The organism is Alistipes sp. i18-0019-D1 (assembly GCF_042852885.1).
Lineage (GTDB): Bacteria > Bacteroidota > Bacteroidia > Bacteroidales > Rikenellaceae > Alistipes.
Genome location: NZ_AP031424.1, coordinates 1,725,473 through 1,783,143 on the forward strand (window position 1 = coordinate 1,725,473; position 57,671 = coordinate 1,783,143).

Genomic DNA, 57,671 nt, shown 5'->3' on the forward strand with positions numbered 1-57,671 from the left:
CCCCATCCCGAGACGTTGAGGTAGACGTCGCCTTCGGCTGCGCAGTCGAAATGCCCGCGCCGGAAGCAGGGTTCGCCGCACGCGCCGAGCGGTTCGAACGCGAGGCCCTCGGGGTCGGCGTCGCGCACTTCGAGCGGCGTGATCTTCCAGCCCGAGATCTCCCCGCCGCCGAGGCGGGCGCTGCCGAACAGCCCCTTCGAATTGTCGAGGATCTCCGGACCGTAGGTGATGCGGCCGATGTTTTCCACGTAGAGGCACAGGGTCCGGAGACCCGGCTCCGCCGTCAGTTCCAGCGTCTTGCAGTTGTCTGTCACGGTTCCCTGGAACTTCCCGTCCACGTAGACCGCGGCGTAGTCGCGCACGTTTTCCAGTTCCAGCAGGGCCTCCCCTTCGGGAACGGTGACCGCAGCCTCGTAGAGGACGTATCCGAATTCCACTCCCACATCGTTCATCGGGAGCAGTTCGTCGGATTCGCTGATCTCGCCGTAAACCTGCGTCAGAGGGGCGGATTCGGTCATTTTCAGCTCTTGCGCCCCTCCCCGGAGCATGCCGAGGGAGAGGCCGCAGAGCAGAAGGACTGTCTTTTTCATGGTTTACGGATTAGCGCATGAAGGAGGCGATGAACGACTCGTCGAGCGTGACCTCGGGAGCGAACCGGTCGCTGCGGACGTAGTTGTCGATGCTTTCGAGCAGCTGCCGCGTCGCTGGGCGTTCGTCCATCTTCTTTTTCGTGTCGACCGCCAGAACGAGCAGTTTGCCGCCGCCCACCCGGGCCTCGAAGCCGATGCCGAGTTTTTCGTTGTTGTCGAAACTGTCGATGACCTGGATGAAGGGCCGCAGCTGGCGCGGGGCCGCCTGCATCTCGATCACCTTGGCGTTCTCCAGGATGTCCCACCACTGCCAGTCGGTGTGGAAGGAGGTCGGGAAGTCGGCGAACACCGGTTCGTCGGCATGAATCAGGCAGCCGATGGTCATGGGCGCCCAGGCGAACATGATCGGGTTCCAGAAATGGTTGTGGAAGGTCGATTTACGCCCCTTGACCTTGTTCGGCGCAGGGGTCAGGACGACCTTCTTACCCGCGGCGAGGTACTGTCTGGCCTGCTCGCCGAACTCCGTCGTGTAGAGCACCTCGGCGTCCGACTGCATCAGCGACGGGTTTCGCGGGTAGACCCAGATGTTCCAGCTGTTGCCGATCGTCTCGCCGACGTTCAGATGCACGGTGAGCTTCTGCGGACCCCGCACCTTGCCGAGCGGAGCGGAGAACTCCCCGACGGGGAAGACGCCGTCGATGCCTACGGTCTGCGATTTCAGACTGCCCTTGGCGATGGTTTTCCCGTTGCCGTCGGTGACCGACCAACGGATTTTCGCATTTTTGAGCGCCGCCGCGCCGAAGTTGTAGACTTCGGCCTTCGCCGTGAACGTCTCGTCGTCGAACCAGGCGCTTTTCGGGTAGCGGAGCAGCGCCACGGTAGGGGCGCAGAAGGCCCGCCACTCTTCGGGCGTCACCAGCCCCTTGGAGTCCCAGAAGGGATCGAGGATGCCCACCGGGGCGTAGCCCTGTCCCGGGAAGTCGTTGAGCGAAAGCAGCTGGAACCCGGCCGACTTGGACGAGCGGAGCAGCGCCTCGATCACGGCCTTGTACTCCACGACGGTCAGCGCGCCCGAAGCACGGAAGAAGTCGTGCGCCTGGTCGAGCATGCCGTTGGCGTCGAGCATCTCGCGCCAGAGTTCGAAATTCCGCGCCCGGACGGGTCCCGTGAACTTTTCGATCTCGCGGAAGTCGGGGTAGACGCACCGCTGTCCCGATTCGTGGGAGATGACCGGTACGTCGACGTCCGATTCGCTGCTGCGGTCCCAGTCCGTCGAGGGCCGTCCTTCGTAGACCTTCACGGGACCTTTGTTGGTCTGCTGCGAAACGTAGTACTGGTCGGAGGGAACCCGCGTACGGGCCGTCGAGCCGCTGTAAAGGTGACGGGTGTCGAGTTTGCGGCCGTCGGCGGTCAGCTCCTCGATGAAGTCGAAGTTGCCCGTGATTTCGTTGCCGTTGCAGTAGAGGACGAACGAGGGGTGGTTGCCGTACTCCTTGAGGATGGCCCGCATTTCGCGGCGGAAGAAGTCGTAGCGCGCTTCGTCCGGCTCGGCGTCCTTGCCCCACATGGGCATCTCGACTTCGAGGTAGACGCCGTGGCGGTCGGCCATGCGGAAGGCCGCCGCGGGAGGGCACCACGAGTGGAAACGGATGTGATTCAGCCCGTAGTCCTTGACGATGCGCATGATACGCTCCCATTCGGCGTCGCAGACCGGGGCGTGGCCCGTTTTGGGGAACACGGCGTTCTCGACGGTTCCGCGCAGGTGGACCGGGCGGCCGTTCAGCAGGATGTGGTTGCGGCCCTGCGCCACTTCGCGCATGCCGAACGTCGCCGACTTCTTATGTTCGAAGGTCTCTTTTCCGGTGCCGGTCAGCAGCGTGCACTCCACGGTGTAGAGGTTCGGGTTGAATTCGTCCCAGAGTTTGGCCTCCCGGCCCAGCGTGACGGTTTCGGCCAGGCCGACCTCCTCCGCGTCGCCGCTGACGGGGATCTCCTTGGTCACGTGCAGGCCGTTGCCCGAAACGGTGATCAGGGCCTTGCCTTCGAAGGGCTTTTTCGTGCGGTTGTCGATTTTCAGGCGCACCTCGACGCTCTTTTTCGCCACATCGGGGTAGAGCTGCATGTCGTCGACGTAGACCGGGTCTACGGCCACGAGTTTCATCTCGCCGAGGATGCCGTTCCAGTTGATCTGCGTGAACTCCGTGTGGGCGTGGTTCCATTTGTGGGTGTTGTACTGGAACCGGTTGTCGATGCAGACCGTGATGCGGTGCGTTTTGCCCGGGGTGACGAAATCCGTCAGGTCGTGGTTGTGCGGGACGCTGATGTAGTCCAGGCGGCTCACCTCCTTGGTGTCGACCCATACCGAACTGAGCCAGTGGGTGCGCTCGAAATAGAGGAAGATGCACTTGCCCTTCCACTCGGCCGGGAACTCGATGTCGCGCTGATACCACGCCGGACCCATGTATTCGTAAACGCGCGTCAGGCGGTCGACGTGGCGGTAGGGCGATTTGTAGCCGATCTGGTAGTCGTCGGTGATGCCCGGGAGGGTGATCGTCTCCTGGAGTTGGTGGTTGTAGCGCGGCGAAAGCGATCCCCTGCGGAAATCCATCACGTCCGTCTGGAACCTCCACTCTCCCGAGAGGTCCACTTCGCGGGTCTGGGCGGCCGCCGGGGAGAGAGAACCCAGGAACACGGCCGCGAGAAGCAGTTTTATAAACCGGTTTTTCATGTATGGTGTTGTTTTAGATTATCGTTTCAGGTGTTTGTCCGCGAATTTCACGAACTGCTGCCAGTCGTAGAACGTGATGTCGTGGCCGCCCGAACGGACGTGGTAGCCGATGTGTCCCGACAGCACGGGCGCGTCGGTTTCCGGCAGTTCCGTGCCGGAAAGCCCTTCCAGCCCGAACAGTTCGTAGACCGGCGTGGCGTGAACTGCTGCGAGGAACTCGCCTTTCGGGTCGGCCCAGCGGTCTTCGACGGCGCTGGCGATATACACCGGGCGCGGGGCCACGAGGGCGATCAGCTCGTGCTGGTCGACCGGCAGGGCCGCTTCGTCGCCCGAATAACGTTTGAAATTTTCGCAGAACCAGTGCGGAAAGAGGCTGTTGATCCGGGCCACGGTCTCGCCGTAACATCTCCGCGACAACGCCGCGCCGCCGCATCCCGAGTCGTTCGAAACTGCCAGGGCGAAGCGCGTGTCGGCCGCTGCCGCCCAAAGGGCCGTTTTGCCGTGACGCGAATGCCCGATGACCGCCACGCGGGAGGCGTCGACATCCTCGTCGGTTTCGAGGTAGTCCATCGCGCGGCTCAAGCCCCAGGCCCAGGCCGCGAGGGTTCCCCATTCGTCCGGGTCGGGGCGGGTCTGCCCTTGGCGGTAAAACAGCGGATGGACCCCGTTCCGGAAGCCGTCGTCGTAGTCGGGGTCGATGTCCCCGCGGTAAATCGTCGCGAGGCCGTAGCCGTTGGCGATCAGCATTTCGACCGGCCACCGCGACGCCGCAGCGGCGCGCGGGAACCCTTTTGCGCGGACCTCGCTCCCGCCCTCTTCCCGCGGCTTCATGCGCGAGACCGACTCCGTGACGAGCGGGTCGTCGCAGATCGTGTGGTTGCCCTTGAAGTTCAGCCCGAGGAACACCGGGACGGCATCCGTGCGCTTGTTGGGGATGTAGAGCAGGATGGTCATGAAATGCTCGTCGCTCTCCGTGAAATAGACGGCGATCTCCTTGCGCGTGGCCATGTTGCCCAGCGTGTAGCGGTCTTCGCTCAAGACCTGGAAATGCAGGCCTTCGGGGCGTCCGGGAGCTTTCCCGTAGACCTCGGTCTCGAACAGCGACAGCAACTCGGGGCGGCGTTCCGAGGTCCATGTCCCGGCGTCGGTCACCTTTTTGCCCGCGATGGTCGTCAGCGGGTCCGGGAGCACGTAGGCCGGGACCTGCGATTCGTCGTAGTTTATCGCAGGCTCCTGTGCCCGGGCGCAGAACAGGGCCAGGCCGCAGAGCGGCAGCATCGCGTATTTTTTCACGGCGGTCATGATTGCAGTTTGCGTTTGATGCGCGTGAGCGCCTCCAGGTAATAGTAATCGGCGTAGGTGAGCGGAACGTCCACCTCCGAGGAGAAAGGATAGGCTCCCGTGCTGTGCATGAGGATGAAATCCCCGTTTCCGCCCTCCGGGGCGGTGTATTCGGGCGACGCCAGCGTGCGGACCTGCTTTTCAGCGAAAGCCATATACTCCTCGCTTTCCCCTGCGGGAACGAAGCCGCTCAACTCGACCAGCGCCGAGGCCATGATCGCCGCGGCCGAGGCGTCGCGCGGCGTGGAGGCGAGGGCCGGCGCATCGAAATCCCAGTAGGGAATGCCGTCGGCGGGCATGTTCCTGTGGTTGATAAGGAATCCGGCGATGCTGCGGGCATGCTGCAGGTAGCGGGCGTCGCCCGTGAGGCGGTACATGCAGGTATAGCCGTAAAGTCCCCACGCCTGCCCGCGGCTCCACGCCGAATCGTCGGAGAGGCCTTGGTGGGTCTGTTTCAGGTGGGGCCGGCCCGAAATTGTGTCGTAGGAGACTACGTGCCACGAACTGAAGTCGGGACGGAAGTGGTGTTCCATCGTCTTGTCGGCGTGCGAGACGGCCATGTCGCGCAGCGAACGGTCGCCCGAACGTTCGGCGGCCCACATCAGCAGTTCGAGGTTCATCATGTTGTCGATGATGACCGGATACTGCCATTTGTCCCGGTTGTGGTCCCACGAGCGGATCAGCCCCACTTCGGGCTTGAAGCGCGTCGCCAGCGAGCGCGCCCCGGTGAGCAGCACCTCCTTGTAGGACTCGTCTCCCGTGAGGCGCAGCCCGTTGCCGAAACTGCAATAGAGCATGAACCCCACGTCGTGGTTGTCGGTGGTGTATTTCTCCCGCTCGACGCGCGCGGTGTACATCCGGGCGTATTCCAGCACCCGGGGGTTGCGGCCGTTCTCGTAGACGTACCACAGCACGCCCGGGAAAAAGCCGCTGCACCACCAGCGCGAATCCGACGAGACGTCCCCGCCGTTCTCCCACGTGCGCGGCAGGCGGCCTTCGCGCGCGCTGTATTTTTCGGCCATCAGCAGCGTCTGCCGCTCGGCGCCGGCCAGCGCCTCGTCCACGACGGTCGCCAGCGGTTTCTGCCCGCCGCCGGCGCAGCCTGCGAGCAGGAGGGCCAGGACCATGTATGTCGGTAGTTTCTTCATGTCGGTTTTAGTGTTTGTCGTAGTAGGCTTTCATCAGATACCACGCTTTCTTGCGGTATCCCTGGTCCGAAACCAGCCCCTTGCGGTTCCAGCCCTCCTGGTTGGTGGGGTGGAAGCGGAACGGCGAGCGGAAATCGAACAGAATCCACGGCGACACGCCCCGCAGGTTGGGGATGTTCTCGAACATGCGGAGGTTGTCCCGGTAGAGGGCCTCCTGGTACTCCTCGCTCCACGAACTGGCCACGTCGGCCGGGCCGTGCTGGCCGTAGAGCGCTTCGCCGCCGAATTCGGAGATGATCAGCGGCTTGCCGCGCGCCACGTCCCACACCGCCTTGTCGGGCGTGAGGGGCCACGGGTGATACCAGCCCATGTATTTGTTGACGGCCACGACGTCCAGCTCCTCGATGAACGGGTCGTTCATGACGAAGAGCTGCCGCTGGCGGTCGAAGCGCACCAGATCGAACGCCGCAACGATCAGGCGCGTGTCGTCGATCTCCCGGCAGCACCCGATCAGGTGGCGCAGGAAGGCGTTGCGCGCCTCGGAGGGCTGCGTCTCGTTGGCCACGCCCCAGAACGCCAGGGCGCAGCGGTTCTTGTCGCGCGTGACCATTTCGCGGATCATGCGCCCGGCCTTCTCCCGGGTTTGGCCGTTGGCGAAGTCGATGCCCTGCCAGATGGGAATCTCCTCCCAGAGCAGGAAGCCCATCTGCTCGGCCAGCCGCACGATGTATTCGTTCTGGGGGTAGTGGGCCAGGCGGATCATGTTGCAGCCGAGGGCACGGGCTTCCGAAAGCAGCATCACGGCGTCCGACTCGGAAAAGGCCCGGCCCATGCGCTGCGGGATCTCCTCGTGGAAACTGACGGACTTGAGGAACAGCGGCGTGCCGTTGAGGCAGATGTCCTCGCCCTCGACCCGGATGTTGCGGAAGCCGATCCGCTCCTCCACCCGGTCGCGGTCCGAGGAGACGATCACCCGGTAGCGTTTCGGATTTGCAGGGGACCAGCGTTCGAGTTTCTTCACCCGGAACGACACCGAGGCCGTGCCCTTGTCGTCCGTGACGGCGGTTTCGCGGACGTTCAGTTCCGGGATTTCGATCCCGACGGAAGTGCCCGCTGCCGCGCCGGACAGCTTCACGTCGGCCGTGATCCGGTCGGCGGAATCCTTGTCGAGACGGATGAAATAGTCCTCGATGAAGGTGTCCGGGACGCTGATCAGCATGACGTCGCGCGTGATGCCCCCGTAGTTCCACCAGTCGAAGGCCATCGCCGGAATGGCGTCGGGCGTGCGGGTGTTGTTGGCCTCCACGGCCAGGAAATTGCCCTCCGGTTTCAGTCGGCCGGTCACCTCGATCTGGAAGGGGGTGAAACCGCCTTCATGGGCGCCGATCTCCTCGCCGTTGAGGTACACCCGGCAGCGGTAGCTGACGGCCCCGAAATGGAGGAACTGCCGCTGTCCGGCCTGCTGCGGAGCGTCGAAACGCCGGGCATACCACACCGTGCCTTCGTAGTATTTCAGCTCGGGTGTCTGGCAGTTCCAGTCCGAGGGAACGTCGAGCCGCAGGCCGTTGTCGAACGAATATTCGTAGAAGTCGGTTTTCCCCTCCGGCTTGCGGTCGAGGTAGATTTTATTTTTGCGCCCCTGGTCGTAGAGGTCGACGATGGCGTCCCACTTTCCGTTGAGCGACTGTGTTTGGCGCCCGTAAACGTTGGCGATCAGCTCCTGCGCCCCGGCGTCGGCGGCCGCGAGGAGCGACAGCGCGAGCGGCATGATGAATTTTGTCAGCGTTTTCATTGTCATTGAGTTTCGTAGTTCGGTATTCCGTATGTGCATCGGGTCAGTTTCCCGGTTTGCGGATCAGTTCATAGCGGTACATCGCGAAGTCGTCGGGCGAGGGAAGTTCCACCTCCAGCGTCCCGCGGCGTCCGGTCGTCGTTACGGAGGCCTTCCCGCTGCCCAGCACCGGGGTCAGCCGCACTTTCGTGTTGTCGGGCAGCCACGTTTCGACCCGGGCCTTCCGGTCGGGGTTCTGCTCGCGGAAGAAGATCAGGTAGCCCTGCTCGCCGCCGACCGACTGGAAGCCTGTCCACGAACGGCCCGACGGCTCGTCGCCCACGGGGAGGATCACCCCGCGGTGGAAATCGTGCTGCACCTCTTTGTAGCGTTCGATCAGCGCGCCGATGCCCAGCGCCTCTTCGGGCAGTCCGCTCGCCTCCATCCACGCCAGCGGCTGTCCGGCCATGGTCGTCGCGAAGAGGTATTCGAAACTGTAATTGGCCGGGGCGAACGGGTCGCCGGCGTATTTTTCCGTGTTGCGCCACTTGTTGAGAAACTCGATCTGGAGTTTCTCCGCGGGGACGTATTTGGAGAGCATCCACAGGTTGCGCAGCGTCCAGTAGGGGTAGTAGTTCTGCCAGTCGGTGTAACGGTTTTCGAGGAAGATGTTGCCGTACTCGTTGAACATGTGGTAGCCCCCGCGGCGGCCGGCCGTGGCGTCGAGGTTGAAGACCACTCGACCGCCCGTCCGCTCCAGCACGCGGTCGAACAGTTTCCGCAGGTTGCTTTCGGAGCGTTTGTCGGGGATGGCCAGTCCGTCGATCTTGAACGTGCGGATGCCGTATTCGTCGTAGAGGTCGACGAGGGCCTGCGCATCCTTCTCCCAGTCGGCGTAGCCGTCCTGCACGCTCGGGTTGAACCAGAGGCAGATCTCCACGCCCAGTTCCCGGCCCAGTTCCACGACGGGGTGCAGCCCCCGGGGGTATTTTTCCGGATCGGGTTTCCAGTAGTCGGGGTTGTCCCAGATGTTTTTGAACGATCCCTTCGCCACGGCGGAGTTGGGGCTTTTGCCCACCTGCCAGCCGTCGTCGATCTGGAAATGCGTGATGCCCAGGTGCGCGGCCTTCCGGACTTCGGCCAGGCAGAACCGTTCGTTCACCTTCGTGTCCTGGCTGCGGTCGCCCCACGTGTTCATCATCACCATCTCGTCGCGTCCGGGAAGCAGTTTCCGGATGTTTTTCTGGTAGCTTCGCAGGGCCGTCAACTGTTCGAGTTCCCCGCCCGACCAGACTCCGAGGACGCAGCCGTAGGCCTTCACCCATTCCTCTTCGCGGAGGTCCTTCTCCGTCACGCCCAGGCCCGTCACCGTGAAATCGCCGAACTCCGCCGTGAAGTCCCCGCCGCCGTAGGCCGGCTGCACGCCCGAAGCGGGGGCCTCCTTCAGGAAGAAGAACCCGCGGTCGTTCTCGGCGTTGCGGGCGAAGAGCAGGTTGCCCCGGTAACTGTTTTTCCGGTAGGGAATGACGTCGGTTTCGAAGACCAGGTTGTTGTTCCAGTCCGTGACGTCCTGGAACTCCACGATCCGCGTGTGCCAGTGGAACCCGCCGGGGTTGAACCGGTCGAGGGTCGCGGCGACCGGCTGTGACTGCATGTCGGCGGTCGATTCGATGTTCTTCCGGTCGGCTGCGTTGACCGCCCGGCCGCCGGGAAGCTGTGCGACGCTGCCTTTGAGGTAGGTGTCGCAGGCGATCGCCGGGGTGTCGGCGCAGATGCGGTAGACCCGCCGCACGTCGAGCGTTCCCAGTGAAAATTCCACGGTGATTTCCAGCCGTGCCGGATGGATGTCGGTTTCGGCGATCCGCTTCGTCGAGCAGCGTCCGCCGGTGCTTCGGGCGTCGCCCGTGACCTTGAAGTCGGGCGCCAGGGAGCGGGAGGTCCACACCTTTCCCGACGAGAAGTCGGTCAGGCTGTGCGTCATCAGGTTACCGCCGTTCCAGACGAACCGGCGTTCGATCCGGGAGTTGCCGATCGTCAGGGTGTCGTTCTGCAAACGGCTGTAACAGCCCTCCTGCGGGAAGGCGGACGTGCCGCAGAGCAGCATCGTGAACAGTATCGGGAGTGTGTGTTTCATGGTCGGGATTCTATTTTGCCGGCAGGATTCTGCGCATCGTGTCGGTAAAGATCGCAGCCATCCGCTGCTGGATGTATTTGTCTTGGCCCCGCTGGGGATGCCACCCGTAGGCGACGCCTTCGATGGTTTGCGTGTCCTGGGCGTGGAGCAGGCTCTGCTGGGTCCCGGTGGCCGGGTTCGGAGTGTCTTTCGAGAAGCCGATGTTCCTGTCGAACTCCACGAGCGGCAGGCCCCACCGTGCGGCGAGGCGCCGTATGGCGGCGTTGTAGGTCGTCCGCGCGTCGTGCCAGTCGGTGCAGAGGACGATGACGGCGGGTTTACCCGATTTCGTGCCGTAGTACTTCGATTTCGGGTCGTCCTTCAGGGCGTAACACTCGCTTTGGTAGCGTTTGATGACGTAATCGAACGCCGCGGCGTAGTTGCTCCGGTCGAACGGCGTCGTGTAATCGGTGTACTTCTCTTTCAGGCCGCCCGTGGCCGAGACATCGCGGTTGTGGACCTGCATGATGACCAGCGCATCCATCTCGTCCAGCTCCCCGGCGTTCCAGAGCGTGCCCTCGGCCATCCGATTGGCCGTGTCGGCGATCGACTCGCCGCCGATGGCCCGGTTGATAGCCCGGGCGTCCAGCTGCCGGCAGCCGATTTCGAACCAGCCGTTCTGCGGCGAGGCGAAGGAGGCTCCGGTGAGGAGGATCGTATATTTCGCATTCTCCTGCGCCGCGGCATGCCCCCACAGCAGGGGCAGCGCAAGCAGCAGTGTCAGTAGTTTTTTCATATTCGCGGTTTCAGTCGTTGCGCAGTGCGCGCGGGGCTTTCAGCGAAGCCCCCTGGTTGAATTTCTGGTTGTCGGGAAGCCCCTCTTTTCTGCCGATGCCTTCGCGCATCAGCCCGCGGAGTTCGCCGAGGTGCTTCTGGTAGATCAGGCGGGGCGTAGCGTCGTATTTGCGGCACAGCGAGGCCGCCATGCCGACCACCTCGCCCATCATGCCGGTGGTCCGCATCACGCGCACCGTGCCCAGCGCCACGTGCGTCACGCTGATGTTCCGTCCGGCCATGAACAGGTTGTCCACGTTGCGGGAGTAGAGACACCGGTAAGGCACGGCATGGGGATAGATGTGGATGTGTTTGGTCGCAGCCTTGAACTCCCGGCCCGGGAAGCGCACGGAGTTGAGCGAATCGGGGAAATGCAGGTCGATGTCCCACGTCGCGGTGAACGAGGCGTCTTCGTGGAAGACGTTCTTGTCGATATCGTCCTGTTTGAGGACGTAGTCGCCCAGAAGCCGCCGCGATTCGCGTTTTCCCGCCACGTAGGCCACCCAGCCCAGCTCGCGGTTGCGGTACTTGGCATTGTCTTTCAGGCCGTTCTTGAGAAAGCTCCAGTTCGAATAGATCACCAGCAGGCCGTAGTCGCGGATGCGTTCGAAATCGCGGATCTGGTCGAGGTTCATGCCCGTCTCCCATTTCCATTCGCCCATCGTCACCCGCTCGCAGTTCGATTCGTCGAACTTCACGCCGTAGCTGAACGGCGGGAACGAGGTTTTACGGCCCGCGTCGACCGAGTACCATTGGACGGACGAACCCATCGTCATCCGGTCGGCGGTCTCGGGAGCCAGCGTTTCGCCGAATTCGTCGCGGCTCTCGCGGCCCATGCGGTAATCGGCCCCGGCGAGGAACCCGACGGTTCCGTCGCCCGTGCAGTCGGCGAAAAGCGGCGCTTCGAGCGTCGTCTCCTCCCCGGTTTCGATGTGGCGGACGATTACGGATTTGATCCGGCCGCCCTCCTTGTTTACGGCCACGGCGCGGCAGCTGGAGAACAGTTTCACGTTCTCCTCCCCGGCGATGAACGCGCTTTTCTTCGCGTCCTCGTAGTTTTCGGCCGGACGGGCGTTGCCTTCGCGCGAGTGGCCGAATTCGCGGATCATGCGGCCCAGTCCCTCATTGGGACCGAGTTCGATCACGCCGCCCAGGTGCACGCGGATTTCGGAGCTGTTGTTGCCGCCCAGCACCGGGCGGTCGTTGACCAGCGCCACGCTGCATCCCAGCCGCGCTGCCGCTGCCGCGGCGCACATGCCTGCGATACCGCCGCCCACGACGACGAAATCGAACGATTCGGCGGCCTGCGGCGTTGCGGGGATGCCGAGCATCTGTTTGCGGAACGCGGCGAGTTCCGCGGCCCCGGACGGGGGAACGTCGCCCTCTTCGGTGGTGAAGTAAATGGCGTCGCAGCGGCCGTCGAATCCGGAAAGGTCGGTCAGCGAAACGCTGACCGGGCCTTTCCGGACGGAGACCTTTCCGGCACACTGCCACATCCACTCGCTGCCCGTGCAGCCGAGCGTCGCGGGCAGCTTCCGGCCGCCGACCCGGAGGGTGAACTTTCCGGGACCTTCCCCGTCGTACCAGGGTGCGACCCAGTTGAACGTCCGGACGTAGACCCGGTAGGTTCCCGTTTCCGGGAATTCGACCGTCGTCACGGCATCCGCCACGGGTTTGCCCATGCCGTGCGCGATGAGATAGGGCGAACCCATCTGGTCCATGAACTGCTGGTCCACGGCCCACCCGCCCTTGTCGCCGAAGCTCTCGGCCTCGACCAGGACGCCGCTCCCGAAGGAGGCGGTGACGGAGAGCAGCAGCGCTGCGGAAAGTAATGCGACCCTCTTCATGACTTTTCAGATGTTAGTTGATCTGCACTTCGTGCAGTTTCACCCAGCCTTCGGCCGTCTTTTCGTTGTTCACGGCGAGCTGGATGGCCGGCCGGTTCTCCTTCGTGGTGTCGACGATGGCGATGCCCCACGTATATTTCCCTGCGGGAAGATCGACGGCCGGCGTTTCGAAGGTGTAGGAGAAGGGCTTGCTCTCGACCCAGGTCGAAGGCTCGCAATCCTTGTCGACGAAGACCTTCTGCGCCTTGCCCGAGGCGTCGAGCAAAGCAAAGGCCACCTTGTATTTGTAGTTCCATTGCGGCAGGTTGTTCGGGAAATAGCCCCAGCCCATGTTGCGCCAGCGCGAAGCGACCTTGACCCGGCTGCCGGCGTTCACCTGGTCGGGAACGATCACCTGGTCGGGATAGAGGCGGTAGCCGCCTTCGGAGACGAAGCGCTGCACGAGACTGAAGGCGTCGTTGAACCACGATTCGGTCTCCTGGCCGACTCGGAAGTCCATCATGTTGACGCGGGCTTCGGCCGAGGCGTCGAATTCGCCCTGACGGACGTCTTCGGGGTGTCCCTGGCGGTAGCCGGCCGGGTCGTTCCAGTAGCTGTGGCTGCTGACGATATATCCGCCTTCCATGATGATGGGGACCTTGTAGCGCCATTGTGCGGCGATCGCCTTCTCCCAGGTAGTGTAACCCCAGCTGGAGTTGTTCATGCCGAAGGCGTCGGAGCGGATGCAGTAGCCGTTGCTGATGGCCAGGGCCACGAGGCTCTCGCTGTTCGGGTTCGCCGTGCCCTGGCTCGTGGGATGGCCCAGTACGCGGTGGTAGTTGATCACCAGAGGAACCTTCGTGAAGTGCTTGGCGTAGAGTTTGGTGATCCAGTCGAGGACTTCGCGCTTCACCGTTTCCGTGTTCCCATCGACGGCCGATACGTCATTCTTGTTGTAAGCCACACTGTGGCCCTCGCCCCACTTGCCGAGGCCGTAGCCGTCGATGAACGAGGTGTATTCCGGATCGTTGAACTCCTCGGCGAGGGCTGCGACGAACTTCTCGTAGTAGCGCTGGAAGATCGGGTCCTGCGGCATCGGGGTCTTGCGGTCGGGGTATTTCGGCTCCGACATCGCGTATTCGGCTCCGGCGTCGTAGACGAACTGGGGCGTATTGGCGCCCTGGTCACGTCCGTCCACCACGACGCGGAAAGCGATGGGAAGTTTCAGCTCCCGGGCTTTCTGGACCAGTTTGTAGACCTTCGAATCGGGGTCTTTCCAGGCGTATTGTCCGTCGGCAGGGTTGAGCACCGACCACTTCGTACGGATGTAGCAGGCCGAGGCGTAGTCCGCCACCCTTACGTTCTTTCCGAGCAGGGGTACATAGATCTCCTTGTCGAAATAGGAGGGGTCGTAGTCCGCGCTGACGTACATCACCCAGCCGTTCAGGGGGTTGTGCAGCACCTGCGATTTGTTGTAGGCTGGCTTTACGGTGACGCCGCTGACCTTGCCGCCCTCGTCCCCTCCTCCTTCGTTGTCCTTCGAACAGCCGCAGGAACCGGCGCAAAGGAACGCTGCCAGAAGACAGCCGGTTATCAGATTTCTCATTTGTATCATGTTTTTACGATTGATGTTGCGAAATAGATGAAAAATATTGCCGTATCTTCCTGTCGGCCGGAATCCAGTCTTCATTCCGATACGGCAATATTTTCAGTGATGCGCTCCGGCGTTATTTGTTCCGGGCGAGGATCGTTCCGTGGCGCAGGTCGAAGATCAGCAGATCTGCGGCGGGAATCGTATAGTAGGAGTTGCGCGTCTCTCCGTCGGCGCCTCCGTGCAGTTCACCCTCTTTGCCGAGAGTCAGCGTGAGGTTCTGGCGTTTGCCGTCGGCCGTCAGCGGGTTGGTGAAGCAGTAGGCGTTGTTCTGGTTGTAATCTACGCCGCCGACCGAGAAATTCTGGGCTACGCAGAACTTCATGCCGCTGGAAAGTTTCGTACCGTTGTGTTCTTCGGCGTCATAGATCAGAACCTGCGGGTCGGCGGAACTCTGCTTCAGGTTGAGTTTGCGCACGCCCCAGCCCGTACCTGCTCCGTAGGCGTAGAGATCGAGTACTTCGATCGTCGTCTCGGGATTGGTATCCGCGCCGCTCGGATGGAATGTGACGGACAGCGGTTTCAGGTCGGTTGCTGAAGAGTAGATGCGGACCTGCTTGTTCTCCATGTCGATCAGCAGACGGTAGTTGCCCGCTGCCGGGATATTCCACGAAACGGGGGTCTCCGTCATCTTCACGTCGACCAGTTCGCCGTCCTTCAGCGTGCCGCTGCCGTCGCTCGGAACGATGTAGTAGGTCTGGCCCTCCAGCTCGACGGGAATCTGCAGCTCGCCGATGCTCAGCGCTCCGTACCAGGCATAGAGGTTCGCATTCTCGACCGTCTTTTCGATCTCGGTGACGCTGCTGATCGCCGTGCCGGAAAGCGATACCTTGTCGGCATCGAAAACGTCGACCTTGATCGGGGTTACGGTGACTTCCACGGTGCGCACCTCGGGCATTTCATAGGTGGAGCCGCCCGCGTACTCGGCGATGACGCGGAACGCCAGCGTGAAGGTCTTGTTTACGGGCACTTTCCAGCGCTCGTTCGCCCAGTTGTTGAGCTGCTCGGAGGTGTAGCTGCGGCTGAATATTCCGTCGTCCTCGCTCGTCTCGATGGCGGTGGAGGAGCCGAAGTTGTTGTTCAGCAGGTCGAGTTTGGTCGTATAGGATACCAGGTACTCGTCGGGCATGGGACGCGCAGGCGTCCAGTCGAAGGTCAGTACCGTAGCCGAAAGGTTGTTTTCGTCCAAAGCGATCTGGGTGGCGGAGGCGGTCAGCTCCAGAGTCTCCCGGACCGGGTCGCTGTCGTGTTCGTACGGGTCCCATGCACAAGCCCACTGGCCGAGTGCGAAAAGGGTCAGCAGCGACAGGTTGCATGCAAATTTTATCTTTTTCATAACTGTTTTTTTCGTGGTTGCTGATACGGTCCGGAATCTATCGGACCATTTTTGTCTGATCCGCCCCGAGGCGGAAACGAAGCTATTTAGCCTTCGTAGCCTTCATATCCGGGATTCTGCGGGAAATTGCCGACATTCGCGTCGCGGATAGCCTGCGGGATGGGCCACAGCACGTGGAAATCCTGGATGAGGTCGCGCGCTTCGGGGTTGTACTTCCTCACGCGCTCGAGCAGCTTGCCCGTGCGTACCAGGGTGAAGCGGCGGCTCTCTTCGCCGTAGAGTTCGCGGATGCGCTCGTCGAGCAGGAAATCCATCGTCATCTCCTCGTCGGAAACGTCGGACACTTTGGCGCGGCGGCGCACCTCGTTCACAGCATCGGCGGCCTTATCGGGCATGTCCTGACGCAGGTAGGCTTCGGCCAGCAGCAGGTAGGTCTCGGCCAGGCGGAACTTCATGCGGTCCTTGTATGCGCCGGTGAGCTGGAGGTTTTCCTCCTTACCGAAGAAGAACTTTTTCAGCGCCGGGAAGAGCTGGGCCTGCGACCACGATTTGTCGTCGATGGGGCATTTCTGTCCCAGTTTGTTGGGCGTCAGCGGATTGTTGTAGTACCAGTTGCGCTTGATGTTGTACTCCGAGTTGCGGATGTCGCCGTCTTCGAAGATGCCTTTTTCCTGGATCCCGGGGAAACCCTCCTTTTCTCCGGCCGTCGTGGCGTTGGTTCCCTTGACGCCGATCCACCACTTCAGCGGATAGATCTGCGCCAGGCCGCGGCCGCCGAGCGAGTCGGCCAGCGCGAAGCCGTCGATGGCGTGGTACTGGGGGTTCCAGGCGCGGCGGGTCCAGTCGTCGGAGTTCGTGCCGCCGCCGACCGTGTTGTACTGGAACTGCATGACCCAGATGCTCTCGGTGTTGCCGGCCGAACGGTTCTGGTTGTTTTCGACGAACATGTCGCTGAAATAGTCGCCGGGATCGTTCTTGGCGTTGCCGTAGCGGCTCTTCACCAGACTGTAATACGGGCAGTCGATCACGTCCTGGGCATTCTCTTCGGCCAGCTTGTAGTCGCCTTCGGCGCCGCGCAGCAGGTACATTTCGCTCAGCAGGTGGCGTGCGGCCCACGTCGTGAGCTTACCCTCCTTCACATTGTCGGGATTGTCGGGAAGGTATGTCTTTGCAAATTCCAGGTCTTTGATGATGTTTCCCAGCACTTCGATCTTGGGATCGCGTGAGAACGAGAGCAGGAAGGGCTTCTGGATGGTCTCGACCCAGGGCACGTCGCCGTAGAGGTAGACCAGCGTGCGGTAGGCGTAAGCCCGGAAGAAACGGGCTTCGGCCTGGTAAAGCTGTTTGTCGGTGGGATAGTCCCAGTTGTCGTTCTTTTCGGAATAGATCAGCAGTTCGTTGGCCGAGCCGATCAGGTTGAAGGCCCAGTTCCAGTACGAGCCGACGAAAAGCGTCGACGGGTTGAGCGTCATCTCGGCGAACGGAACCAGCGAACCGTCGCGGACGGTTCCCATGCGGCAGAGGTCGGTCGAAATCTGGAGCACTTCGTAGGCGCAGGCACCGTTGTGCATGAAAGCGCCGTTTTCACCCCAGGTGTTGTATTCCGAGCGGGCGATGGCGTAGAGTCCTGTGGAACCCACCTCGAAGCCCAGCGAACTGGTGTAAGTGTTGTCGGGAGCCAGCGAACTTTTCAGCTCCTCTTCCAGAAAGGAGGTACAGCCCGCAGCTATCGAGAGGATCGAACTTGCAATGCCGATCTTGATATAATTCATCGTTTTCATGGTCAGGTCTTGATTAGAAGGTTAAGGTTAATCCCAGCACGTAGGAACGGGCGGTCGGGAACGATGCGAACCAGGTGTTGTCGTAGTTCAGCATCTGACGCATGTTGGAGAAGGCGCAGACGTTGTTCACGCTGACATTCACGTCGATGGCGCTCAAACCGATCCGGCGGACGAATTTCTGGTTGACGCGGTAGCCCAGCGTGATGTTGCGCAGCTGCACGTAGTTGAGCTTCTTGTAGTAGCCGTGGCTGAAGGAAGCCTGGTAACCCGGCGAAACGACCTCTGCGTCGGGGGTCTCCGGCGTCCAGTATTTCACGCCGTGGATGTAGTTGCCCGAACCGAACGTATACGAGGAGATATTGGCCACGTTGTCCGTCATCCATTTGCCGAAGACGCCGTTGAACAGGAACGAGAAATAGAAGTCCTTATAGGAGAAACGGTTGCCCATCGACATCGTGAATCTCGGCTGTTTGCTGCCGATCACCTTGCGGTCTTGGGAATCGATGACGCCGTTGCCGTCGACATCCTCCAGCTTGGCGGCTCCGGGCGTGGCTCCGGTCTGGTGGGCCACCTCCTTGCCGTCCTTGTCGGTGAACGTGAACTCGTCGCCTTCCTGCCAGATACCGATCATGTTCCAGTCGTAGTAGACCGACAGCGGCTGGCCGATGAACCACTTGTTGTTGATGTCGTCGTTGCCGTCGCCGCGCAGTGCGACGATCTGGTCGCGGTTGAGCGAGAAGGTGAAGTCGGTTTCCCACCTGAAATCCTTCTTGCGGATGTTCTGCGAATGGAGCGTCAGTTCGATACCCTTGTTGCGGGTCTGGCCGACGTTGTAGAGAATCTTGCTGTAACCGTTCATGATGGGAACCGTACGCGACATCAGCAGATCGTGCGTGTTGGAGAGGTACATGTCGATCGTACCGCCCAGACGGCCGTTGAAGAACTGGAAGTCGATACCGACGTTGGCCGTATAGGTGGTCTCCCAACGCAGGTCGGGGTTACCGATACCGTCGCTCGGCAGGTAGGCCGAGTTGGCGGCGCTGCTGCCGTCGCCCCAGATATACTTCACGCCGTTGGTCGAGTAGAGACGGTCGAGCGATTGGTAACGCGAAATGGCGTTGTTTCCGTTGGCGCCGTACGAGAGACGGATCTTCAGCATGTCGATCCACGAGGCGTTGTCCTTGATGAAGCTCTCCTCGCCGAGGTGCCAGGCAAGGGCGGCCGAGGGGAAGAAGGCCCATTTGTGGTTTTCGGCGAATGCCGAGAACGAATCGGCACGTCCGGTGACCGTCAGGAGGTATTTGCTGTTGAAGCCGTAATTCACGCGGAACATGCCCGAAACGAAGTTCTCTTTCCAGAAAGACGAACTGATGGCGATCTTCTTCTCGGCTCCGTCCATCCGGTAGAAACTCGAATCGTCGTTCACGAAGCCTTCGCCGCTTTGCGAAGCGGCCGTGTACTGGGCCTCCTGCATGGAGAAGAGACCCGTGAAGTCGATGTGGTGCTTGCCGAAATCGCGGTCGAACTTCAGCACGTTCTCCCACGTCCAGTCCGTCGTGTGGTTGTTGGCCAGCTCGGCGCGGCCGTCGACCTTTTTACCTGTCACGGTGTTGCGGCCGTAGTAGGTTCCGTTCATCTGGCTGCGGTAGTTGTAGCCGAACTGCGACCGGAAAGAGAGACCTTTGACCGGAAGTTTGAGATCGAGGAAACCGTTGGCCATGAAGTTGCGGCCCGTGCGTTTCTGGTCGGCGTTGACATCCTTCATCGGGTTGGGCAGGTTCGAGTAGTCCATCGGCTCCTCGTAGTAGGCGCCGGTTTCATCCTTATAGATGCCGTAGGGGCTTTGCTTGATGGCATGTTCGAGGTTCGGCGTCGCACCGCCGCTCTCGCGGTTCACGAACTGCGTGGTGAGGCCTACGGACAGCCAGTCGTTCATTTTTTGGTTGATGCTGGCGTAGACGTTCGTACGCTGGTAATTCGAGTTGTAAACCACGCCGGGGTTGTCCAGGTAGGAAACCGAGGCCATATAGGTGGTCTTCTCGTTGCCGCCCTGGAAGCTCAGCTGGTGGTCCATCGTGAAGACCGTGCGGAAAACGTAGTCTTGCCAGTCGTTGGTGATGCCCTTGGCGTAGTTTACCTTTTCGCTGGCGCTGATGATCGAACCTACCAGCGGGTCGAGCTGCTCGCCGCTGTAATTGTTTTTGAGCCGGCCCATGTCCTGCTTGAGGCGGATGAATTCGTTGGGGCCCATGGTCTCGATGCGCTGCATCGGCTCGGCGATGGCGAGTTTCGTTTTGTAGGTGACATGGAATTCGCCCTGCGAACCCCGCTTGGTCTGGATCAGGATGACGCCGTTCGAGCCGCGCGAACCGTAGATGGCCACTGCCGAAGCGTCTTTCAGCACCGACATGTTCTCGATGATGTTCGGGTCGAGGTCGGCCAGTCCGCCGGAATAGGGGATGCCGTCCAGGATGATCAGCGGGTCGTTATTGGCCGTCAGCGAGTTCTGGCCGCGGATCAGCAGGGTCTGGTTGCTGCCCGGCGCTTCGTTGCCGGTGGTGATGTTCAGACCGGCGACCTGGCCGACCAGACGGTCCATCAGGTTGTTGGTCGAGACCATCTCCAGCGTCTGTTTGCTGACGACGGCGAGACCTCCCGTGAGGTCCTTCTTCTTCTGCGTACCGTAACCCACGACGACCACTTCGTCGAGGGACTGTGCGTCCTCGGTCATCGTCACGTTTACGACGTTCGATGCGCCGAGTTTCACTTCCTGGTCGGCATAGCCCAGACAGGTGAAAAGAAGCGTCGCGGATGCGGGAACTTTGATTTCATAGACGCCTTGCGTATTGGATACGGCTCCGTTGTTGCTTTTGCCGTCCTTTACCACGACAACGACTCCCGCCAGCGGGGCGCCGCTTCCGTCGGTAATTGTGCCGGTTACTTTGACGTCGTTCTGCTGGGCGAACGACGGTGTTGCAGACAGCAGGAATAAGAGGGAAATCGTCAGGCTGCCTATAAGCTTTTTGTACATGCTCATTATCATAAAAGGTTTCTTTTTGGTTAGTGCTTGTATCTCCGTTATAAAGGGATTGTCTGGACGGACGAGAGATACTTCGTCGCTTGATGTGGTTTTCCGGTCATCTTTTCATAGGTTTCAGGTTTTAATTTTTAAAATTTTTATGTATTTCAAAGGAAAAGCGGATGCCGGGGACTTTGAACCCCGTATCGCAAAGGTCAATAAAACAGGGCGACCGGATGGGCGTCGTTTATTCGGAAATGGTTCCATTTCGTACGGAGGGGTAAAAAAAAGGATCATATCCGGGCGCTGCGGGTGCTGCGCAAGCCTGCAAGGAGGCTCGTCCGGACAAAATGAAACCTCCCTGCCGGTCGCGCGGAGCGACGGCGGGAAGGTTCCTGCGGACAGATGCGGAAGCTGGTCCGGCGAATACGAAGGCACGATATATTCATGGTCGGTTCGGTCCGGCCGGTTCCGTTCGTGCGGTACGCGTCAGGATTTCTTCTTAAATTCGGATGGGGTCAGTTCGAAATGCCGTTTGAAACAGATGCTGAAATATTTGGGATTGGCGAATCCCGTCAGGACCGAGATCTCGGAGATGGTCAGGTCCGACTCCCGGAGCAGCTGGGCCGACCGTTTCAGCCGGACGTCCATGATGAACTCCTTGATCGACATGCCCGTGATGTCGTTGATCTTTTGGTAGAGGAGCGTGCGCCCGATCGACATGTCCGACACGAACGAATCCACGTTGTAGTCGCTGTTGTCCATGTTCCGTTCGATATAGTTCATCGCCTTTTTCAGCAGCTCCTCGTCCATCGACGAAATGGTGATCTTCGACGGTTCGGCGATGTATTTCTTGCTGTAACGCTCCTTGAGTTCCTGCTGGTTCCGGATGAGATTGGCAACCTGTTTGAGCAGGAAATCCATGTCGAAGGGCTTGTCGATGAACACGTTGGCACCGCATTCCAGCGCCTTGATCTTGTTTTCGGTGTTTTTGCCCAGGGCCGAAAGCATGATCACCGGGATATGGCTGGTCTTGATGTTCGAGCGCAGTGAGCGGCATACCTCGAAGCCGTCGGCCTCGGGCATCATCAGGTCGGTGATGACGATCTGGGGGCAGATTCTCTCTGCCTTGGCGATGCCTTCGCTGCCGTTTGCCGCGGTGTATACGTTGTAGTGCTTCGACAGCCGCTGTTCGAGGTAGCTCCGCAGGTTGGGGTCGTCCTCGATGACCACGATGTTGCACGCCTTGCGGTCGTGCCGGTCGTTGGGGGCCATGACGTCGGATTCGGTCAGCAGGTTGTCGATCTCGGAGACCGTGTATTCGTACGATTCGGCGGCGCTGTCGGTCTTTTCGGCATTGAGGGTGAAGGGCAGGACCACCGTGAACGCGACTTTCGAGTTGCCCGAACGGAGGGTGATGCTTCCGTTGAGGTTGCCGACCAGTTCCTTGACGATGGCCAGCCCCAGCCCGCTGCTGCTCTCGAATTGGGGACGGCGGTCGGAGAGGTGGTTGAACGATTCGAAGATGGCCTCCTTCTTGTCGTCGGGGATTTCCGCCCCGGTGTTGGTGACCGTGAAGGCAATGTATTCGGTGCCGGCGGCCGGCCGAGCGGACTCCGGGCGCTGGTCCTGCCGCGCCGGGTAGATTCTTACGCCGACGTAGCCGTTTTCCGAGGTGTACTTGATCGCGTTGGAGAAGAGGTTCGTGAAGATTTTTTCGATCACGTCGTGGTCGAACTTGGTGTAGAAGCTTTCATACTGGGAGTTGAAGCCGGTCTCGATCCCTTTCTTGTTGGCGTAGAACTCGAACAGCGAGAAGATGCTGTCGATGAAGCGGATCAGGTCGCCCGGCTGGCGGTTCAGGGTGATCTTCTGGCTCTCGATCTCGCGGAATTGCAGCAGCTGGCTGATCATGCGCTGGATGCGTCCCACGTTCTTCTCGATCAGGTGCACGTAGGCATTGCCCGGCGCATCGGCGGGCAGGTGTTCCTTGAGCTGTTTCAGCGGGTCGACGACCAGTGTGAGCGGCGTCTTGAGGTCGTGGGAGATATTCGTGAAGAAGTTGATCCGGGCCTGGGTCAGCTGCTTCATGTTTTGTTCCTTGATCCGCTCCAGTTCGAGCCGCTGTTCGAAAATCTTCTTGTTGGTGAAATACCGCCAGATGAAGTAGGCCACCGCCGAGAGCAGCGCCGCATAAACGAGGTAGGCCCAGCGGGAGAAAAAGGGCGAGGGATGCACCCTGAAGCCGAGCGCCGAAACCTCGTCGCCCCACAGGCCGTCGTTGTTGGCGGCCTTGACCTCGAAGACGTAGTTTCCGGCGGGCAGGTTGAAGAACTGCACCGCCTTCTGCCCCTGCGGCAGCAGGGACCATCTTTCGGAGTGCCCCAGCAGGCGGTAGGCATACTGGTTCTTCCCGGCGTTCAGGTAGCTGTTCGCCGAGAAGCGGATTTCGAAATTCGACTGCCGGTGCGACAGTTCGATCACGTCGCCCTCGCCCCCGCGGTAGGAGAGCGTGGAAATGGCTTTCTCCAGAGGCGAGTTTTTGGCGCCGGGCACGGCCGGCCGGCTGTTGATCAGCAGGTCCGTAAAATAGACTTTCGGCTTCTGGCCGTTGTATTTGATCTTTCCCGGGGCGAAGAAGATGAAGCCGTCCGTCCCTCCGAACAGCATTTCGCCTTTCGAGGTCTTGTAGCACGCCCGCACATAGTAGGCCCCGCAGCGGTTCGGGATGTCGATCTGCGATTTGCGGATCGTCCCGTCAGCGTGGTCGTAATAGTAAAGTCCGTCGTTGGTGCTGAACCAGACATCTTTCGAGGGGGTGTCTTCGAGGATGCCGAAGACCGTTTTGCCTGCCAGCCCTTCGCCGTTCCGGTCCCTGAAATTGACGTAGCTGCCGTTGCGGCGCAGCAGGTTGACCCCGCCGCCGCGGGTTCCGAACCAGATGTCGGAGTCGGAGGTGACGCAGTAGGAACAGAGGTTGTTGACCGAATAGGGGGCCTCCCCGATGTAATGGCGCTTCAGAATCCGCCGTGTGTCGGGATCGACGACGTATGCGCCGTCGTGCCCGACGAGCCACAGGTCGCCCCGCTCGTCGTGGAACAGCGTTTCGATATGGATGCGGACGGTATTTCCCTGTTCGTCTGTCAGCCGGACCGCCTCCACGCGCCCCGTCCTCGCGTCCTTGTACATCAGCTCGGCGTCCGGGTCGGTCAGCCAGACGCCCCGGTCGCCCTCCTTGGCGAAATCATAGACGCTCAATGGCTGTCCCGAGACGGGATGGTTCATGTGCAGGTCGGAAAAACGCCCCTGCCGCTCGTCGAAGACCCGCATTCCGCCGTTGAACGCCGAGACCAGCAGCCGGTTGTGCTCGTCGTGCCACAGCTTTTTGATCATGTTCGACGTCAGGCCGCAACGGCTCTCCTGCGTGTAATAGACGAACCGGCCGTTGCGGCGGTCCCAGCAGTTAATTCCCCCCCCCTCCGTTCCGATCCAGAGATTGCCCTCCGTGTCTTCTTCGAAGCAGCTGACTATCGGGTGGTTGAGACCTCCCGGAGTGGCTTTGAAATAGTCCACGCCGTTGTCCGCGAAGGTCATGTAGGCCAGTTTGCCGCCGTATGTGCCGACCCATACCCCGCCGTCGGGATCGGGGAAGATCGACCACACCGAATTGTTGGGCAGGGAGTAGGGATAGTGGAGGTCGAAACGCAGCAGCTGCGTACTGGCGGTGAGCGGATCCAGCAACAGCAGCCCCGATTGTGTCGCTACCCAGATGATGCCCTGCGAATCGAGGTAAAGTTCCTTGGCGCCGGCCGATTTCTCGTATTCGAGCGGCAGCCGGAAATATCGCCCGATCCGGCCGTTGCCGTCGCATTCGTAGAGTCCGTCCATGAGCGTGAGGACGTATACCGACCCGTTGTACTCCACCACGTCGCGGATCACGCAGTTGTCGCCGCCGACGGACGTGAAGGGAGCGTACTGTCCGGTCTCCCGGTTCAGGCGGTAGAGATCGCCGCCCGACGCGGCGTAAACGTACTCCTTCGTGCACACCAGCGTCAGCGTCCGTCCGGGTGCGGACATCTCCGGAGGCATCGGATAGCGGGTCACGGCCGGCAGCCGGCCGGGGCTGAACGATTCGATGCCGTTGTTGCGGATCAGCCATACCGTCCCGTCGTCGTTCGCCGTGACCGAGCCGATATTGCCCTCCAGGACGAATTCGAAATCCAACTTCCGGTAGTCGAAGCGCAGCAGTCCGTGGTTGGTTCCTACGTACAGGCCCTTCCGTTTGTCCGTGATCACTTGTCCGTAGGACCAGTAGGAACTCGGCGAGAGGCTCGTGACCAGGTCGGTCATCCGCACGAACGATGTGCCGTTGTACATGAACAGGGCGTCGTAGCCGCTGAACCACATACGTCCGACGCTGTCCTTGGCGATGCTGTGGATGCCTCCGTAATAAGAGGTCTCGGGCATGGCGTGGAAGCGGTAGTCCGGGATGTTCAGGGCATGGAGCGCCGGGGAAATCAGCATCGCGGTGAAAAACAGCGCCGCAAACGGAAATTTCGTATGTGTCTTATGTCGGGTCATCGTTCCTTCTTTAGCACAAAGATAGCAGAAAATGCGAAAATAGATGCATCGGCGGGCGGTTTTTCGGCTCTCCTCCACCGGGCCGCGCTGAAAGGCGGTCTGTGCCGTAAGGGAATGAAAAAGACGGCCGGGAAAACTCCCAGCCGTCTTTTTTAATGAATGGAGCGCGCCGAACCGGAGCGTAATTCCGGGGGCCGTTTACCGTCCCTAACCCCGGTTGTTTAAGCCGGCGGGCGCAAAGTTGAGTCGGAATTCCGATGACCCGGCATCGCCCACAGAACCCACCTTTTAGGTGGGCGGGCGCAGAGTTGAGTCGGAATTCCGATGACCCGGCATCGCTACCCTAAAGCCGGCGTCTTACGCCGGTTACCAGATGATTACGCGATCCTGTTCGGGCAGGAACATCGGCCCGTCGGTGATCGAGAAGGCGTCGTAGAAATCCTGCAGGTTGCGCAGCGTGGCGTTCACGCGCCATTTGCCCAGCGAGTGCACGTCGAGTTTGGTGAGACGGGCGATCTCCTCGTCGCGGATGTTCTGCGCCCACAGCGTGGCATAACCCAGGTAGAAACGCTGTTCGGGGGTGAATCCGTCGATCGGGGCCGGGGTCTCCTTGCCTGCGAGCGAATTGCGATAGGCCGTGTGCGACACGCGCAGGCCGCCCTGATCGGCGATGTTCTCGCCCAGGCAGAGCGCGCCGTTGGCGAAGATCGCCGGCTGGCCCTCCTTGGCAGGCAGAACCTCGATGGCGTCGAACTGTTTCACCAGCACGTCCGTCTTCGCCTTGAAGGCGGCGGCGTCCTCGTCGGTCCACCAGTTGTTCATGTTGCCGTCCTTGTCGAAATTGCGGCCCTGGTCGTCGAACCCGTGGGTCATCTCGTGGCCGATCACCACGCCGATCGCGCCGTAGTTCACCGCGTCGTCGGCGTCGGGGTTGTAGAACGGCGGCTGGAGAATGGCAGCCGGGAAGCAGATTTCGTTGGTCGTGGGGTTGTAGTAGGCGTTCACCGTCTGGGGCGACATGTGCCACTCGTCCTTGTCCACGGGCTTGCCCAGTTTCGAAATGTTGTCGGACGTATACCAGGCGTTGGCCTCGACGATATTGTCCCAGTAACTCTTCGCCGGGTCGATTTCGAGCGTCGTGTAGTCCTTCCACTTGTCGGGGTAGCCGATCTTCACGGTGAAGGCCGCGAGTTTCTCCTGCGCCTTGGCCTTCGTGGCGTCGGACATCCACTCGAGGGCGGCGATGTGCTGACCGAGGGCCGTCTGGAGGTTCTTCACCATGTCGAGCATCCGGGCCTTGTCCTTCTCGGGGAAGTACCTGGCCACGTACATCTCGCCGACGGCTTCCGAAAGGGTTCCGTTGGGAACCGACATGGCGCGCTTCCAGCGGGGTTTCTGCTCCTGCTTGCCCGACATCACGCGGCCGAAGAAGTCGAACGACGCGTTGATGAAGTCGTCGCTCAGGTAGCTGGCGGCAGCGCCGATGTACTGTGCGGCGAGGTAGTAGCGAATGTCTTCCAGCGGGGCGTTTTTCATCAGGTCGTTGGCGTTGGCCAGGGCCGAGGGGGTCGTCACGATGATCTGCTCGAAATCACCGATGCCCATTACCTTATAGTATTCGGCCCAGTCGATGGCGTCGTAAGTCTTCTCGAAATCGGCCTTCTTCGTGGGGTTGTACATGGCGGGGATGTTGCGCAGTTCGACGCTCGACCAGTTTTTCTCGGCCAGCTTCGTTTCGATCGACAGCACGCCCGCAACGGCTTTGTCGATGTCGGCCTCGGGAACGCCCGACAACCGGAAGATTTTGCCCAGATACTCCTTATAGGCGGTGCGGATCGACTCGTTCTCGGGATCGAGGTAATAGTCGCGGTCGCCCATGATCAGGTCGGGCTGCGAGGCGTAGAGCGCGTTGATGTCGCTGTTCATCAGGTCGGACTGCACGCCCACGCCGAAGAACGGATTGGCGATCGAGGTGTGGAGCCTGGCCACCATGGCGGTCAGCTGCGAGCGGTCGCCGATGGCGAGAATTTCGTCGACGGCGCCCTTGATCGGAGCGGCGCCCTCGGCGTTCAGGCGCACCGAGTCGAGCCCCATCTTGTAGAGGTCCGAAATCTTCTGCTCGACGCTTCCCGGCTCGGCTTTCTGCTGCGTCATGCCGGAGAACAGCTCGTTGATGCGCTTCTCGTTGTTGTCGCGCAGGATGTCGAACGAGCCGTAGCGCGCATATTCGGGCTTCAGGGGGTTGTTCTTCTGCCAGCCGCCCGTGGCGTACTCGTAGAAATCGGCGTTGGGGGCTACCGACAGATCGAAGTTCGCCATGTCGAGGGCCGGGGTCTTGGGGGTATTCTGACAGGCTGTCATGCAAGCCATTGTTGTTGCGAAAAGAATGATTTTTTTCATGTCGTTCGGGGTTTGATAAAACGGGGACTTCCGTGAAAACCGGAAATCCCCGCCGTTGTAATTGTTACGGTATGCCCGGTTAGTCGCGGATGGCCGCAACGCCCGGCAGGTCGCCGAATTCGATGTATTCGAGCAGCGCGCCGCCGCCCGTCGAGATGTACGACACCTGGTCGGCCAGGCCGAACTTGTTGATGCAGGCTACCGAGTCGCCGCCGCCGATGAGCGAGTAGGCGCCGTTCTTCGTAGCCTCGGCGATGGCCTGGGCCACCTCCTTGGAGCCGGTTGCGAACTTGTCGATCTCGAACACGCCCACGGGGCCGTTCCAGAGAATGGTCTTGCAGCCCAGGATGTGCTCGCGGAAGACCTTTTTGCCCTCCGAGCCGATGTCCAGACCCTCCCATCCGTCGGGAATGTCGTTGGCCGGCGCCTCCTTGGTGTTGGCGTCTGCCGAGAATGCGTCGGCGATCAGCGCGTCGGGCGACATGACCAGCTGCACGCCCTTCTTCTTGGCCAGCTCGAGGATCTCGAGCGCTACGGGGAACATGTCGGGTTCGCAGATCGAGCCGCCGACCTTACCGCCCTGCGCAGCCGCGAAGGTGTAGGTCATGCCGCCGCCGATGATGATCGAATCGACCTTCTCGATCAGCGCCTTGATCACGCCGATCTTCGACGAAACCTTCGATCCGCCCACGATGGCGCAGAACGGATGGGCCGGGGCCTCCATCAGCGAGGAGATGGCCTTCACCTCTTTCTCCATCAGGTAGCCGAACATCTTGTCGTTGGGGAACTGTTTGGCGATCAGGTAGGTCGAAGCGTGCTTGCGGTGGGCCGTGCCGAACGCGTCGTTGATATAGCAGTCGGCCAGCGAAGCGAGTTTCTTGACGAACTCCTTCTGCGGACCCTCTTTCAGGGCCTTCTTGGCGGCGTCCTTCTCCTCCTTCGAGGCGTCTTCGGCCAGGCCGCGGGGCTTGCCCTCCTCCTCGGCGTAGAAACGCAGGTTTTCCAGCAGCATAACCTGTCCGGGCTTGAGGTTTTTGGCCATTTCGGCGGCCTTCTCACCGATGCAGTCGCCGGCGAACTCGACCTTCGTGCCGAGGTTTTTCTCGACGGCGGGAACGATCTGCTCGAGCGAGTATTTGGGATCGGGATTCTTCTTGGGACGTCCCATGTGCGACATCAGGATCACCGAGCCGCCCTCGGCGAGCACCTTCTTGATGGTGGGGATGGCGGCGCGGATGCGCGTGTCGTCCGTCACTTCGCCCTTCTCGTTGAGGGGCACGTTGAAATCCACGCGGATGATCGCGCGCTTGCCTTTGAAATCGTAGTTGTCGATCGAGATCATAGCTCTTTGATTTTTAAGTATTTTGTTGAAATGATTTTCGGTAAGTCCTAATTCGGGACAAATTTATGAAAATATTTTAAGAATCTGTTATTTTGATAACAGAAAAACAGGTGCCAATTTTTAATTCTTAATTTTTCATTTTTAATTGACGCCCGGCGTCAGTACTTGTACCGTATCCACTTGAACAGCTCCTTGAGCGACGGTTTCTTGCCGTACATGAAGATGCCCACGCGGTAGATCTTCGCCGCGAACCACACCATGCCCACGAACGAGGCGTAGAGCACCACGAGCGAGAGAGCGACCTCCCACAGCGGAATGTCGTAGGGGATGCGTGCCATCATAACGATCGGCGAGGTGAACGGAATGATCGAGAACCAGAAGGCCAGTTGCGAGTTGGGGTCCTTGATGACGACGAACATCATCAACAGCGCGAGGATGATCGGCAGCGTGATGGGCATTTGCAGCTGCGAGGCGTCCTGCACGTTGTCCACGGCCGAACCCACGGCGGCGAACATCGCCGAGTAGAGCAGGTAGCCGCCGAAGACGAACAGCAGCAGACTGACGAAGATCTTGACGATATAGCCCAGGTCGGTCATGGCGGCCACGGCTTGCAGCATCTCGGGGTTCATGCCGGACATCGAAGCCGCGTCGGGCATGCCCTGCTGCATGGCCTGGGCGCTCGCCATCACGTCTTCGGGCATCAGATGGGGCATCACCAAAGCTCCGACGCCGGCGATCAGCACGCCCCAGAGCAGCACCTGTACGATAGCCACCGAGGCCACGCCGAGGATTTTGCCCATCATCAGGTCGAAGGGGCGCACCGACGAGACCATCACCTCCAGCACGCGGTTGTTCTTCTCCTCGATCACCGACTGCATGACCATCGAGCCGTAGATCAGCAGGAACATGTAGAGGATGAATCCCAGGACGTAACCCACGCCCGTGGCCACGGCCGACGACTGCGCCTGCGTGTCCTCCTCCTGCGACTTGTCGTTGCGGAAGGTCTGCATGTTGACCGAGGTCTTCACCTCGTCGAGGATCTGCGAGAGGTTTTCGATGTTGTAGGCCTTGAGTTTCTCGGCTTCGAGGATGCGCTCGATCTGCCCCGTGATGTTGCTTTCGAGGGAGAGCGACGACGACGAGTTGGCGTAGAGCCGGACGTTGTTCGGGTTTTTCAGGATGCCGCCGCCGATGTAGAGCACGCCGAATTTGTCGGTCAGCTGCTTGCGGGCCTCCTCGGTCGGGAGTTCCGTGGTCTCGAAACGGATCTCCTCGTCGTTTTCGAGTTTCGGGGCCACCAGCCCGCTGTCGTCGATGACGGCGATGACCTTCTCGTCGCCCCGCGAGAACTGCATGATGAGCGCCGGGGCGGCCATCAGCCCGATCATCAGCACGGGCATCAGCAAGGTGGTGATGATGAAGGATTTTTTACGTACGCGCTCGTTGAACTCGCGCTGGATGATGATGGATATGTTGGACATGACAGGATGTGATTAAGTCGTTTGTCGTTGGTTTTCGAAACTCCTCCCCTCTTCAACGGGGGATTGTCGTCTGGCCGGAACGGCTTTTCATAACGAGCCGTTCACGGCTCTGATGAAAATGTCGTTCATCGAGGGGATGATCTCGCGGAACGAACGCAGTTCGACGGCGTCGTTGACCGCGCTGATGACCCCGCGCACGTCGGCGTCGCTCTCGACGTGGAGCTTGAGCGTCCGGTAGACCGACTCCTCCTGCGTGCCGTCGAGGATTTCGCAACGGCCCGCGACGGCCTGCCGCAGGGTCTGCTCCTCGCCGCGGTAGGCCACTTCGAAGATGTTGGAGCCGTGGCGGCGGCGGATTTCGTCGACCTCGCCCGAGAGGATGTTGCGCGATTTGTTGATCAGCGTGATGTGGTCGCAGATCTCCTCCACCGAAGACATGTTGTGCGTCGAGAAGATGATCGTCGCGCCCTTGTCGCGCAGCGCCAGGATTTCGTCTTTCAGCAGATTGGCGTTGATCGGGTCGAAGCCCGAGAACGGCTCGTCGAAGATCAGCAGCTCGGGTTCGTGCAGGATCGTGACGATGAACTGCACCTTCTGGGCCATGCCTTTCGAAAGTTCCTCCACCTTCTTGTCCCACCACTCCTGGATGCCGAACCGGACGAACCACTGCTTCAGCCGCACGACGGCTTCGCGGCGCGAAAGGCCCTTGAGACGGGCGAAGAAGACGGCCTGTTCGCCGACCTTCATCTTCTTGTAGAGACCCCGTTCCTCGGGCAGATAGCCGATGCGGTAGATGTCGTCGGGAGCGATCTCCCGGTCGCCGAACAGCACGCGGCCCGCGTCGGGCGCCGTGATGCGGTTGATGATGCGGATCAGGGTCGTCTTGCCGGCTCCGTTGGGTCCGAGCAGTCCGTAGACCGAACCTTTGGGGATGGCGAGCGATACGTCGTCGAGCGCCGTGTGCGAAGCGTAGCGTTTGGTGACGTGTTCTACTGTGAGTAAATCCATAGTCGCTGATGTTTTGTTTTTGGATCGTTACGGCGACAAATATAGGAACAAATTTTGAATATCAAAAAATATTTATCGTTTTTCGATAAAATTTTTCGGATGTCTCTTTGCCGGGCGTTCGTATGGCGGGCGGGACCCCATGCAGGGGTTATGATCCGGTTCGCAGGACGACGGGGCGGACGGGGCTTTCGGATCGGCCGGAGAGGCGTCGGGCGGGTTTCGGAGATGACGAATTTCATCCCGGGGAGCTGCCGGGAGGCGGAAATTTCCGGTGTCGGAGTGCGGGCGGTTTCGGTTTTGGCCGGGGGGGGTGTTCTTCGGGTTTCGCCGGTTTGGTTTGTTCGGTCGGTTTTGCCCGTTAATCGGGGACCTTGCCTGTATATAGTACGAAAAAAGACCCCGGCATACGTAACGGACGTTGCGATTTTTTATCCGGGAGTGTTGCATTTGCGCGAAAATTCGTTACATTTGTACGGGCCTTCGGACGATTTCGGTTTTCGTTCGCGGAGATAGGGCCGGGTGGGTGTTCCGCATGGTTTTGCGGAGCGCTGTTTTATGTACCTTATTTAACCCAATTTAAATTTCTAAAAATGAAAAAACTGCTGATCCTTTTCGCCTGCCTTCCCCTGCTCGGGGCCTGCACGCAAACCGAACCGGTTTCCGGAAACCGCGCTGCGGCGATCGTCGCCGAAATCCACAACCCCCGCTCCAAAAACGTCGTCGTGGCTTCGCACCGGGGCGACTGGCGCAACTACCCCGAGAACTCGATCGCCGCCATCGAATCGGTGATCGGCATGGGCGTGGACATCATGGAGCTGGACCTGAAACTCACGAAGGACAGTGTGCTGGTGCTTTGCCACGACCGGACGATCGACCGCACGACTTCGGGCAAGGGCCGCGTCTGCGACATCACCTACGACTCGATCCGGCGGTGCGTGCTGAAGACGGGCCACGGCGTGAAGACGACGCACCGTATGCCGACGCTCCGCGAGGCGCTGGAGGTGTGCAAGGACCGGATCGTGGTCAATGTCGACCAGGGTTACGAGTACTACGACCTGGTGCTGGCCGTCACGGAGGAGCTGGGCGTCACGGATCAGATTCTGATCAAGGGCAAGCGCAGCACGGATGCCGTGGCCGCGAAGTTCGCCGAGCATCCGCGCAACATGATGTACATGCCGATCATCGACATCCTCAAGCCGCAGGGCAGGGCGCTTTTCGCCGAGTATCAGGAAAAGGGCATCGCGCCGCTTGCCTACGAGGTTTGCTGGAACAAATACACCCCCGAGGTGAAGGAGTGCATGGACAAGGTCGTGGCGGGCGGCTCGAAACTGTGGGTCAACTCGCTCTGGGCCTCGCTCTGCGGCGGGCTGGACGACGATGCGGCCTTCGGCGGCGACCCGGCGGAAGTCTACGGGAAGCTGGTCGACATGGGGGCCACGATGATCCAGACGGACCGTCCCGAACTGCTGATATCCTACCTCCGCTCGCGCGGGCTGCATAATTAAGGAGCTGCAATGAACCGCATTTCCCGCTTCTACCGCATCAGCGCCCCCGCTCCCGCCCGGGAGATGGACGAGGCCGCCCGCGACAAATACTACCGCCGCCTGCGCATGCAGGCCTTCATCGCCGCCACGCTCGGTTACAGCCTCTACTACGTCTGCCGGACGAGCCTCAACGTGATGAAGAAACCGATTCTCGACAGCGGCTCGCTGGACGCCTCGCAGCTGGGCGTTATCGGCTCGGCGCTGCTGTTCGCCTATGCCATCGGCAAATTCGTCAACGGATTCATCGCCGACTACTGCAACATCAAACGCTTCATGGCCACCGGCCTGATCGTCTCTGCGGCGGCCAACATGCTGATGGGCGTGCTGGGGCTGATGCACTCGGTCATCCCCACGGCCGTGATCTTCATCGCGTTCGCCGTGATGTGGGGGCTGAACGGCTGGTCGCAGTCGATGGGCGCCGCCCCGGCGATCATCTCGCTCTCGCGCTGGTATCCGCTCAAAGAACGGGGAACCTATTACGGTTTCTTCTCGGCGAGCCACAACCTCGGGGAGTTCTTCTCGTTCCTGTTCGTGGGTTCGATCGTGACCTTTGCGGGCTGGCAGGCGGGGTTCTTCGGGTCGGCCGTGGCCGGGGCCATCGGTGTGGTCGTGATCCTGCTGATGCTGCACGACACCCCGGAATCGAAGGGACTGCCTCCGGTGGAGGCGCTGGCGCATGAGAAACCGGCGGCTTCGGCCGACAAGTCGGTGAAGGAGATTCAGAAACAGGTGCTGCGCACCCCTGCGGTGTGGATTCTTGCCGCGGCGAGCGCCTTCATGTACATCTCGCGCTATGCGATCAACGGCTGGGGCGTGCTGTTTCTGCAGGAGGCGAAGGGATTCTCGGACGTCGAGGCGATCTCGGTGGTCTCGATCAACGCGCTGCTGGGCATTCTCGGCACGGTGCTTTCGGGGTGGTTTTCGGACAAGCTGTTCAAGGGCGACCGGAAGATTCCGGCGTTGATTTTCGGCGTGCTGAACGCCGCGGCGCTGGCGCTGTTCTTCTACGGGGGCGACGCCATGTGGGTCAATGTGCTGTCGATGGTGCTGTTCGGCATCGCCATCGGTGTGCTGATCTGCTTCCTGGGGGGCCTGATGGCCGTGGACATCGTGCCTCGGAAGGCCACGGGCGCGGCGCTGGGCGTCGTGGGGATGACCTCCTACATCGCTGCGGGGATTCAGGACGTGGCGAGCGGCTGGCTGATCGACTCCAACATCACCGTTGCCGCCGACGGGGTGAAACACTATGATTTCGGTCCCGTGGCGATCTTCTGGCTTTCGGCGGCGGTAATCTCGTTCCTGCTGCCGCTGCTGAACCGCGGCAAGGTCAAGGAGTTTTAGAAAACCCGGGCCAGAATCGGAAAAAACGTTGCAGACAAAGACCCTGCAACGTTTTTTCGTTTGTCGGAGGCGGGTCCGTTTACCGGTCGGGCGTATTTTCGCCGTGCTTTCGCCGGGAGCCTTACGGACGCTCCGGCAGGGATTCTATTCCCTGCTCCGCGGGACGGACGGTGACGATGCTGTCGACGATGAACTTCGTGAAGCCCCGCCAGGGCAGCGCCCCGAAATACTCCTTGTAATGCAGTTCGAGCGTCTTTCCCCCTTGCAGCATCAGTTCGCGCGCCAGCGCTTCGTTCTCGACCGAGAACTCGAACTCGTAGGACTGGATCGACCCGGCGGCTTTCGAGCGGATGCCGGTCTGGATCAATTTCCCTTCGTAGGTCTTGAAAAGCACGCCCTTGTAAACGACGTAGTTCAGTTCGCCGCTCTTGACGCCCTCGCCGAAGACGAAGAAGAACCGGAAATAGACAGCCGCCGCCAGCACGGCGGCAATCGTTATCGTAATCAGTACCCAATGCTTTCTCATGGTTTTCATGCGCCGGATTTGTCCGTGCTCTCGTCGCAAAGATAAGCATTAAATCGTACCGCCGTGTATTTTCCGCACGCGGGTTTCCGGGCTTTTTCGTATATTTGGGCCTGTGAAGGAGTCGAAATTCGTCAAAACGAAGATCGTGGCGGGCTATCTCCTGCTGATCGCGGTCTGTATCCTCTCGGTGGGCTACGTCTACCGGGTGGCGGTCCGTTTTTCGGCTCCCGACAGCAGCTACGCCCTGCTGCACACCAAGCGCAGCGCCGTCAACCGGACCCTCTACCACCTCTATCAGGCCGAGAGCTACGGGCAGCTGATGATCGCCGGATATGCCTCTTACGAGGCGCGTTACAGGCGCGAACTGCGTACCGTGCGGGCCTCGATCGACTCGCTCCGGGCACTGACCGCCGGCGGGGATTCGTTGCAGACGATGCGTCTGGACAGCATCACGCGGCTGATCGCCGACAAGGAGCGCCGCACGGTGAGCCTGCGCCGTTCGATCCGCGCCGGGGCCACGGCAGGCCTGCTGGACAAGAACATCCGCAGTCTGATCGGTCCCCGGGAGGCCGTCATGGCCGATACGATTCCGTTCCGCAGCATTGTACGGCAGGACACGACGGCCGTGCCGCGTGCCAAACGCCGCTTTTTCCAGCGGCTGGGCGATCTGTTCAGTCCGCCGGAGGCCGATTCGAGCCTCGTGATCTCGCGCCGCGAGACCATCGCCCCGGTCATTCCCGTCGATGCGGTGAAGGACACCATCGTGCTGGTGTTGCAGGCCTTGCAGGACAGCGTCACGAGCAACCGGCAGGGCATCTACGACCATGCATGGCAGGAGGGACTGCGGTTGAGTTACAGCAACGAACTGGTCAATACGAAGATATACCGTCTGATCATGGACTTCGAGGCCGAGGATACGGCCTACCTGATGCAGCGCATCGAACGCAACGAGGCTTTCCGAAGGCGGTCGTCGCGTATCCTGGGCGGCGTGGCCATCGGAGCCGTGGTGCTGATGCTCCTGTTCGTCGGGATGCTTTGGCGCGACATCAACCGCAGCAACCGCTACCGCCGCGAGCTGGAGCGTGCCAACCGCGACAAGGAGTCCCTGCTGGAGGCGCGCGAGAAGCTGATGCTGGCCATCACGCACGACATCAAGGCCCCGCTGGGATCGGTGATGGGCTATATCGACCTGCTCGCGCGGCTGACGGGCGACAAACGGCAGGAACTCTACCTGCGCAACATGAAAGAGTCGTCGGAACACCTGCTGGCACTGGTCGACAGTCTGCTGGATTTCTACCGGCTGGACATTAACAAGATCGAGGTCACCTGCGTGGCGTTCAGCCCCGCACAACTGTTCGAAACCATCCGTGCGGGGTTTGCCGCCGCGGCCGCCGCAAAGGGCTTGGAACTGCGTCTGGAGGCTGAACCGGCCGCCGCGGGAGAGGTGTCGGGCGATGCGTTTCACATCCGTCAGATCGCCGACAATCTGATTTCCAACGCCTTGAAATTCACCGACGAGGGATCGGTGACGCTCCGCGTGGACGTAGTGCGGGGGCGGCTGGTCTTCTCGGTGCGCGACACGGGCCGCGGCATCGGCCGCGAGGAAAAGGAACGGATTTTCGCCGAGTTCGTGCGTTTAAGCTCGGCGCAGGGCGTCGGCGGTTTCGGGCTGGGGCTGTCGATCGTCGACCGTCTCGTGAAGTTGTTGGACGGCACGATTTCGCTCGAGAGCCGCCTCGGCGAGGGGAGCAGATTCATCGTATCGGTCCCCGTCGGCGAGGCGGCGGGGAGTGCGCCCGCCGAAGCCGGGGAGCCTGTGCCGCAGGCGGGACTGCGTGTTCTGCTGGTCGACGACGATCCCCTGCAACTCGAAATGACTGCCGCGATGTGCCGCCGCGCGGGGGTCGGATGCGAGAGCTGCCAGTATCCCGAGTACGTCGCCAAACTCGTCGGCGAGAGCCGTTTCGACTTGGTGCTGACCGATATACAGATGCCGTCGGCCGACGGGTTCGGCGTGCTGGAGGCGGTGCGCGGGGTCGATCCCGGACTGAAGGTGGTCGCCGTGTCGGCGCGCGGGGATCTGGACGCTGCGGATTTCACCTCCCGCGGTTTCGCGGGATGCCTCCGCAAGCCGTTCACCTACAGCGAGCTGGTGGCGGCGATACGGGCGGCCTGCGGCAGCGGGGAGACCGTTCCGCAGGGCGGGGACCCGGAAATCCCGTCGGCGGACGGGATTGACTTTACGGCCCTGACGGCCTATGCCGGGGACGATCCCGAGGCGGCGCGGAACATCCTGCACTCGTTTGCCGAACAGACGGCGGGGAACTGTACGGGGCTTGAAAGGGCGCTCGGCGAGGGGGATGCTGCGGCGGTGAAGGCGCTGGCGCACAAGATGCTGCCGATTTTCACGATGCTCGGGGCGGCGGAGGTCGCCGAAGCGCTGCGCCGGGCCGAGACGTGCGAAGGGCCGTTGCCGGAAACCCTTTGCGGAGAACTGCGGGCGGCGGTGGAAAAAATCCGCGCGATTGTCGCGGAAGCTGAAAAAACGGTATCTTTGTGAAGCCTATGGAAGAACGGATTCTGATTGTCGACGACGATATTACCTTTGCCCTGATGCTGCGCACGTGGCTCTCGAAACGCGGTTTCGGAGTCGGGACCGCCTCGTCGGTGGCGGCGGCGCGCACGGCCCTTGCGGCGGGCGGCTTCTCGCTCGTGTTGAGCGACATGCGCCTGCCGGACGAGGACGGCATCGCCCTGCTGCAATGGATGGCGGGGGCGGGTGTGGCGGCGCCGGTGATCGTGATGACGAGCTACGCCGAAATCCAGAACGCCGTGCGGTGCATGAAGCTCGGCGCACGGGACTATGTGGCCAAGCCGGTGAATCCCGACGAACTGCTGAAGAAAATCCGCGAGGCGCTGGACGCTCCGGCGGAGGCGGCCCCGGCCGCGAAATCCGCTTCAAAATCTGCGGCGCGTGCCGCCGGGAACCTTTCGGAGCAGCCGCTCAACTACATCGAGGGCCGCAGCGACGCCGCGCGGCAGTTATACGAACACGTCCGGCTGGTGGCCCCGACCAACATGTCGGTGCTGGTGAACGGTGCGAGCGGCACGGGCAAGGAGCATGTGGCGCAGCTGATTCACCGGGAAAGCAAGCGGGCCGGAAAACCCTTCGTGGCGGTCGACTGCGGGGCCATTCCCCGCGATCTGGCGGCCTCGGAGTTTTTCGGGCACGTCAAGGGGGCCTTCACGGGGGCTTTGGCCGACAAGACGGGCGCTTTCGAAGCGGCCGACGGAGGCACGCTGTTTCTCGACGAGGTCGGGAATCTGGGTTACGAGACGCAGGTACAGCTGCTGCGCGCCCTGCAGGAGCGGCGTATCCGTCCCGTGGGCAGCAACCGTGAGATTCCCGTCGACATCCGTCTCGTGGCCGCGACCAACGAGGACCTCGAAGGGGCCATCGCGCGCGGGACGTTCCGCGCCGACCTCTACCACCGCATCAACTCCTTCACGCTGCGGATGCCCTGTCTGCGTCAGATGCGCGGGGATATTCCGCTCTTCGCCGATTTCTTTCTCGATCAGGCCAACCGCGAGCTGGACAAACGGATCGTCGGGTTCGACGCCGCGGCTGCCGCGGCCCTTGCCGCCTATGGCTGGCCGGGTAACCTGCGGCAGCTGAAAAACGCGGTGATGTCGGCGACGTTGCTCGCTGCGGGCGAGTACATCACCTGCCGCGACCTGCCGGGCGAAATTACGGAAGGTCCGGCGGCGGAACCCGCGGCGGTGCCTCTTTCGCTGCGCGATCCCGCTTCCGAGGAGGAGCAGATCCGCCGCGCCCTCGCAATGGCGGGCGGCAACAAGTCGCAGGCCGCCAAACTGCTCGGCATCGACCGCAAGACCCTCTACAACAAACTTCGCCTTTACGGTATCGAATAAGGGGCTTCCCGTCTGTTCCTTTCCCCGTTCCCGGGCTGCTGTTCCACACTCCGGCTGTGGAATTTTTCCACACTTTCTGTTCCGTTTCCACACTTTTCCACACTCTTTTCGATTTTTGGCACAATGCTGTTTGTGTTGAAAATCAGATTATTGTATGTTTTGTGCCGCCGTGGCACTCCGCTTGAACTTCCTAAAGTCGGAACGCGAGTAAGACGACCCGCTAACGAAAGAATGAAGTTCAACCATTTTAAATTTTAAAGCTATGAAAAAGACGATTGTGATGATGGCGGCACTGATGCTGACGGCCGGAGGAATGGTTTATGCCCAGCAGCCCGAAAAGCAGGACACTCCCCGGCAGGAGAATCCCACCACCCCCGAGCAGAAACAGGAGCCTACCGCTCCCGAAGAGAAATCCGACCCCGTGAAGCCGGAACAGGCCCCCGCGGAACCGGAATCGGAACCTGCCGAGCAGAAATCGGAGCCGGTGAAGGCGGAAAAGAACGCAAGCCTCGAAAATCAGTCGGGAGAGGTTGTCCGGTAATCTCCCGTCCGAAATCATTTAGTTAAACGATTGTTTGCCTGGTCCCCTGCTTCGGCGGGGGATTTTTTTGCGCGAAAAAAACGCCACCCGGTTCGGGTGGCGTTTTTTCGGTGCCGGTGCATTTATTGAATCCATTCCACGTTCGCGGCGTCGCGGAAAAGGATGTTCAGCGGCCGGACGAGTCCGTCGGCACCGGCGGCGAAGAGGAAACCCACCTTGTCGAGCGGTACGGAGATAAAGGTCGTCGAGGGGTAGCCGCCGATCATGTCGATTTTGTCGAGCAGCGCCCACACGAAGATTTCGAACGGCATCTGGCCCGGCAGCAGCGTCAGCCCCTCGAACCGGTCGGGGTAACCGGCCGACGAGCTGTCGGCGGGATGGGGCTTGAAGAAGATGTCGTAATCGCTGCCGTACTGCTGTATGATCCGTTCCACATAGGCGGCCTGCTGCTGTTCGCTTGCCGCGGAACTGTGGCTTGTGCCGATAATGATGAGGTTTTTCTTCGGCGACAGGTCGAACAGCCCTTCGAAGTGGGCGTAGTCGAATTTGGCCATGCGGTAGAACTGCTGTTTCGATGCCTCGGGAAGGGCTGTCAACAACTCGTAGGGCTGGACGCTCTCCATCTTCATCTCGGCCAGCCGGTCGGTGATGAACGGGCAGGAGGACTCCATCAGGCTGCGGTTTTGCAGCATCAGGCGGTAGTCGGGGCGCGTCGAGAGGTAGTAGGGCCAGGTGTAGGAGGCGAACTCCTCCGGGGCGCGGGTCTCGGGATAGCGGCCGCCGTGGTCCCAGTCGAGGGCTTCGACTTCGGCGGCGTAGTCGTTCCAGTTCTGCTCGGCCGTGGCGGCATCGCCGAAGTAGTTGTGGAAATTGTTGTAGGTCGCCGTGCCGTCGGAGAGCATCGTCACCTTCACGCGCGCCGAGTCGATACCCTGCGCCACGAACCAGTCGTAGCCCAGGCGGCACCGCAGGTCGTCGACCCAGAGTCCGAAGACCGCCGTGGGGTTCTCGGCGTTGATCTCCAGGATGCGGCGTTTCATCGCCTCGCTCATGGCCCGTAATTCCTCGTTGGTGGCATGGCCCGTGGGGTCGGCGACGGGGTATACGACGGCCCGGGAGGGAAATTCGGCGGCGTCGAAAGTGCTTGCGCGTTCGTAGGAGACGTAGCTCGGTTTGTCGTGCGAAAGCAGGTGCAGGCCCGAATAGAGGGTCGGCATGGTTCCGACCGAAATGTAGAAATAGTAGTCCGGGGCGTCGAATCCCGTGCCGCCCGCGCTTTGCGAGACGGTGAAGGCCGAGGTCTTTCCGTTGCAGGTGAAAAGGAGCAATGCACTGCGGGCAGGACCCGGGTTTTCGGCAAAGGTCACGTCGATCTCGGAATATCCCTCCGGCCCGTCTTCTGCGGAGAGGGTCAGCCAGTCGGGTTTTTGGTCCTGACCGTAGTTTTCCGATGCCAGCGCCACGCTCCAGGGGGCCGGAGCATTGACGGTGATCTTGCCGCTGCGGGCGAGGTGGTCGAGCGACAGAAAATCGGTCCCGCCGTTGATGCTGACCGTCGGAGTTCCGTCGTCCGCACAGGACCAGGCTCCGGCCCCGAGGCCCAGCATCAGAAGGAGGCGAAAGAATCGTTTCATACGAGGCGTTTTTTAGTTGTCCGTATTGATAAATGCGGAAATATGCGGTTTACTGCGCGGCATGCAAAATTCAGGCCGCCCGATCGTCCGGGCGGCCGTAAGGGGAACGGGGCGTTTTCAGGCGTTCCGCTTTTTCTTGATGCGTTCGAAATGTTCGCGCAGGCGTTCGCTGAACTCCTCGCGGCGGTGTTTCAGATTGGCCCGCCATCCCAGCCAGCGGGTGTAGCGCAGGCGTTTTTCGGGATAGATGTCACGGATCGTCACCAGGATGCCCGTCTCCTCCACGCCGCCGAAGTCGGGGTTCGACACCGTGTCGAAAACCCGCATCGTGGGCGAAAGATTCATGTAGGCGTTGATCAGCGGCGGGATATTCTCGTTGAACTCGCGGATCTGCTGGATCAGGATGCGGTAGTTCTCCATGTAGGTCGCGCCGCAGAACAGTTCCTCGTAATAGGGATCGTCCAGATCGAGCCGTATGGGATGGATACCTTCCACCAGCTGGTCGCGGTCGGGGAAATAGCGGCGCAGGAACCAGATCAGCGCATTGCGGGCCACGGCCTTGTAGGTCGTGTACATGGTGACTTTGCCGAAAAGGTATTTGGCCTTGGGATTCAGTACGATCAGCGCGCCCAGTCCGTCCCAGAGGTTGTCCAGTGCGTAGATGCTCTTGGCATTGCCGCGGGCCTGGTAGGCGGGTTGCACGAACGAACGCCCCAGTTCGATGGTCCGGGGCAGGAATTTCCGGCGGAAACGCTCGCTGAAACGGAAATAGTGTTCGGTCGAGAGATGGCGGGGATTGGGCGTGGTGCAGACGATGAAGCGGTAGCCGCCGACGATCTCCTGTGCCGCGGGGTCCCAGACGATCAGCTGGTAGTAGCCGTCGCCCGCGAGGTCTTCCTCGTCGATGTCCACCTCCTGCCCCGTACCGCCGCCGGCGCCGCGGAAGGCCACTTCGCGCAGGCGGCCCACCTCGCGCATCAGCGCGGGACATTCGGCGGCCGAGAAGAGGTAGATCTCATTGCCTGCCTTATGGGTGTCGCGCACCTTGCGGGCGGGCGTCAGTTCTGCGAGCAGCAGTTCCCGGGCGACCGGTTCGATGATGGGTACTGTATTCTCTTTCTGTTGCATGGCAGGGCAAAAATACCAAAATTAGCGGTTTTGATTCGGGTCGGCGAGCCTTTTTTCCAAAAAATACGCTTTTTTACGTACTTCCAGCGCCTGTTCGCGCAGCGATCCGTAACGCTGGAGTTCGGCCACGGGAATCGGGTCGCCGACGACGATGCGGAAATGCCGCCCCTTCTGCGAAAACATTTCGTCGGGCAGCCACAGCATCTCGATGTTGAACTTGATACCCAGCGCCTTGCGGATCCGGTAGACGCGGTAGAAGAACTTCGACAGATGCCCTTCGACGAAGACCGGAACGATCTGACGCTGCGAGGAGTAGGCTTTTTTCAGGAAGCTGATTTTCCACTCGGGGTCGGTCACCTCGCCGCCGATCGAGCGCGAACAAAGACCTGCGGGAAAGGTCAGGATCGGGAGTTCGCCGAAGAACTCCTCGTCGAACTTCCGGGCGTAGGAGGCGCTCTGCGCGCCGTGTTTGTTCACCGGAATCCACAGCGGGCGCAGCGGTTCGAGGTGCATCAGCAGGTCGTTGACCACTACCCGCGCGTCGCCGAAACGGTCGATCAGCTTGTCAGCGAGCATCATGCCGTCCATGCCCCCGAACGGATGGTTCGAGGCGAAGAGGTAGCGGCCCCCGGGAGCGAGCTTGTCGAGTCCTTCGATCGAATAGGTGACCTGCCATTCGCGGAAGGCCGCGCGGATAAACTCCTGCGGAGGCAGCGACCAGTAGTGTTCGAGGATATGGTTGATTTCCGACTCGTGGATCGTGCGGCGCAACCAGTTCACGACCGGACGGGGAATCCAGCGTGCCAACCGCGGGGCTTTCTGCCTGAGTACGGCGCCGATGTCGATTTTGGGCATGGAGTGTTCAGAAAATTATATCCACAAATATACGTTTTTTTTGCTATAAGATGCACCTTGTTGAAAGTTAATCGTCGTTAGAACGCGTTTTGGCGAAGGGTAGGTCTTTCACCTTGTTTCACTTTGTGCCGAATTTTTAACCCTAATTTTAACCCTTGTTGTTTTTGAAGGGCTTTTTTGTAACGTCTTTGCCGGTCTGATTTCTTCCGGTGAATTTCTTGTTAAAATGGTTTGTTGCCGAATCTCGGCTGGATGACGATTGGAGGACGTTGCAAAATTTTTCGAGAATTTTTACTGAAAGAACTCTTTGTCAATCAGCATTTTGAGCCTAAATTAGTCCTTGTGGGAAAAATTTCCTCGATTTTTCTTGGAACCTGCCACTATTAGAGAGTGAAATTGTAAAAAGGATAGTTATGAAAAAAACGATTAGACCTATTCTGCGTGATGACCTTTCGAGGAAAGGTTTGGAAAAACGTATCGACCTGCGTGTATATCTCGACGGCCGCCAAACGAAATTTGCGACTCCCTATTCGGTTTTTCCGGCTTGCTGGGATAAGAAATCCGGACGTGTTGTCGGAAACTGCCCCGAAAAAAGCGTAATTAACAGCTATCTGAACGGGAAAGAAACCGAATACGAGCGCTATCTGTTCCAGTGCGAAATGTTGGGTGAAACCGTGGACCTGGAGCGAATCCGGGAAATACTTACCGGAAAGTCGCGGACGGCTCCGAGTGAAAAGACGAATGCCACCTTCGATGAAATTTTCGATGCCTATGTAGATAAGCTGCGGACGGATAACCGCCGTGAGCGAACGGTTATAGGTATATTGGACCTCAAAAAAGATATGGCGAAATTTTCGAAACGGAGTAAGAAACGGACGATTGACCAGCTCGATATTCTCTTTATTCAGGAGTATAAAAAGTATTTGCGGACGGTCCGCCGGAATGCGGATAATACGATTAATACGAAACTGAACCGCCTGCGCTCGGTGGTGAGATGGGCCGGACGGCTGGGCTATCCGATCGACGATCCGTTCGGAAAAGGCGTAAGATTTTTGAATCGCTCGACGCCCCGGACGATCTTTCTGACGAGGGATGAATACGACGAGTTCCTGCAAAAGGCTTTGGCGGATAGGAACGATTTGGCGATGAGGGTAACGCGTGAGCTGTTTATCTTCAGTTGTGAAACGGGCCTGCGGTTCAGCGATGTATTGGACCTGAAGTGGACACACTTGAAAAAGGATAGTAAAGGTGTGACCTATATCTCTAAGATTCAATGTAAAACGAAAGAGTTGGTTGAAATTCCGTTAATGTCGAAATGGCCGAAGGTCCTGCTTGCCAAGTACCGGAACGAGTCTGTGGACGAGCGTGTTTTTCCTCGCCTTTCGAATGGTTGTGTAAACCGGAAACTGAAAATGTTGGCCGAGAAAGCCGGAATCGGGAAACGCCTCTCGTTCCATGTAGCCCGCCATACCTTTGCCTCCCACTTGGCGAACGCAGGCGTCCCGCTCTATATTGTAGCGAAACTTTTGGGAGATAAAAGCCTCGATATGGTACACCGGGTCTATACGAATACCGAGCGAACGGAACTGACCGAAGCGATGAAAAAATTGAGTGCCTGATAAAAAACGAGAGCTTCCGTCGAGTTTTGGCGGAAGCTGTTTTTATCTTTGTGAAAAACCTTTGAACGATGAATGCCTTGACGAATAACACCGCGACCTTGTTTCGCCGTTATCTGTGGCTCTTGGACGTGATTTACTCCGCGGGCCGTATCACCCTTGATGAAATCCGCGTCCGTTGGCAGCGGAACGAGATGTCGGGCGGCGAGGAACTGCCCCGAAAGACCTTTGAGAACCACCGGAAAGCCGTTGAAGAGTTGTTCGACGTGAATATCGCCTGCGACCGCCGGACGAACGAATACTACGTCGAATGCGGCGACGACATGGTGCGCGACGATCTGCGCCGCTGGCTGTTGGAAACCTTCGCCGTGAACGACCTCTTGGTAAATAGTAAACGCCTGCGCCGACGGATCGCGTTGGAGCCGATCCCCTCGGGTTACACCTATCTGACTACCGTACTCCGAGCGATGGAGGAGAACCGATGCCTGGAGATCGTCTACCGCCATACCTACGATGAAAAACGAGAAAATCGTTACGAGGTCGAGCCTTACGGATTGAAGGCGTTCCGGAGGCGCTGGTATCTGATTGCTGACAGCGTGGAAATGGGTGGAATTTACGCGTTCGCCCTCGACCGGGTACGTAGTATGGTCCCGACGACGAAAGCGGCTGAAATCCCCTCGGATTTTGATTGTGCCGAATTCTATGCCGACGCCTTCGGAATTATCCGTGAACGGGACCGGAAGGCCGAACGGGTCGAAATCCGCGTCTTGGGGAAGCAGGCGAACTACGTCCGGGCTCTGCCCCTGCACCCTACCCAGCGTGAAACCGAATGGACCGCGGAATATTCGGTGTTCGAATACCGGTTGGCGCCGACTTACGATTTTCGGATGGAACTGCTCTCGAACGGCGCGGACGTGGAGGTGTTGCGCCCCGCGTGGTTCCGGGAAGAGGTGAAAAATGTGGTTGCTAAAATGATGGAAAGATATGAATAATCCGTATGATAGGCTGATAATTAATTGTTATACGCGCCGTGCGAGAAAATCGGCCGTAGAAACGATCCTATCTAATTGTAATAAATTAGAAGCCGAAGCGATACCAACCGTAACTTTTCTATGGAACGAGGACGAAAATATAGGTTGCTCGTTTTTTGGTAAATATGTTCATGAATGTGAATTTGATATTGATAAAAATGGTACTCGAACGAATGCTCACAATCTGTCTCGCCTTCTTGAAAATATACGTCGAAAAACCGTCGAGGACGGAAAACGAGCGTTTGTAGTCGATATTGGTATTTTTGAAAGAGATTCGACGGAAATGCCTATTCCCTTGTTCTGCCATCGTTTGAAAGAATTGGCGGACGAATTGGATGTAAAAATTATGGTTTTCTTTTTTGTGCGAGCGAATGAAAATGCCCCTATTTATATAAGTGCTCCCGGAGGTTCTCAGCCTATTGAAGAGGTTTTTGCTACGGCTGATTATGATTATGAACGAATAGAAAGCCTAAAAGAAATTGTTGAGATTCCCGACCCGAATTTTAAGCGATATTTAGTCAAAAATTTTGATAAAGACGGTGATGGCGAAATTTCTGTCGTTGAAGCGTTGATGGTAACTCGAATTTTTTGTAAAGATAAGAAAATCTCGTCCTTAAAGGGAATCGAAGCGTTTGAAAACCTTGTACAACTGACTTGTTCTTTTAATGACCTTTGCGATTTGGATATTAGTCAGTTGAACGAACTAATTTACTTAGACTGCCAGCATAATCGGCTAACTTATTTAGATTTATCGGGAAATAAATTGTTGAGAATATGCTGGTGCGGTTATAATTCGATTGAAAAACTGGATGTATCGAAAAATAGTGAACTCTATAAACTTAACTGTCAGAATAACGTATTAAAAACGTTGAATGTCCGTCGAAATAAAAAGCTATTCCGATTGGATTGTGCCAATAATAAATTGACCTCGTTAAATCTGACGAAGAATCCCGAACTGAAGCAACTCCGTTGCTTTCGGAATCGACTGCGGAAACTCGATGTAAGCAAAAATCCGTTACTCCAATATTTGATTGCTTCCGAAAATAAACTGGCATCGCTCGATACATCCTTAAATCCGGACTTGATAAGTCTTTTTTGTGCTATGAATGCCCTAAATTCTCTTGACACTTCAAAGAATCGGAAATTACGTTATCTTAGTTGCCATGATAATAATTTGACTTCGCTAAATTTAACGAATAATAAGAAATTAGTTGAATTAGATATAGAAAATAATAAAATCTCGGATATTGATATAAGTGGTTGTAAAAATTTGACGCGATTGAATATAACTGAAAATAATATCAATACTTTAAATGTAGCCCAGAATCTTAAACTATGGTGGCTATTTTGTGATAGTAATAAGTTGTCAAGTTTGGATTTAATGAATAATCGTAAATTAGCGAAGCTATCTTGTCATAATAATAAACTGTCTTCTCTTGATCTATCGAATAATTTAGAACTAAAAGTTCTCTATTGCGGGGCTAATGCATTAAAAGAACTTGATATAACTAAAAATCTGAAACTTAAATATCTTGATTGCGGCGGAAACTTATTAAAAGAACTTGTTGTAAATCGAAATTTAAAGATTAAAAACTTATATTGCTACAAGAATTGCTTGAAAAATCTCGATCTTTCTAATAACACAGAACTTGTTGAAATCTCTTGTGAGGATAATAATTTAGAAAATATTAATATCAGTTGTAATAAAAAGTTAACAGAGTTTTGTTGTGATAATGATATAAGTCCTTATTTTGGTGATAATGAAATGCGATTGGATGATTGTAAGTGGATGAATGAAGAAGGAGAACCGATAGAGGCACGTTTTACGTGCTATTATAGATAGCGATTTTTGTTATAGAAAAGATATAGGCTTCGATTTGTTCGAAGCCTTTTTTGTTTGTTTTTTCCGAGGCCGATTGTTATTTTTGTTGACGATATAGGACGAGCGCCTTTTTCTTCGGATAAAATCTGGTAAATTTTGTACGGAAGAGGCGCGGTGTTCCTACGTCCCTTGGGGCGTAGGGCTGTTGCTTATTATAGTACGCGGGTTTACCAGAGCCTTTCCGAATATAATAAGTTTGCGGCTCTACGCCTTTTGTTGTTGAATGGCGGAAACGTAGACGATTGTGCGAAAATAATCCGCCCTTGCGCCGGGGATTGGCGGAAGCGACGGATAATTTTGCCGTAAAGAGTTTGTAACCGAAATAACGGTATATGGAAAAGAGTGAACTTTCGACGAGGGACCGGATGTGCTCCGTGGCGGGTGGTATGGCCGGCCTGCTTGTAGACCGGGAAATTCCGTCGCGGATGATCCCCTTTCGCGGAGAATTTCCCCTGCTGAATATGATTGAGGCGAGACGGTTTCGGGAGGCGATCCGCTCGACGATGTGGATTGAGGACCTGCCCCCGAAATTCCTGTATGCCGCCGCCGAAGGGAGCCGGATAGCGAGATTGGAGCGAGAATTTCGACACTATCTGTCGAGAAACGGATTAAAGAGCGGCGATTTTGAAAAGTTGGAGGACGCCGAAAAATCGGAATGGTTGCAGTGGTGGATGGAGGCCGATTCCATCAGCGCCGACGATCTCGTCGTCAAAAAATACCGGGATGAAGCCACCCCGGTCTCGAAATCCCTCGGCGACCCGGCGATGCCGGTTGCTGAAAAGCGGGAAATCTATGACGACCTTGTCACCCGACGGGCTTATTGGGACGATCTGTGTTTCGAGTTCGGGCGGGTTAGCTGGGAGAAAAAGCTACTGAACCTCGCCTTGTACATCCATTACGGCGGGGATTTGGAGGTTGTTTTGGCCCGCTATAAAGAGAACCACCCCGACTATGCCGACCGGATTCCCCACTCGTTGGCGTACTATATCAGCTACCTGCGGACGGGTGAGGCGACCTCCGTGTTGCATTATTTTCTGTTGGAAAGGGTCTGCCTCTCCGAAGGTCAGCTAACGGCCCTGCTTACTGCCGAACTCCGCGAACGGCTGGAAGAGGTGTTTTGCTGGGACGGCGGGACGAATAGCGCGTGGACGATCGGGATCGACTACCGGGGCGAAGAAAAAATGAATGAAGCCGTCGCCCTCGGTGTTGAAAAAGGGCGAGAATATCTTATCTTTGGGAACCTAACTATTAAACCTTTTATTATGGAAACGAAAGAAACCTTGCTGAAAGAAAACCCGTGGCGGGTAGTGGCCGAAATGTTGGCGGAGAAAGACTATGCCGAGGCCCCGGAAAATCTTGTCTGCCCCGACGAACGGGCCGTGATCGACGCCTATAACGAAACGGCTCCCGATCTGCGGAAAATCCGCTGCGAGGGTGTGCCCGAACCCGTGCAGGGCGATTTCTTTAACGCGAAGGTGGCTCTTTTGACGCTTAATCCCGGCTGGGTAGAGCAGACGGAGGAAATACCGGGTAACGCGGGAACCTTGAAGAAAATGACGCCCGACCAGCGCCGGAAATTCCTGCGAACAAAAGCCGATGCGATGCTCTTGAACGGGTGTCACTTCCCGACCGAAGACGAAGACCTGCTTGCTATTGACACGCGCTATTGGAATAACCTGCTCGGCTACGTGTTGAATCGCTGGCCCGATGCCCCGAAATACCTGACGATTGTGCAGTACTTGGGCTACCACTCTAAAAAGTACGGGAATATTCCGAAGCGGTTGATGAAATCGGAATCGGGACTGCTCCCTACGCAGGAGTTCGCCGTGAGGTTGGTTCGGTATCTGATGAATAAGGGCGTAACGATTGTAATTTGCCGAAGTGCCCGGCTGTGGTTTAACGCCGTTGAAGGATTGGAAAGTTACCCGAAACTGGTAGTGATAAATAATCCGCTACGCCCCTATCTGACGCCGGAAAATTGTAAAGACGGCGGATTTGAGAAAATCGAAGACGCGCTGAACGAATAGAACGCGGACGCTTCCGTTCCTCGTAGACCGCCCCTGACCGGGGCGGTTTTTTTGCGCTCGGTTAAAAAATTGAACCGTGAGGATCGTGTAGGATGCTCATTTTATGGTTCTTTGTAAGTGTCTTATTATCTGTTGATTAAAAAATGCGTTTGAGCTTTGTTTATCCACGACGTTATATAGAGTAGAAAGACGCTGGAAAACGGCCTTTTGAAATACTAAAATTAAATTAATTAATAGAATTATGAAAGCTATTAGAGTAAAAACTGAATGTGAGATTATCGTATCTCCGGAGATGCTCCAAACGCTGATTAAAGTGGGGATAGCCCAGAATCGGGATTGGATTATTAATTATCTTACGAAGGCTCTCCTCGGAGCGGAGTTGTTGACTGCGAAAGAGGTTGAAGACTCGATGAAGGTCAGTCGCTCGACGCTCTATCGTTGGGAGAAAAAGGGGTTGATTACGCCTATGCGCTACGGGCGTTCTAAGAGGTATTGTAAAGACGAACTTTTGAAATTGAAAAAATATGGTCGATAATATTACTTTGAAATGTTACGATAAGGAGGTCTATCATCACCTGCGTTATGGGACTTTTGTTGAAAAATCGAATTGGATAAATGGGAGATGGTATGATAAGTTGGTGTTAAATAATGGGAAATCCGGGGATGATGCGCATGATCTGATAATCGAATTTTACGAAGACTTTATGAAAATTTACGGTAGTATCCGAAAGTGGCACTACGGCGCGACTTCGCTGGATGATCTGACTAAAACGGATTTGGAGAAGGCTTGGCGGAAAGTGGCCAAACGACTTGGCATCTCGTTCGATACGTTGAGAACCTTTGAAATTTCCGTGATCGAAATAGGGCTGAACGTCCCGTTTGATATGGAATGTGTCGAAATGATACACCGAATCCGTGCATTTAAGTCGAAATGCTACGAGTTGAACGATTCGCGTCCTACATGCCGAAAGTTTGTTTCGGGATTTTTCACTGCTAAAATTTATGATAAAATCGCTGAAATAAATAAAGATAATCGGAACGTGCTAATACGGAATCCGGACCTCTACCCGGAGAAAAACGCCCTTCGGGTTGAATTTACGTTGAAAGGCGGGCGACGGAAGGTACTCTCCCGGTTGAAGGTAGGAACGCTCGGCGGACTGCTTGAAGAATATACCCGGATTGTGAATTTCTTTTGGCGGAATTGTCAGGCTTTTGCCTTTGATAATATAGGCCGTCGGCCGTCGTTCCGACCTAAACGGGGGAGCTTGAAGGAACTGACCGATTATTTCGTGATTCTGGGATTGGCAAGCCTATCTCATGCTGAATTGGACGGCTATGCCGGACTGTTGTCGAAAGGGGCTCAGCGCGACTTTAGAAAGTGGCTGCGGAGGCGTCACGAGCGGGAAAAGGATTACTTATACCCGGATTACCGTATTGAATTTACCGAGGCGATAAAGTGGCACTTGATAGATTTGATTAGGTTGAATAACCGCCAGAGGCGTGATAATATTGACTTATGATATAAGATAAAAAACGAGGGGAAATTACCCGCTGAATAAAGCTGGGTAATGCCTCTCGCTGTAAATGCTGTAAACGTTGTAAGAGACTGCTGTAATGAAATCGTTGTATATCGAAACGCCGTATGTTGTAATAAGAGCTCCTTGATGATCTCGTCCTCGCCTAATAGGAGAACCGTCGTATATTATTTCGCGCCGCGCCCTGTCAGGCTCCTCGACGTTCTATAATACGCGCCCTCGGCCAGCATTTCCGGCGTTCTCCGCCATGCTGTTGTAGATGCCGATTTCTACGCTCCTGCCGCTTCGAAGGAGTATTTACCCGTCCGAAGGAAATGCCTCCTGAAAATCGCTGTTTTCGGCCTTGTAGGCGAAGCTCCTGATTATTGGCGCTCGGAGGTCTTAGCCGGGTCTTTGTATTCGAGAAATACCCTAAATACGAAAGGATATTATTTCGGGCCGCGGCGCGGTGTGTTGTTGGAAATTGACCGTTATCTGCCAGCCTGCCTATGTCTACGTTTGGCGCGACGATACGATGTAAAAACGGGAAACTCTTGGAGAGGCCGATTTTAGGTCTTGGAAGCCTCCAGCGAACTACTTGCCCGGTAGGATAGGGAAACGCTTGGAGATCGTCCCTTTTGTCGTTGTATGGACGGGCTATTGCTGATGTGGAGGAATGACGGGTGCTAAAAGGAGTGTTGCTCTATTGGAATTGACGGCTGTAATAGCGAGTTCTGCGTTGGCGCGTTTGTTACGACGGTGTACTATTGAAGCCTACCCAGCGCCCCGGTCGAATAGCGGGTATAATAGTGCACTATTGAAGATGTGATTTATTATTTACTATTCGTGTATTGAAATGATTGTTAGAGAGTTTGGATTGTTGAAAATGACCGGGTTTTAACCCTGATTTTAACCCTCGTAATTTTTGCGCTCTCGTAAACGACTTAGAATGAGGCGGGAAATTATTGCCGATTATATTTACAAATATAGGTATTCTTTTTTGAAAATTCCCTAACTTTACACCCAAATAGACCCTTGCAAACAACTATTATGTCGCAATACCATACTCCCGTGCTGCTGGAAGAGTCTGTGGGACTGCTCGCTATCGAACCTGCGGGCACTTACGCCGACCTCACTTTCGGCGGAGGCGGCCATTCGCGCCGCATCCTCTCCTGCCTGGGGCCGGAAGGCCGTCTGTACGGTTTCGATCAAGACCGTGACACGTTGGAGAATTGTCCCGACGATGCGCGGTTCCACTACGTGGAGAGCAATTTCCGCTTCCTGCGCGGGGCGCTGCGGCTGCGCGGCGTGACGGAGGTCGACGGCATTCTGGCTGATCTGGGGGTTTCGTCGCACCATTTCGACGCCGTGGAGCGCGGATTCTCGTTCCGCGGAGAGGCTCCGCTCGACATGCGCATGAACCAGCGGGGACGGCTGACGGCGGCAGACGTCGTGAACAGCTACACCGCGGAGGAGCTGACCCGCATCCTGGACGACTGGGGCGAGGTCGAAACGCCGTGGAAAGTAGCCAACTGTCTGGTGAAGGCCCGCGCGGCGGCGCCCGTGACGACTACGGCGCAGCTGGTCGGAGCCGTGAAACCCTGCACGCCCAAAAAGGACGAGGCGAAATTCCTGACCAAACTTTTCCAGGCCCTGCGCATCGAGGTCAACGGCGAGATGGAGGCGCTGAAAATGGCGCTGGAGCAGAGCCTTCGGGTGCTGAAGCCCGGCGGACGGCTGGTCGTCATCTCCTACCATTCGCTCGAAGACAGGCTGGTGAAGAATTTCATGCGCAGCGGCAACTTCTCGGGGCAGGTAGAAAAGGACTTTTTCGGCCGTTCGGAGGCCCCGTTCGACCTCGTGACGCGCAAAGCCGTGACCCCTTCGGCTGAAGAACTCGACCGCAATCCCCGTTCCCGCTCGGCGAAGCTCCGGGCGGCCGTAAAACGCTGATACGATGTACCGCGACCACGAATTCGACCCGGTGACTCCCGAGGAGCAGGCCCGCCGCGAGCAGGAGGAGGAGTTCGCGCGCCGTGTGCGCCGCGAGGTGCGGCGCATGGAGCGCGGTGAAGCCGAAGAGGACCTCCGCGCCGACGAGGAGCGCGAGGCCGAGGAGCGGGCCGAAGCCGAGGAACGCGAACGCCGGGAACGACGCCGCAGGTCCAGCACCTTCTGGCAGCTGTTCTCGGGTACGATCCTCGTGCGCGAGGGCGTCTCGAAATACTATCCCTACATGCTGACCATCGCCGGGATGTTCTTCTTGAGCATCATGGTGATGTTCTGGTCGCTGCACCTCGACATGCGCTACACACGCCTCGAACGCGACGTGCAGAAACTCCGCGAACGCTCGATCCGCCTCCAGGAACAGCGTTACCAGCGCACGACCCATTCGGCCATCGTCGAACAGCTCCGGGCGCGGGGCATCGAACTTTACGACCCGCAGGCGCCGGGCGAGATCATCGAAAACTAAACGGCGATGAAGCAGGAACGTTCGAAGGTCAAAAGCGACATTCTGCTGCGGGTGAGGCTCCTGTACGTGCTCTTCATCCTCGCCGGAGCCATCGTGCTCGCACGGCTCGTCTGGGTGCAGTTGTTCAGTGCGGAGGTGGCCTACAACGCCGACCGCCTCGCCAGCCGCATCTTCACCGAGGAGGTCATCCCGGCGCAGCGGGGAAGCATCCTTTCGCGCGACGGCGAACCCCTCGCCACCTCGATCTTCCGCTATCAGGCCGCCTTCGACTTCGCGTCGCCGGGGCTGGATTCGCTCAAGACCTTCCGCGAACAGGCCGACTCGCTCGCGAAACTGCTGGCCGCCTTCTTCAGGGACAAACCCGCCTCGGCCTATGCCAAGCGTTTCCGCGAGGAGCACGCCCGCCGCTACCGGCTGGTCAATCCGCGCGACACCTCCTGCCTGCGTTCCGAAGGGTGGATTTCGCGCATGATGGACCGCATGCGGGGCGAAGAATATGTCAAACGCCGCATCTACGACACGATCCGCGACCATACGCCCGTGAATATCTTTCCCCGCGAGGTGGATTTCGCCGAGTGGGAGACCCTGCGGCGTTATCCGCTGCTGAACTGGAACATGGGCATGGTCTACCGGCTGATCGAGCGCGACGAACGCATCTATCCCCAGGGCGAACTGGCGCGCCGCACGATCGGACTGACGGGCGACAAGGGCAACTACGGCATCGAGGAGGCCTACCGCGAGGAGCTGGCGGGCCGCGACGGCAAAGCCCTGCGCCAGCGCATCGCGCGCGGCTTTTACGGCCGGGTGGCGGGCGGGGGCCACGAGGAGCCGGTGGACGGTTACGACATCGTCACGACGCTCGACCTCGACCTGCAGGATGTGGCCGACAAGGCGTTGCGGCGGCAGTTGGAAGCCCAGAACGCTTTGTGGGGCACGACGATCGTGATGGAGGTCCATACGGGCGAAATCCTGGCGATGGTCAACCTCGGCCGCAATGCCGACGGGAGCTTCGCCGAGCGCGAGAACTACGCCCTGGGCCGCAGCATGGAGCCGGGTTCGACGTTCAAGCTGGCGACGATGCTCACGCTGCTCGACGACGCCCGGATGCCCGTCTCGACGATTTACGACACCCACAACGGCGATCCGGTGACGGTAGGTCCGGCCAGGAACATCCGCGACTCGCACCGCGGCGACCGTGAAATCGACTTCCGGCGCGCCGTGGCTTCGTCGTCGAACGTCTATTTCGCCAAGGCGATCTGGGACCGTTACGGAAGCACTGGCAAAAAGCAGGAATACAGCGATTTTCTCCATAAGGAGCTGCATCTGGGCGAGACGGTGGGGCTGGAGCGCCTCGGCGAGCGGAAGCCCTCGATCACCACGGACTGGAAGGTTCCCGACCCGGGTGTGATGCTCGTGAAGATGTCCTACGGCTACCGCGTGCGGCTGGCCCCGATCCAGATGATCACCTTCTACAACGCCATTGCCAACGGCGGGAAGATGATCTCTCCCGTGCTCGTGCGCTGCCTGCGCCGCGGCGATCGGGTCGAGGAGCGTTTCGAAAGCCGTACCATCGCCTCGTCGATCGCCTCGCGGGCGGCGCTGCGTGAGGTGCACGAATGTCTGCAGGCGGTCTGTACCGAGGGTACGGCCAGCGCATTTTTCCGCGACACGACGCGCCTGCGGGTGGCGGCGAAGACCGGTACGGCGCAGATCACCGATGCCCGCAGCCGCGAGGGCCGCTACTACCTGGGTTCGATGGTGGCCTACTTCCCGGCCGACGCGCCCCGCTATACGGTGCTCACGACCATCGAAACCCGTGCGCAGGCCGGGAAAGCCTACTACGGGGGACCGCTGGCGGGTCCCGTCGTGAAGCGCATGGTCGATTACATCTTCAACCGCGGCCGCGACTGGTACGGCCGTGTCGACGACGGCGGCCCGCGCCGCTATCCCGACCGGATGAAGGGCGGCGATATCGCGCAGATCCGCCGAGTGGCCGACAAGTTGTCGCCCCGCGTTTCGTTCGAAAGCCGCACGGGCTGGGGGCGCGTGGCGGTGGACAGCCTCTCGAACGTCGTCATCGCGAGCCTGCCCGGCGACCGGGGCGTGATGCCCGACGTGCGCGGCATGGGGCTTAAAGACGCCCTTTTCGTGCTCGAAAGCCGCGGACTGAAGGTCCGCTTCTCGGGGCGGGGGGCCGTAACGCAGCAAAGTATTGCCGCCGGAGCGCGCATAGCACCGGGCACGGCGGTCGTCATAACGTTGAAATAGGATGAAAAAATTAACCGATATTCTGAAAAACACCCCCGTCCGGGAGGTGCGCGGCGATACCGCCGCCGCCATTGGCGGGCTGGTCTACGATTCGCGCGCCGTGAAACCGGGCGACTGTTTCTTCGCCGTGCCGGGGACGCAGAGCGACGGCCACGACTACATCCCCATGGCGGTTGAAAAAGGCGCGGCGGCAGTCGTCTGCGAGCGGATGCCGGCGGATGCGGCGGAGGGCGTCGCGTATGTTCTCGTCGGGGACTCGGCGGGAGCCATGGCCGATATGGCCGCGGCGTTTTACGGCTTTCCGAGCCGCGAACTGAAACTCGTGGGCATCACCGGGACCAACGGCAAGACCACAACTGTGACACTGTTGTACGATCTCGTGCGGGCGATGGGTTACAAGGCCGGGCTGATCTCGACGGTGGTCTACAAGATCGACGGCCGCGAGGTCGAAGCGACCCACACCACGCCCGATCCTGTCCGCCTGAACGTCCTAATGCGTGAGATGGCCGACGCCGGGTGCGAATACTGCTTCATGGAGTGCTCGTCGCACGCCATCGTGCAGGAACGCACACGGGGACTCGATTTTGCGGGCGGCATCTTCTCGAACATCACACACGACCACCTCGACTACCACAAGACCTTCGCCGAGTACATCCGGGCCAAGAAGCTCTTTTTCGACGGGCTGCCCAAGGGCGCTTTCGCGCTGACGAACGCCGATGACCGGAACGGGCGCGTGATGGTGCAGAACACCGCGGCGGCGGTGAGCACCTATTCGCTGCGCGCGATGGCCGATTTCCGCTGCAAGATCGTCGAGATGCACCTCGACGGCATGTTGCTGCGCATCGACGGGCAGGAGCTGTGGGTGGGGTTGCTGGGGCGGTTCAACGCCTACAACCTGCTGGCGGTCTACGGTACCGCGGTGCTGTTGGGATTGGACCGGGGCGAGGTGCTGCGCGTGCTGAGCATGCTGCACGCCGTGAGCGGCCGTTTCGAGAAGGTACAGGCGGCAAACGGCACGACGGCCATCGTCGATTACGCCCATACGCCCGATGCGCTGGAGAACGTGATCCAGACCATCGAAGAGATCCGCGCCCCCGGCCAGCAGCTGATCGTGGTGTGCGGCTGCGGCGGCGACCGCGACCGGACCAAGCGTCCCGAGATGGCTGCAATAGCCGTGAAATATGCCACGACTGCGGTTTTCACCTCCGACAACCCGCGCCACGAGTCGCCCGAAGCGATTCTCGACGACATGGCTGCGGGGCTGGAACCCGGAGCGCGCTACCTGCGCATCGCCGACCGCGCCGAGGCGATCCGCACGGCCGTGATGCTCTCGCGTCCGGGCGACATCATCCTCGTGGCGGGCAAGGGGCACGAAACCTATCAGGTCGTCGGCGACGTGAAGCATCCTTTCGACGACCGGGAGGAGGTCCGCAGGGCCTTCGATGTATTGATCAAATAAAAAAAGCTATTATAAGACATGCTCTACCATCTTTTCAGGTATCTGGACGAGGTCTATGACTTTCCCGGCTCGGGAATGTTCCAGTACATCTCCTTCCGGGCCGCGGCGGCCATCATTCTGTCGCTGCTGATCGTCATTATCTTCGGACGTGCGATCATCGACTTCCTGCGCCGCAAGCAGATCGGCGAGGACATCCGCGACCTCGGGCTTCAGGGCCAGCTGCAGAAGAAAGGCACGCCCACGATGGGCGGCGTGATCATTCTCGTCGCCATCCTGGTCCCGATGCTGCTCGTCGGCAAGCTGGACAACGTCTACATCCAGTTGCTGCTCGTGTCGACCGTCTGGCTCGGTCTGATCGGCGGACTGGACGACTACATCAAGGTTTTCCGCCACAGGAAGGAGGGGTTGAAGGGCCGTTTCAAGATCGTGGGACAGGTGGGGCTCGGCATCATCGTCGGAACGACCATGTGGCTCTCGCCCGACATCGTCGTGCGCGAGAAGGTCACGCAGCCCGTGCAGACGGTCTATCTGAACGAGGACGGCACGGTGCTCGAAACCGTTCAGCGCCGCGTGGTCGTCAGTTCCGAGAGCCTCAAGACCACGCAGACGACCATCCCCTTCGTCAAGAACAACGAGTTCGACTACGGATGGCTGACGGGCGGGAACACCGTTGCCACATGGATTCTCTACGTGCTGGTCGCGATTTTCGTGGTGACGGCCGTGTCGAACGGCGCCAACCTCACCGACGGTCTGGACGGTCTGGCGACAGGCGTTTCGGTCCCGATCGTCGCCGTGCTGGGGGTGCTGGCCTATCTTTCGGGCCACATCGTCTACGCCGACTACCTCAATATCATGTATATTCCCGACAGCGGCGAAATGGTGGTCTTCGCCGCGGCGCTGGTCGGGGCGCTGGTGGGTTTCCTGTGGTACAACTCCTTCCCGGCGCAGA

37 protein-coding genes (2 of these 37 running past the window's edge) are annotated in these 57,671 nt (G+C 58.9%); 16 read left to right on the top strand and 21 right to left on the bottom strand.

The annotated features are described in order from the left end of the window. The 17 genes from ACGHP5_RS07210 to ACGHP5_RS07290 form a co-directional block, all read right to left on the bottom strand. Window positions 1–590, bottom strand: partial view of a hypothetical protein gene (locus ACGHP5_RS07210; RefSeq protein WP_337756865.1) — the 5' portion only. It extends 184 nt beyond the left edge of the window; only the first 590 of its 774 coding nucleotides appear in the window; it begins with the start codon at window positions 588–590; its stop codon lies beyond the left edge, outside the window. A gap of 10 nt (window positions 591–600) precedes the next feature. After that, window positions 601–3,318: a glycoside hydrolase family 2 protein gene (locus ACGHP5_RS07215; protein WP_290533737.1), complete on the bottom strand. Its 2,718-nt coding sequence runs from the start codon at window positions 3,316–3,318 to the stop codon at window positions 601–603. Window positions 3,319–3,336: 18 nt separating this feature from the next. Beyond that, window positions 3,337–4,620: an acetylxylan esterase gene (locus ACGHP5_RS07220; RefSeq protein ID WP_290533738.1), complete on the bottom strand. Its 1,284-nt coding sequence runs from the start codon at window positions 4,618–4,620 to the stop codon at window positions 3,337–3,339. After that, complete coding sequence (locus ACGHP5_RS07225; protein WP_390568265.1) at window positions 4,617–5,807, bottom strand: glycoside hydrolase family 88 protein; 1,191 nt, start codon at window positions 5,805–5,807, stop codon at window positions 4,617–4,619. The genes ACGHP5_RS07220 and ACGHP5_RS07225 overlap by 4 nt, the downstream gene beginning before the upstream one ends. A gap of 7 nt (window positions 5,808–5,814) precedes the next feature. Next, window positions 5,815–7,599, bottom strand: a complete 1,785-nt coding sequence (locus ACGHP5_RS07230; protein WP_390568266.1) for a glycoside hydrolase family 2 protein — start codon at window positions 7,597–7,599, stop codon at window positions 5,815–5,817. A gap of 43 nt (window positions 7,600–7,642) precedes the next feature. Beyond that, window positions 7,643–9,712 carry an alpha-galactosidase gene (locus tag ACGHP5_RS07235; RefSeq protein WP_390568267.1) on the bottom strand — a complete coding sequence of 690 codons (2,070 nt, stop codon included), beginning with the start codon at window positions 9,710–9,712 and terminating at the stop codon, window positions 7,643–7,645. A 10-nt stretch (window positions 9,713–9,722) separates the two neighbouring features. After that, the gene (locus ACGHP5_RS07240) at window positions 9,723–10,487 is read right to left on the bottom strand and encodes a DUF5040 domain-containing protein (RefSeq protein ID WP_015546883.1); all 765 of its coding nucleotides are present in this window, start codon (window positions 10,485–10,487) and stop codon (window positions 9,723–9,725) included. A 10-nt stretch (window positions 10,488–10,497) separates the two neighbouring features. Beyond that, window positions 10,498–12,372, bottom strand: coding sequence for an FAD-dependent oxidoreductase (locus ACGHP5_RS07245; RefSeq protein WP_337772996.1), 1,875 nt, complete (start codon window positions 12,370–12,372; stop codon window positions 10,498–10,500). Window positions 12,373–12,385: 13 nt separating this feature from the next. Then, window positions 12,386–13,957 carry a DUF4832 domain-containing protein gene (locus ACGHP5_RS07250; RefSeq protein ID WP_390568268.1) on the bottom strand — a complete coding sequence of 524 codons (1,572 nt, stop codon included), beginning with the start codon at window positions 13,955–13,957 and terminating at the stop codon, window positions 12,386–12,388. 121 nt (window positions 13,958–14,078) lie between these two features. After that, on the bottom strand, window positions 14,079–15,338 hold the full coding sequence (locus ACGHP5_RS07255) for a SusE domain-containing protein (RefSeq protein WP_337657592.1): 1,260 nt from the start codon (window positions 15,336–15,338) through the stop codon (window positions 14,079–14,081). Window positions 15,339–15,424: 86 nt separating this feature from the next. Next, a complete protein-coding gene (locus tag ACGHP5_RS07260) occupies window positions 15,425–17,119 on the bottom strand; it encodes a RagB/SusD family nutrient uptake outer membrane protein (RefSeq protein WP_290533746.1) in 1,695 nt (564 codons plus the stop codon). 13 nt (window positions 17,120–17,132) lie between these two features. Next, complete coding sequence (locus ACGHP5_RS07265) at window positions 17,133–20,156, bottom strand: TonB-dependent receptor (protein WP_337772988.1); 3,024 nt, start codon at window positions 20,154–20,156, stop codon at window positions 17,133–17,135. A gap of 471 nt (window positions 20,157–20,627) precedes the next feature. Continuing rightward, complete coding sequence (locus ACGHP5_RS07270; RefSeq protein ID WP_390568269.1) at window positions 20,628–24,719, bottom strand: two-component regulator propeller domain-containing protein; 4,092 nt, start codon at window positions 24,717–24,719, stop codon at window positions 20,628–20,630. Between the two features lie 366 nt (window positions 24,720–25,085). After that, window positions 25,086–27,119: a M13 family metallopeptidase gene (locus tag ACGHP5_RS07275; protein WP_390568270.1), complete on the bottom strand. Its 2,034-nt coding sequence runs from the start codon at window positions 27,117–27,119 to the stop codon at window positions 25,086–25,088. A gap of 79 nt (window positions 27,120–27,198) precedes the next feature. Then, complete coding sequence (locus tag ACGHP5_RS07280) at window positions 27,199–28,461, bottom strand: phosphoglycerate kinase (RefSeq protein WP_015546876.1); 1,263 nt, start codon at window positions 28,459–28,461, stop codon at window positions 27,199–27,201. 158 nt (window positions 28,462–28,619) lie between these two features. After that, entirely contained in the window at window positions 28,620–29,942 is a 1,323-nt protein-coding gene (locus ACGHP5_RS07285; protein ID WP_390568271.1) for an ABC transporter permease, read from the bottom strand. Window positions 29,943–30,029: 87 nt separating this feature from the next. Then, the gene (locus ACGHP5_RS07290; protein ID WP_118406367.1) at window positions 30,030–30,950 is read right to left on the bottom strand and encodes an ABC transporter ATP-binding protein; all 921 of its coding nucleotides are present in this window, start codon (window positions 30,948–30,950) and stop codon (window positions 30,030–30,032) included. 590 nt (window positions 30,951–31,540) lie between these two features. Between ACGHP5_RS07290 and ACGHP5_RS07295 the strand changes: the two genes are divergently transcribed. Both ACGHP5_RS07295 and ACGHP5_RS07300 read left to right on the top strand, forming a co-directional pair. Beyond that, window positions 31,541–32,455 (top strand): glycerophosphodiester phosphodiesterase family protein, encoded by a 915-nt coding sequence (locus ACGHP5_RS07295; protein ID WP_015546873.1) that lies wholly within the window; start codon window positions 31,541–31,543, stop codon window positions 32,453–32,455. A gap of 9 nt (window positions 32,456–32,464) precedes the next feature. Next, window positions 32,465–33,835: an MFS transporter gene (locus tag ACGHP5_RS07300; RefSeq protein WP_390568272.1), complete on the top strand. Its 1,371-nt coding sequence runs from the start codon at window positions 32,465–32,467 to the stop codon at window positions 33,833–33,835. A gap of 121 nt (window positions 33,836–33,956) precedes the next feature. On the opposite strand, the gene ACGHP5_RS07305 is transcribed toward ACGHP5_RS07300, so the two are convergent. After that, on the bottom strand, window positions 33,957–34,361 hold the full coding sequence (locus tag ACGHP5_RS07305) for a hypothetical protein (RefSeq protein ID WP_295903725.1): 405 nt from the start codon (window positions 34,359–34,361) through the stop codon (window positions 33,957–33,959). A 112-nt stretch (window positions 34,362–34,473) separates the two neighbouring features. Between ACGHP5_RS07305 and ACGHP5_RS07310 the strand changes: the two genes are divergently transcribed. The 3 genes from ACGHP5_RS07310 (at window position 34,474) to ACGHP5_RS07320 (ending at window position 38,835) form a co-directional block, all read left to right on the top strand. Beyond that, the gene (locus ACGHP5_RS07310; protein WP_337771280.1) at window positions 34,474–36,921 is read left to right on the top strand and encodes an ATP-binding protein; all 2,448 of its coding nucleotides are present in this window, start codon (window positions 34,474–34,476) and stop codon (window positions 36,919–36,921) included. 5 nt (window positions 36,922–36,926) lie between these two features. Continuing rightward, the gene (locus ACGHP5_RS07315; protein ID WP_337771281.1) at window positions 36,927–38,294 is read left to right on the top strand and encodes a sigma-54 dependent transcriptional regulator; all 1,368 of its coding nucleotides are present in this window, start codon (window positions 36,927–36,929) and stop codon (window positions 38,292–38,294) included. A gap of 262 nt (window positions 38,295–38,556) precedes the next feature. After that, window positions 38,557–38,835, top strand: a complete 279-nt coding sequence (locus ACGHP5_RS07320; protein WP_337658199.1) for a hypothetical protein — start codon at window positions 38,557–38,559, stop codon at window positions 38,833–38,835. A 122-nt stretch (window positions 38,836–38,957) separates the two neighbouring features. Here the strand turns inward: ACGHP5_RS07320 and ACGHP5_RS07325 are convergent, their stop codons facing one another. The 3 genes from ACGHP5_RS07325 to ACGHP5_RS07335 form a co-directional block, all read right to left on the bottom strand. Continuing rightward, window positions 38,958–40,469: a BACON domain-containing protein gene (locus ACGHP5_RS07325; protein WP_337755686.1), complete on the bottom strand. Its 1,512-nt coding sequence runs from the start codon at window positions 40,467–40,469 to the stop codon at window positions 38,958–38,960. A 117-nt stretch (window positions 40,470–40,586) separates the two neighbouring features. After that, entirely contained in the window at window positions 40,587–41,597 is a 1,011-nt protein-coding gene (locus tag ACGHP5_RS07330; protein ID WP_290532233.1) for a GNAT family N-acetyltransferase, read from the bottom strand. A gap of 21 nt (window positions 41,598–41,618) precedes the next feature. Beyond that, window positions 41,619–42,452 carry an acyltransferase gene (locus ACGHP5_RS07335; protein ID WP_337771341.1) on the bottom strand — a complete coding sequence of 278 codons (834 nt, stop codon included), beginning with the start codon at window positions 42,450–42,452 and terminating at the stop codon, window positions 41,619–41,621. A 413-nt stretch (window positions 42,453–42,865) separates the two neighbouring features. On the opposite strand from ACGHP5_RS07335, the gene ACGHP5_RS07340 reads away from it, so the two are divergent. From ACGHP5_RS07340 to mraY, 11 genes are all read left to right on the top strand, one after another. Next, window positions 42,866–44,071, top strand: a complete 1,206-nt coding sequence (locus ACGHP5_RS07340) for a tyrosine-type recombinase/integrase (RefSeq protein WP_390568273.1) — start codon at window positions 42,866–42,868, stop codon at window positions 44,069–44,071. 68 nt (window positions 44,072–44,139) lie between these two features. After that, complete coding sequence (locus ACGHP5_RS07345) at window positions 44,140–45,060, top strand: helix-turn-helix transcriptional regulator (protein WP_390568274.1); 921 nt, start codon at window positions 44,140–44,142, stop codon at window positions 45,058–45,060. Next, window positions 45,053–46,942: a leucine-rich repeat domain-containing protein gene (locus ACGHP5_RS07350; protein WP_390568275.1), complete on the top strand. Its 1,890-nt coding sequence runs from the start codon at window positions 45,053–45,055 to the stop codon at window positions 46,940–46,942. Before ACGHP5_RS07345 ends, ACGHP5_RS07350 begins: the two co-directional genes overlap by 8 nt. A gap of 371 nt (window positions 46,943–47,313) precedes the next feature. Further along, window positions 47,314–49,008: a hypothetical protein gene (locus ACGHP5_RS07355; protein ID WP_390568276.1), complete on the top strand. Its 1,695-nt coding sequence runs from the start codon at window positions 47,314–47,316 to the stop codon at window positions 49,006–49,008. 241 nt (window positions 49,009–49,249) lie between these two features. Continuing rightward, window positions 49,250–49,543: a helix-turn-helix domain-containing protein gene (locus tag ACGHP5_RS07360; protein WP_337797204.1), complete on the top strand. Its 294-nt coding sequence runs from the start codon at window positions 49,250–49,252 to the stop codon at window positions 49,541–49,543. Then, window positions 49,533–50,528, top strand: a complete 996-nt coding sequence (locus tag ACGHP5_RS07365; protein ID WP_390568277.1) for a hypothetical protein — start codon at window positions 49,533–49,535, stop codon at window positions 50,526–50,528. The genes ACGHP5_RS07360 and ACGHP5_RS07365 overlap by 11 nt, the downstream gene beginning before the upstream one ends. Before the next feature lie 1,044 nt (window positions 50,529–51,572). Continuing rightward, window positions 51,573–52,475: a 16S rRNA (cytosine(1402)-N(4))-methyltransferase RsmH gene (rsmH, locus tag ACGHP5_RS07370; protein ID WP_337771343.1), complete on the top strand. Its 903-nt coding sequence runs from the start codon at window positions 51,573–51,575 to the stop codon at window positions 52,473–52,475. A gap of 4 nt (window positions 52,476–52,479) precedes the next feature. Next, window positions 52,480–52,995 carry an FtsL-like putative cell division protein gene (locus ACGHP5_RS07375; protein WP_337755684.1) on the top strand — a complete coding sequence of 172 codons (516 nt, stop codon included), beginning with the start codon at window positions 52,480–52,482 and terminating at the stop codon, window positions 52,993–52,995. Window positions 52,996–53,001: 6 nt separating this feature from the next. Next, a complete protein-coding gene (locus tag ACGHP5_RS07380) occupies window positions 53,002–55,263 on the top strand; it encodes a penicillin-binding transpeptidase domain-containing protein (RefSeq protein WP_337771344.1) in 2,262 nt (753 codons plus the stop codon). A 1-nt stretch (window position 55,264) separates the two neighbouring features. Beyond that, window positions 55,265–56,722, top strand: a complete 1,458-nt coding sequence (locus tag ACGHP5_RS07385) for a UDP-N-acetylmuramoyl-L-alanyl-D-glutamate--2,6-diaminopimelate ligase (RefSeq protein ID WP_295903612.1) — start codon at window positions 55,265–55,267, stop codon at window positions 56,720–56,722. 18 nt (window positions 56,723–56,740) lie between these two features. Beyond that, window positions 56,741–57,671: the 5' portion of a phospho-N-acetylmuramoyl-pentapeptide-transferase gene (gene mraY, locus ACGHP5_RS07390; protein ID WP_390568278.1), read on the top strand. 314 nt of this gene lie beyond the right edge of the window; 931 of the gene's 1,245 nt are visible here — the first part of the coding sequence; it begins with the start codon at window positions 56,741–56,743; its stop codon lies beyond the right edge, outside the window.

Coding starts and splice junctions, on each gene's coding strand:
- ACGHP5_RS07215 (WP_290533737.1), bottom strand. CDS start 3,318: ATGAAAAACCGGTTTATAAAACTGCTTCTCGCGGCCGTGTTCCTGGGT.
- ACGHP5_RS07220 (WP_290533738.1), bottom strand. CDS start 4,620: ATGACCGCCGTGAAAAAATACGCGATGCTGCCGCTCTGCGGCCTGGCC.
- ACGHP5_RS07225 (WP_390568265.1), bottom strand. CDS start 5,807: ATGAAGAAACTACCGACATACATGGTCCTGGCCCTCCTGCTCGCAGGC.
- ACGHP5_RS07230 (WP_390568266.1), bottom strand. CDS start 7,599: ATGAAAACGCTGACAAAATTCATCATGCCGCTCGCGCTGTCGCTCCTC.
- ACGHP5_RS07235 (WP_390568267.1), bottom strand. CDS start 9,712: ATGAAACACACACTCCCGATACTGTTCACGATGCTGCTCTGCGGCACG.
- ACGHP5_RS07240 (WP_015546883.1), bottom strand. CDS start 10,487: ATGAAAAAACTACTGACACTGCTGCTTGCGCTGCCCCTGCTGTGGGGG.
- ACGHP5_RS07245 (WP_337772996.1), bottom strand. CDS start 12,372: ATGAAGAGGGTCGCATTACTTTCCGCAGCGCTGCTGCTCTCCGTCACC.
- ACGHP5_RS07250 (WP_390568268.1), bottom strand. CDS start 13,957: ATGAGAAATCTGATAACCGGCTGTCTTCTGGCAGCGTTCCTTTGCGCC.
- ACGHP5_RS07255 (WP_337657592.1), bottom strand. CDS start 15,338: ATGAAAAAGATAAAATTTGCATGCAACCTGTCGCTGCTGACCCTTTTC.
- ACGHP5_RS07260 (WP_290533746.1), bottom strand. CDS start 17,119: ATGAAAACGATGAATTATATCAAGATCGGCATTGCAAGTTCGATCCTC.
- ACGHP5_RS07265 (WP_337772988.1), bottom strand. CDS start 20,156: ATGAGCATGTACAAAAAGCTTATAGGCAGCCTGACGATTTCCCTCTTA.
- ACGHP5_RS07270 (WP_390568269.1), bottom strand. CDS start 24,719: ATGACCCGACATAAGACACATACGAAATTTCCGTTTGCGGCGCTGTTT.
- ACGHP5_RS07275 (WP_390568270.1), bottom strand. CDS start 27,119: ATGAAAAAAATCATTCTTTTCGCAACAACAATGGCTTGCATGACAGCC.
- ACGHP5_RS07280 (WP_015546876.1), bottom strand. CDS start 28,461: ATGATCTCGATCGACAACTACGATTTCAAAGGCAAGCGCGCGATCATC.
- ACGHP5_RS07285 (WP_390568271.1), bottom strand. CDS start 29,942: ATGTCCAACATATCCATCATCATCCAGCGCGAGTTCAACGAGCGCGTA.
- ACGHP5_RS07290 (WP_118406367.1), bottom strand. CDS start 30,950: ATGGATTTACTCACAGTAGAACACGTCACCAAACGCTACGCTTCGCAC.
- ACGHP5_RS07295 (WP_015546873.1), top strand. CDS start 31,541: ATGAAAAAACTGCTGATCCTTTTCGCCTGCCTTCCCCTGCTCGGGGCC.
- ACGHP5_RS07300 (WP_390568272.1), top strand. CDS start 32,465: ATGAACCGCATTTCCCGCTTCTACCGCATCAGCGCCCCCGCTCCCGCC.
- ACGHP5_RS07305 (WP_295903725.1), bottom strand. CDS start 34,361: ATGAGAAAGCATTGGGTACTGATTACGATAACGATTGCCGCCGTGCTG.
- ACGHP5_RS07315 (WP_337771281.1), top strand. CDS start 36,927: ATGGAAGAACGGATTCTGATTGTCGACGACGATATTACCTTTGCCCTG.
- ACGHP5_RS07320 (WP_337658199.1), top strand. CDS start 38,557: ATGAAAAAGACGATTGTGATGATGGCGGCACTGATGCTGACGGCCGGA.
- ACGHP5_RS07325 (WP_337755686.1), bottom strand. CDS start 40,469: ATGAAACGATTCTTTCGCCTCCTTCTGATGCTGGGCCTCGGGGCCGGA.
- ACGHP5_RS07330 (WP_290532233.1), bottom strand. CDS start 41,597: ATGCAACAGAAAGAGAATACAGTACCCATCATCGAACCGGTCGCCCGG.
- ACGHP5_RS07335 (WP_337771341.1), bottom strand. CDS start 42,452: ATGCCCAAAATCGACATCGGCGCCGTACTCAGGCAGAAAGCCCCGCGG.
- ACGHP5_RS07340 (WP_390568273.1), top strand. CDS start 42,866: ATGAAAAAAACGATTAGACCTATTCTGCGTGATGACCTTTCGAGGAAA.
- ACGHP5_RS07345 (WP_390568274.1), top strand. CDS start 44,140: ATGAATGCCTTGACGAATAACACCGCGACCTTGTTTCGCCGTTATCTG.
- ACGHP5_RS07350 (WP_390568275.1), top strand. CDS start 45,053: ATGAATAATCCGTATGATAGGCTGATAATTAATTGTTATACGCGCCGT.
- ACGHP5_RS07355 (WP_390568276.1), top strand. CDS start 47,314: ATGGAAAAGAGTGAACTTTCGACGAGGGACCGGATGTGCTCCGTGGCG.
- ACGHP5_RS07360 (WP_337797204.1), top strand. CDS start 49,250: ATGAAAGCTATTAGAGTAAAAACTGAATGTGAGATTATCGTATCTCCG.
- ACGHP5_RS07365 (WP_390568277.1), top strand. CDS start 49,533: ATGGTCGATAATATTACTTTGAAATGTTACGATAAGGAGGTCTATCAT.
- rsmH (WP_337771343.1), top strand. CDS start 51,573: ATGTCGCAATACCATACTCCCGTGCTGCTGGAAGAGTCTGTGGGACTG.
- ACGHP5_RS07375 (WP_337755684.1), top strand. CDS start 52,480: ATGTACCGCGACCACGAATTCGACCCGGTGACTCCCGAGGAGCAGGCC.
- ACGHP5_RS07380 (WP_337771344.1), top strand. CDS start 53,002: ATGAAGCAGGAACGTTCGAAGGTCAAAAGCGACATTCTGCTGCGGGTG.
- ACGHP5_RS07385 (WP_295903612.1), top strand. CDS start 55,265: ATGAAAAAATTAACCGATATTCTGAAAAACACCCCCGTCCGGGAGGTG.